The organism is Mycobacterium asiaticum (genome assembly GCF_001673635.1).
Lineage (GTDB): Bacteria > Actinomycetota > Actinomycetes > Mycobacteriales > Mycobacteriaceae > Mycobacterium > Mycobacterium asiaticum_C.
This window is the reverse complement of sequence record NZ_LZMH01000035.1, coordinates 170462-227380: the sequence shown is the minus strand read 5'-3', so window position 1 is coordinate 227380 and position 56919 is coordinate 170462. Positions and strand designations below refer to the sequence as shown.

The following is a 56919-nucleotide window of genomic DNA, read 5'->3' as shown; positions in this document are numbered from 1 at the left end:
CCGACACGGCGGCGGCACGCCCGTCGGCATCGAGGTCGGCGAGGTGCCGCGGTGGTCGCCGAACGGACCCGCGCGGCGACGGCTCTTCGAACACCAATTGTTGAACCATTACCAGTCCAGTATCAGGGCAACAGCGTCAGAACGGTCCACGCGGCCACCGCCGAAGGCAGGATGCCGTCCAGCCGATCCATCAGACCGCCGTGGCCCGGCAACAGCCGGCCCATGTCTTTGATGCCCAAATCCCGCTTGACCTGCGATTCGATCAAGTCACCGAGCGTGGTGGTGAGCACGAACAGCAGACCCAGCAGCGCACCGACCCACCATTCCTTGCCGGCCAGGAACGTCGCGGTGAGCACGGTCGCGGTGATCCCGCAGATCAGCGAGCCGGCGAATCCCTCCCAGGACTTCTTCGGGCTGATGCGCGGAACCATCGGATGCTTGCCGATCAGTGCCCCCACCGCGTAACCGCCCGTGTCGGAACAGACGACCGCGATCATCATGCAGAACACCCAGCCCGGCCCGTGCTGCGGGTCGTAGACCAGCATCGCGGCGAAGGACGCGAACAGCGGCACCCAGGCGCACAGAAAGACGGTCGCCGAGACGTCGCGCAGATAGTTGCTGGGCGGCGGCGCACCATCGGCTCCGTGGCTGTCGGGCGAGCGCTTGTCCGTCATGAACAGCCGCCAGATCATGCAGATGACGACCATCCCGCCGAACCCGGCGATCGCGCCGACGGCCCGGTACGGCCACGTCAGCCAGACGGTGACCTGCCCGCCGACCAGCAGCGGAATGACCGGGATCAGATAACCCGCTTCGCGCAGCCGACGCACCACCTCGTGGCTGGCCACCAACGCGGCCAGCGCGCTGTACAGCACCCAGAAGTGGGGCACCCACAGCAAGGTCGCAATCAGGACCGCGCCGATGCTTGCCCCGACCGCGATGGCGGCGGGCAGATCCCGGCCGGCCCGCGACGTCTTCTTGGCTGGCTGCTGAGACGCGTCAACCGGCTCGTCGGGCGTGCTGCCGGCGTCGGCTTCAGTAGCTGCCACGGACGTGGATGGACTCAACCGCTGGACAGGTCCTCAGACCTCCAGCAGCTCGCCTTCTTTGTGCTTGACCAGTTCGTCGATCTGGGCAACGTATTGGTGAGTGGCCTTTTCGAGGTCCTTCTCGGCGCGGCCGACCTCGTCCTCGCCGGCTTCGCCGTCCTTGCGGATGCGGTGCAATTCTTCCATCGCCTTGCGGCGGATGTTGCGCACCGAAACCCGGGCGTCCTCACCCTTGGCCTTGGCCTGCTTGACCAGGTCGCGCCGACGCTCCTCGGTCAGCTGCGGGATCGCCACCCGGATGATGGTGCCGTCGTTGGTGGGGTTGACGCCGAGGTCGGAGTTGCGGATGGCCGTCTCGATGGCGTGCAGTTGGCTGGCCTCGTAAGGCTTGATCACCACCATGCGCGCCTCGGGGACATTGATGCTGGCCAGCTGGGTGATCGGAGTGGAGGCACCGTAGTAGTCGATGGCGATCCGGTTGAACATGCCGGGGTTGGCGCGGCCGGTGCGAATTGTCGACAGGTCATCCCGGGCCACTGATACGGCCTTCTCCATTTTCTCCTCGGCGTCGAAGAGAGCCTCGTCTATCATCTTGCGCCGCTCCTCCTCATCGTTTGCCTCTGCATCGTCACCGCGCGCATTCTGCGCGTCTTCCCCTCAGGTGGTGACCAGCGTCCCGATCTTCTCACCAGCGACCGCACGGGCGATATTGCCGTCGGTCAGCAAATTGAACACCAGGATCGGCATGCCATTGTCCATACACAGACTGAACGCGGTGGCGTCAGCCACCCGCAACCCACGGTCGATGACTTCCCGGTGGCTGATCGCGGTGAGCAACTCGGCTTCGGGGTTCTCGCGCGGGTCGTCAGCAAAGACCCCGTCCACCGCTTTGGCCATCAGGACCACCTCGGCACCGATCTCCAGCGCTCGCTGCGCCGCGGTGGTGTCGGTGGAGAAATAGGGCAACCCCATGCCGGCGCCGAAGATCACCACCCGCCCCTTTTCCAGGTGGCGGACCGCCCGCAACGGCAGATAGGGCTCGGCGACCTGGCCCATCGTGATCGCGGTCTGCACTCGGGTCGCAATACCTTCCTTTTCCAGAAAGTCCTGCAGCGCCAGGCTGTTCATCACGGTGCCCAGCATCCCCATGTAGTCCGAGCGGGTGCGTTCCATGCCGCGCTGCTGCAGCTGCGCGCCGCGGAAGAAGTTCCCGCCGCCGATCACCACGGCCACTTGCACGCCGCCGCGGACCACCTCGGCGATCTGCCGGGCTACCAGCGCGACGACATCGGGATCCAGTCCTACCTGTCCGCCGCCGAACATCTCACCGCCCAGTTTGAGCAGCACCCGCGAATACTTGGACGGGGAGCCGGAAACCGAATGGGCGGGCACACCGTTACTGCTCGTCGGCCTTGGCTCCGTCATCGATCTCCTCGCACGAGATTGCCAACCCGGCAACGACCCGGGACGGCGCGTCTCAATCCTGCCTCATTGCCCTGCTCTGGCGTGGGCGGGGTGCACTATTGCGCGCACATGTTTGATCCTCCGCCGGTCCGGGAATTCGCTGCGAGCGGCGGTCGACGCGGTCTTGAGAAGTTGAGGACCCGCACCGCCGCGCACTTGCCGGTCGTTCGTTCGATCGGCGTTTTTGAGCGCTCGGTACGGACACTGAGGAGGAACTCATGGCGGACAGCAACTCCGGACCTGCGGAAGCGGTCAAGGGCGTCGTCGAGGACGTCAAGGGTAAGGCCAAGGAAGTCATCGGGACGGTGACCGGCCGGGGCGACCTCGTCAACGAGGGTGAAGCCCAGCAGGACAAGGCGGAAGCACAGCGCGACGCGGCCAAGAAGGAAGCGCAGGCCGAGGCGGCCCGCAGCGCCGCGGAGGTTGCCGAGGAACGCCAGAAGTCGAACCAATAGAAACTTGTCTCAGGATGGGCCCGGTCTGGAATCTCGGACCGGGCCCGTCGAACTTTCCGGGATGCGGTTCGCCCACCCGGTCGTAACAAAACTGGAATAATCGCACGCAGAGGGGTATTCGAACCGCTGTCGGGGGGATCTCCGCGGAGGTGGCTACGGGTCGGGGGTGCACGCAGGTGGATGTGCTTCTGTTCACCGACGACGCCGACTTTCAAGTCACCCTGCCGGATTTGGAGACCTTCGCGCTGAGCGTGCGCAGCCTCCCCCTGGGCACCGCATACCACGAGGCCGCCGAAGGTGCCGATGTCGCGATTGTCGACGCCCGCACCGGCCCGGCCGGCGCCCGCCGGGCGTGCCGGTGGCTGACTGCCAATGCTCCTGCGGTGGCCGTTGTCGTCGTGGTTGCGCCGGCCACCCTGGCCGAAGTCGATGTCGACTGGAATTACGACGACGTGGTGGTGGCCGCGGCCGGTGCGGCCGAGATGCAGGCGCGCTTGCGATTGGCGGTGCAGCGACGGCGCAAGGCCATCGGCGGCACGCTGGAGTTCGGCGACCTCCTACTGCACCCGGCCAGCTACACAGCGACACTGGACGGCCGGGACCTGGACCTGACGCTGACCGAGTTCAAGTTGCTCTATTTCCTAGTGCAGCATGCCGGCCGGGCGTTCAGCCGGACCCGGCTGATGCACGAGGTATGGGGCTATGAGAGCAACGGCCGGGTTCGGACCGTCGACGTGCATGTGCGGCGGCTGCGCGCCAAACTCGGTGCGGCTCATGAGTCGATGGTCGACACCGTGCGCGGCGTGGGCTACATGGCGGTCGCGCCGCCGCAGCCGCGGTGGATCGTCCTCGAGCCGGTCCTGAAGCCCGCGTGGGAACCGGTCGCGCGCTGAGTCTCAGCCGAAGACGGGCAGCGCACGCTTGCGTGCCAGCGCGTCCATGCCGCGCTGGATGCTGTCCTGCACCTCGCGGTACTTGGCCTCGACGTACTCGTCGTCATCGGCGCGGGCGGCGTCGTTGTCCAGCTCGACCGGCGGCATGAAGCGAGTCCTGATCTTGGCGGGCAGCGGCAGTTGCGGCAGGGCTGCAGGCGCGACGCCCCAGGGCAGCGATATCGCCACCGGGAAGACCTTGAGCCGCAGCAATTTGTCCAGCCGCAGCGCCCGCGATAGGCGATCGCCGCGGATCAGCACAGGCATGGCGTCGGCCCCGCCGACCGTGGCGATCGGCACAATCGGCACCCCGGCCCGGATCGCCATCTTCACGAACCCCTTGCGGCCGGCCAGGTTGGCCCGGTCGCGTTCGGTCCACGGCCGAAGCGAATCCACCTCGCCGCCGGGCCACAATGCGACGTCTCGTCCTTCGGCCAGCGCGGTCGCGATCGCGTCGGGTGCCGCGGGCAGCACACCCATCGCCCGGAAGTAGCGACCGATTCCCGGGATGGCCATCAGCGCGTCGTGGGCGGTGCCGTGCAACGGTCGTTCGGGCCCGAAGCGCCGCCACCACTGCAGTCCCACCGTCCACGCATCCCACACGAACGGGGCACCGGAGTGGATTCCGATCAACAGCACCGGCGCCTTGCCGATGTTCTCCCAACCGTCGATCTCCATCCGGAACCAGTAGTCGACCAACGCGTTCCAGAAGAACTTCTGGCGGTGCATGGTTGCTTCGTCCTGACCTTCCAGGTCCCACTGGCCGGCCCGTTGCGCCACCCAACCGCTGACGCCGCCGTCCTGCTTCTCACGCTTGCGCTGCATGGAGGCGCGAGCTTCCTCAGCTTGGCGCTGAGCCTGGTCGACAACTTCCGAGGGCCGGTGATCGCTGTGTGTCATTGGTCTCGCATACCCATATCGCCCACACACAACTCAGATAATCTCGGTCGCCCCGAACAGCAGCCACCCCGCGCCAAGGGCGGTGGCGCGGGGTGGCTGAGGGGTTAGTCAGGCCCCGATGGCCTGAGCCTTAGGCCTGTTCCGTCGACTCAGGCGTCATCTGTCCGGGGACCTGGTTGGCCTGGCCGGGCACGGCGTTCGGCTGACCCGGAGCCGGGTTCGGGTTGACCTGGCCGGGCGCCGGGTTCACCTGACCCGGGACCGTATTGGGCTGACCGGGCACGGTGTTCGGCAGCTGCTGGCCGGGCACCGAGTTAGGTGCCGGCAGGCTGCCCGGGCTGGTTTCCCAAACCAGGACATCCTGGACACCGTCGTTGTAGACGACTCCGTTCGGGGGCGCGCCGGTCACGTCGAAGTAGATCTTGCCGGTCGCGGTATTGCCCTGCGTGATCGGAGCCGGGCTGAGTCCCTGCGGGGTAGCCGGTGCGGCGATCACGCGGTAGTTCTGTCCTTCGGCCCGCGCGTTGAAGTTGGACACGACGGGCGTGACGACGCCGCTGTTGGCCTTCACGTGCACGTCGGCCTGCCACAGCTGACCGGTCGGGGTGTAGCCGGGGATGGTGATGTTGGCCGGCTGCAGGTTGCTGACGGTGTAGTCAGTCACCAGCGGGCCGTCGACCAGTGTCTCGGGTGTGCCAAGTCCCTCAACGATGGTGGGCGCGGACGACGCAGTGGCTGCGCCGAAAAGGCTCACCGCCGCTATGCCGGCGGCACCAATGGCCGTCTTTGCAGTGGTTTTGGTGAACTTCACGCTGAGAATCCTCTCCGTTGGGTTTCGTTGCACGCGGTCAGCAACTCTTCATAGGGCGCTCAACCGCACGCCCTTTCGCATTGCCGCTGAATTGCAGGCTCAAACACACGCCGCTGCGGAAATCGCCTTTGGCCGCCTCCCGACCTGCAGAGACACCCCGATTTTGATTTAGGTCATACACCATTCCCGCCACAGAGTTCACATTGGCATCACGCAGGAAATCCGAATTGCACGCAAAGTTGCGGCGGAAAGGCGTGCCGGTATGTCAAGATGGTTGATATGGCTGATGGTAGCGACGCCCCGCTCGGCTACCTGCTTTATCGGGTGGGCGCCGCGCTGCGACCGGAGGTCTCGTCCGCATTGGCCCCGCTCGGGCTCACGATCGCGGAGTTCGTCTGCCTGCGGATACTTTCGCAATCCCCCGGGTCGTCGAGCGCCGACCTGGCCCGGCGCGCCAACGTCACACCGCAGGCCATGAACACGGTGCTGCGCAAGCTGCAGGACCTCGGTGCGGTGGAGCGGCCCGCGTCGGTGTCCTCCGGTCGGGCACTGCCGGCATCGTTGACCACCGCGGGCCGCGCGCTGTTGAAGCGCGCCGAGACCGTCGTCTTTGCCGCGGACGCCCGACTACTCGCCCGGTTGACCGACTCTCAGCGGCGGGAGTTCCGACGCATGCTGGAGACGCTCGGCGCTGAGTGAGCGGTCAGTCCTGAATCCGGGCCCACGGGCGGGCCTCTTCAAGCTCGAAGGCCAGCTCCAGCAGCCGCGCTTCGGCGCCGACGGCCGCCGAGAGCATCATGCCCACCGGCAGGCCGTTGGCGGACTGAGCCAGCGGCAACGAGATCGCAGGGTCGCCGGTGACGTTCTGCAGGGGCGTGAACGTCACCCAGCGTGACAGCCGCTCGATGACCTGGTGGTAGTCGGTGGGGTCCAGGTACCCGACCTGGGGCGGCTCGGCGGCGACCGTCGGGGTGAGGACGGCGTCATAAGTGGCGTACAAGGGTGCGCTCAGCCGCCGCGCGGCCCGCAGCCGCACGATTGCCCGGGGTAACCGGTGCAGGTTGCGAGTGGCGTGCCGAGCCAATCCCAGGGTCAGGTTGTCCAGCCGGGACGAATCGAACGTCTTGCCGAAGGTCAGCCGGCCGGTGCGCAGCTGCGCCAGCGCCAACAGACCCCAATAGAGGATGAAGTCGTCACCGAACGTGCTTGCCGCGGGCGGGGCATCCAGGTGCTCGACACGGTGCCCGAGTTCCTCGAGCAGGGCGGCGGTCTTCAGCGTCAGATCTGTGACTTCGGAGCTGGATTCGTGGTCGACCGAGCGGGTCAGCACGGCGATCCTCAGCCGTTGCTTGCCCGGTCGGGTGATGTCGCCGATCGGAGGCAGTTTGTGTGCCCGGTATGCGCGCTCGGCCTCGCGGAAGAACGCGGCCGTATCGCGCACCGTGCGGGTCACCACGCCGTTGGCGACGATGACCACCGGCAGCCGACGCAATTCGGGGTCCAGCGGCAACCGGCCGCGGGACGGCTTGAGCCCGACCAGACCGTTGCAGGCGGCGGGAATGCGGATGGAGCCGCCACCGTCGTTGGCGTGTGCGATGGGCACCACCCCGGCCGCGACGAAAGCTCCCGATCCTGACGAGGAGGCGCCCGCGGTGTATTCGGGGTTCCACGGGTTGCGCACCGGCCCCAGGCGTGGGTGTTCGGCGGCGCCGCTGAACCCGAACTCCGACAGCTGGGTCTTGCCCAGCGAGATCAGCCCGGTGCCGAGCACCACTCGGGCAACTTCGCTGTGCGTTTTGGCCGGGTACGGGGTCCAGGCGTCGGTGCCCCGCATCGACGGCTGACCGGCGACGTCGACGTTGTCCTTGATGAAGGTTGGCACGCCCTGGAAGAACCGGGTGACCTCGCGTGACGCTTCCTCGCGCGCGGTGTCGTAGGACCGGTACGCCAGGCCGTTGAGCCGCTCGTTGACGGCCTCGCAGCGCGCGATGGCCGCCTCGACGACCTCTGACGGACTCAGCTGCCGGGATCGCAGCGCCTCAGCGAGCCCGACAGCGTCCAGCTCGCCGAGGGCGTCGTCGCCGAAGGCGTGTACGCGGGGCATGGCCGCTCGCCCGCCCGTCAGGCCTGGCCGACCTCGAACCGGACGAACCGCGTCACGGTGACCCCGGCCTCGTCGAGCAGCGCCTTGACGGTCTTCTTGTTGTCCGACACCGAGGGCTGCTCGAGCAGCACGGTGTCCTTGAAGAAGCCGTTGACCCGGCCCTCGACGATCTTGGGCAGTGCCTGCTCCGGCTTGCCCTCGGCCTTCGCGGTTTCCTCGGCGATGCGGCGCTCGCTGGCGACGACGTCTTCGGGCACGTCCTCACGGGTGAGGTAGCGGGCCTTGAGCGCGGCGATCTGCAGCGCCACCGCGTGGGCGGCCTCGGCGTTGTCGCCGTTGTACTCGACCAGGACGCCGACCGCGGGCGGCAGGTCAGCCGAACGACGGTGCAGGTAGGTCTCCACGGTTCCGTCGAAGATCGCCACCCGGCGCAGTTCCAGCTTTTCGCCGATCTTGGCCGAGAGTGCGGCGATGGCCTCCTCGACCGTCTCGCCACCGGCGCTGGCCGCCTTGAGGGAGTCGACATCGGTGGCCTTTGCGGAGACCGCGGCCTCGACGACCTTGTTGGCCAGCTCCTGGAACTCGGCGTTCTTGGCGACGAAGTCCGTCTCGCAGTTCAGCTCGATCAGCGCGCCGTCCTTGGCGGCGACCAGGCCTTCGGCCGTGGCCCGCTCGGCGCGCTTGCCGACGTCTTTGGCGCCCTTGATGCGGAGCGCCTCGACGGCCTTGTCGAAGTCACCGTCGGTTTCCACCAGCGCGTTCTTGCAGTCGAGCATGCCAGCGCCGGTCAGCTCCCGAAGTCGCTTGACGTCGGCAGCGGTGTAATTCGCCAATGCTCAGCCTTTCCTAGGATGCGTCTGTAGTTGGTTCGGTTGCGCCCTCAGTGGCGGGGGTGGCGGTCGCAGCGGCACCGGCCAGCAGCTCCTGCTCCCACTCGGGCAGCGGCTCGGCGGCGTCAGCCTCCGGCTTGCCGTCACCGCGGCCCACGCCGGCGCGGGCCTGCAGACCCTCGGCCACGGCCGAGGCGATGACCTTGGTCAGCAGGGCGGCCGAGCGGATCGCGTCGTCGTTGCCCGGAATCGGGTAGTCGACCTCGTCCGGGTCGCAGTTGGTGTCCAGGATCGCGATGACCGGGATGCCCAGCTTGCGCGCCTCGCCGACGGCGATGTGCTCCTTGTTGGTGTCGACGACCCAGATCGCCGACGGCACCTTGGCCATGTCCCGGATACCACCCAGGGACCGCTCCAGCTTGTTCTTCTCCCGGGTGAGGCCCAGGATTTCCTTCTTGGTGCGACCCTCGAAGCCACCGGTCTGCTCCATCGCCTCGAGCTCCTTGAGGCGCTGCAGCCGCTTGTGCACGGTGGAGAAGTTGGTGAGCATGCCGCCCAGCCAGCGCTGGTTCACGTAGGGCATGCCGACGCGGGTCGCTTCGGCCGCGACGGATTCCTGCGCCTGCTTCTTGGTGCCCACGAACAGCACCGTTCCACCGTGGGCGACGGTCTCCTTGACGAACTCGTACGCCTTGTCGATGAAGGTCAGCGTCTGCTGCAGGTCGATGATGTAGATGCCATTGCGGTCGGTGAAGATGAACCGCTTCATCTTGGGGTTCCAGCGACGGGTCTGATGCCCGAAGTGGGTGCCGCTGTCGAGCAGCTGCTTCATGGTCACAACAGCCATGACTGAGCCCAGCTTTCATGTGTCGGTTGTCGCCCGGCATCGGGTGAAGCCGGGCCCTGGTGTCTGCTGCGATGCCGAACCCGTCGGCCGATTTCCGGCTTCCGGGACCGCTCGGCATGCTGTTGCGGATCCCCGAACTACTGGGTCGCGATGCAGACACGCGAAGTCAGCCCGCTCAAGCGAGCTGCGTCGGAAAGTCTACACCGCTGCGACCGGTGCTTTTTCCATCCACAGCGGGCGCCACCGGTGGCTGGCCCTGGCTGGCGTGTCGGCGGTGCACTGAGCAGGTGCGATGGGTGCTGCTGCTGATTCTGTGTTGGGTGCTGCTCAATGCGCCACCGGCCGACGCCGCCGGCGGACGGCTGGGCTGGCCGCTGCGTCCGCCGGCGGTGGTGCGCACGTTCGATGCGCCGTCACCTAACTGGTTGTCCGGGCATCGCGGGGTGGACCTCGCTGGTTTCGCGGGCCAGCCGGTGTATGCCGCGGGCGACGGTGTGGTGGTGTTCGCCGGGCTGCTGGCCGGCCGGCCCGTCGTGTCGCTCGCGCATCCGGGCGGTCTGCGCACCAGCTACGAACCGGTGCGCGCGGTTGTCTCGGCGGGTGAGCAGGTGGGGGCGGGTTCGGTGCTCGGCGAGCTGGTGGCCGGGCACGCGGGCTGCCCGGTCGCCGCATGTCTGCACTGGGGTGCGATGTGGGGTGCGGCGTCGCGGGCCGACTACGTCGACCCGATCGGGCTGCTGAAGTCCACCCCGATCCGGCTCAAGCCGATTGTGGGTGGCGCGAACAGCCGCTGAAGCACCCATTTCCTGCGGAAGTGAGGCGCTTCATGGTCCGTTCGGCGCCCTAGGCGCGGGGGTGCGCCTGGTCGTGCACCGCGCGCAGCCGGGCGACCGCGACGTGGGTGTAGAGCTGCGTGGTGGCCAGGCTGGAATGACCGAGCAGTTCCTGCACCACCCGCAGATCGGCCCCGCCTTCGAGTAGGTGGGTGGCCGCGCTGTGCCGCAGGCCGTGCGGTCCCATGTCGGGTGCGCCGTCCACCGCGGCAACGGTCTGGTGCACCACGGTGCGCGCCTGACGCACGTCGAGGCGACGGCCGCGGGCGCCCAGCAACAACGCCGGCCCGGATTCGGCGGTGGCCAGGGCGGGGCGTCCGTCGCTCAACCAGGCCCGCAGCGCCTCGGCGGCCGGTTGCCCGAATGGCGCTGTGCGCTGTTTGTTGCCCTTCCCCAGCACGCGGACCAGCCGATGGCTGGTGTCGATGTCGTCGACGTCCAGGCCGCACAGCTCGCTGACCCTGATTCCGGTGGCATAAAGCAATTCGACGATCAGCCGGTCCCGCAACGCCAGCGGATCACCTTGTTCGGCGCCGGATTTCGCCGCGGTCATTGCCGCCAGGGCCTGGTCCTGCCGCAACACCGCGGGCAGGGTGCGATGGGCCTTCGGTACCTGCAGCCGCTCGGCGGGGTCGCCGGCGAGCAGTCCCCGCCGGGTGGCCCAGGCGGTGAAGGCCTTGACCGAGGACGTGCGGCGGGCCAGCGTCGTGCGGGCGGCGCCGGCCCCGGCCGAGGTGGCCAGCCACGATCGCAGCACCGGCAGGGTCAGCTTCTCGAGCCCTGATCCGCGTTCGGCGAGGAAGTCGAACAGCGACCGCAGGTCGCCCAGGTAGGCGCGGCGGGTGTGCGCCGAACGACCGCACTGCAGCTCCAGGTAGTCGTCGAACTCCTCGAGGATGGCCTCGGCCGCGGCCGCCGCCTCGTTGTCTTCCGGCACTCCTCCACGCTGGCCGATGCGGCGTGGCGTTTCTACAGGACGCGCCGCAGTGTGTCCGGGGTGAGATCTTTCAGCGTCGGGTAACCGTCCACAGCCATGATCAGGTCGGCTTCGGCAAGCAGCATGCGCAGCACGTGCACGACGCCGTCGATGCCGCCAAGGGCCAGGCCGTACGCGTAGGGCCGGCCGACACCGACGGCGGTGGCGCCCATGGCCAGCGCCTTGACGATGTCGGCGCCGCTGCGGATACCCGAGTCGAATAGCACCGGCAGACCGTCGGCCGCCTCGACCACGTCGGGCAGGCAGTCCAGGGCGGGTAGGCCGCCGTTGGCCTGGCGCCCGCCGTGAGTGGAGCAGTAGATGCCGTCGACGCCACCGTCCTTGGCGCGCCGGGCGTCGTCGGGGTGGCAGATGCCTTTGATGATCAGCGGCAGATCGGTCAGGGACCGCAGCCAGCTCAGGTCGCTCCAGGTCAGAGGATTGCCGAATGTCTGCGCCCAGCTCAGCACAGTGCCCTGCGGGTCTTCTTCGGGCGGTCGGGCCAGGCCCGCGCGAAACACCGGGTCGCTGGTGTAGTTGCTGAGGCAGAGTCCGCGCAGCTGCGGAAAGTTGGCCGTGGTGAGGTCGCGTGGCCGCCATCCCGGGATCCAGGTATCGAGGGTGACAATGATGGCCTTGAATCCGGCGGCTTCGGCGCGGTGCACCAGGCTGGCGGCCAGGTCCCGGTCCTTGGGTGTGTACAGCTGGAAGAAGCCGGGGGTGTCACCGAACTGGGCGGCGACTTGTTCCATCGGGTCGGCGGTCAGGGTCGACACCACCATCGGAACTCCGGTGCGGGCGGCCGCGCGTGCGGTCGCCAGGTCGCCGTGACCGTCCTGGGCGCAGAGTCCGATGACGCCGATCGGGGCCATGAACAGCGGTGAGGGCAGCTTCATTCCGAACAGGTCGACCGAGAGGTCTCGATCGGTGGCGCCGATGAACATGCGCGGCATCAGGCCCCAACGATCGAATGCCTCGCGATTGGCACGCTGCGTGTGCTCATCGCCGGCACCGCCGACAACGTAGGACCAGACCGACGGCGGCATCGCCATCGCCGCTTTGGCCTCCAGTTCCGCGAAGGCCATCGGGAGCGGGGGCGTTACGCCGGCCAGACCCTGGAAGTAGATCTCGAGCTGATAGTCGCCGAATGCCATGCCCTAGAGAATGCCAGTGGCCCGCGCTACTGCTCCGCGGCCTCCGCTTCGGCCAGCTCCCTCTTCCACTGCCGGAAGGACTCTTCGGTGCGGCCGCGCCGCCAGTAGCCGGAGATCGACGCCCACTGGGCTTCGACGCCGCGCTCTTTGCGGATGTAAGGCCGCAGGTTATGCATGACGGCCTGGGCTTCGCCGTGGATGAATACGTGCACCTGGCCGGGCAGCCAGGGCGCGGTGGTGACCGCCTCTATCAGCGGCGCGTGGTCCCCCGCCCGGTCTTCAGGGACCAGGTCCGCGCGGCCCCCGCGCAGCACCCAGTTGACCTCGACACCCTCTGGCGCGGTCAACTCGATCTCGTCGTCTGGGCCCGCGACCTCGATGAATGCTTTGCCGACCGCCGTCTCGGGCAGCGCCTCGAGCGCCGCGGCGATAGCTGGCAGCGCCGATTCGTCGCCCGCCAGCAGATGCCAGTCGGCGGTCGGGTCGGGCGTGTAGGCGCCGCTCGGCCCCATCAGGTGGATCGGCTCGCCGGGTTGGACCGCGCCGGCCCACTGTCCTGCCACACCGTGCTCGCCGTGCACCGCGATGTCCAGGGTGATGTGGCCGGCCTCTTCGTCGACGCGGCGCACGGTGAGGGTGCGCACCGGCGGCCGTTGCTCGGCGGGCAGGTCAGCAAAGCTGTCCATCGTCAGCGGCTGCGGCAATTCCTGCAGGTCGATGCCGTCGGGTACGAAGACCAGCTTGACGTAGGAGTCAGTGAACTTGCTGGGCACGAAGGCGTCGAAGTCCTTGGCGCCCAACACCACCCGGACCATGTGCGGCGTCAGCTCTTTGGTGCTGACTACCTCGAATGCCTGCAGCGGCCGACCTGCCACTTATCCTCCCTGATCAGACCCGACCCTGAGTCGACTATACGAGTCGCGCCTTCGTGCGGCGTTGACGGACGATCCGCCAGCAGCCGTCGCGGCACTCGGCCAGGCCGGCCAGTTCCAGCATCGCCAGTGGCCCCAGCACCCGCTCAGGGACCAGACCCGAAGCGATGGCGATCTCGTCGACGGTGGCGCCGCCCCGGCCCGGCAAAGCTTCGTAGACCTGACGTTCCGGTTCGCCCAACCCGTCCAGCGCCGTTATCGGGCGCGGCTCTTCGGCGGCCAGCTCGCCGATGCGTCCCACCATCTCGACGATGTCGTCGGCGCGGGTCACCAGCGCCGCATCGTTGCGCAACAGCACGTGGCATCCGGCCGACGCCGAAGAGGTCACCGGGCCGGGCACCGCGCCGACCACCCGGCCCAGGGCCCGTGCCCACGCCGCCGTGTTGGCGGCGCCGCTGCGCAACCCGGCCTCCACGACCACAGCGGCGCCCGAGACCGCGGCCACCAGACGGTTGCGGGTCAGGAAGCGATAGCGCGCCGGCCGGACACCGGGCGGGTACTCGGTGAACAACAGTCCGCGCTGGCCGATGCGATGCAGGAGCGCGGAATGCCCCGAGGGATACGGGACGTCGAGCCCGCCGGCCAGGACGGCCACGGTGATCCCGTCGACAGCCAACGCGGCGCGGTGAGCTGCCCCGTCGATACCGTAGGCGCCGCCCGAGACGACCGCGACGTCACGCTCGGCCAAGCCCGTCGCCAACTCGGCGGTCACATGCTCGCCATAGGCCGTCGACGCTCGGGTGCCAACGAGAGCGGCCGCGCGCTGGGCGACCTCGTCGAGGCGCTCCGGACCGATCGCCCACAGGACCATCGGCGCCACCAGCGGCGCGCCTTTAGGTGCCCGGGTGCCATCGAACGCGGCGAACGCCAGTATCGGCCACTCGTCATCACCGGGTGTGATCAATCGGCCGCCCCGCCGTGCGATCAGCTCCAAATCGGCTGCAGCAGAATCGATTTCTCGCCGGGCGGCGGTCTGCCTCAGCAACTCGTCGTCGACCAGCCCCCGACGGATCCGCTCGGCCGCCTCGCGGGGCCCGACGGCTGCGACCAGCGCGGCCAGTTCGGCGCAAGGCGGTTCGGCCACCCGGGACAGATAGGCCCACGCCAACAATGTGGGATCGGCGCTCATCGCCGTGTCCCCGATTGCCGGAAACTCAACGCGGCGGCGACATCGGCCAGGTCCGGCGAAGTGCGCCCGGCCAGGTCGGCCAGGCTCCACGCGACGCGCAACGTGCGGTCTACCCCGCGGATACTGAGCGCACCACGATCCAGGGCGTCGCGCAGTGGTCGCATCGCGGTGTTGCCTAGCCGGAATTTCCTGCGCAGCAACGGGCCACTGACCTCGGCGTTGGTGCGGAAGCCGTGCCGCCGCCAACGCTCGGCCGCCGCATCCCGGGCTTTCTTCACGCGCTCGCGCACTTGCGCGGTCGACTCGCCGTCGGTGCCCGTGAATGCGCCGGCCCGTACCGAATGCATCTGCACCCGCAGGTCCACCCGGTCCAGCAGTGGCCCGGAGAGCTTGCCAAGATAGCGCCGTTTGACCGGCGCCGCGCAGATGCAGTCCTGCGGGTCGGCGGGCGCGCATGGGCACGGATTCGCGGCCAGGATCAGTTGGAACCGCGCCGGATAACACGCCACACCGTCACGGCGGGCGAGGCGAATCTCGCCGTCTTCCAACGGTGTTCGCAGTGCTTCTAGCGCCCGGACGCCGATCTCGGCGCACTCGTCGAGAAATAGCACCCCGCGGTGTGCCCGACTCACCGCCCCGGGACGCGCCATCCCTGAGCCACCGCCGACCAGAGCGGCAACGCTTGAGCTGTGGTGCGGCGCCACAAACGGCGGTCTGGTGATCAGCGGTGTGTCGCAGGACAGCAGTCCGGCCACCGAATGTATCGCGGTCACTTCCAGCGACTCCGCGTGCGATAACGGCGGCAGCAAGCCCGGAAGACGTTGTGCCAGCATCGTTTTGCCCACCCCCGGTGGACCGGTCATCATCAGGTGATGCGCTCCCGCCGCGGCCACCTCGACGGCGAAACGGGCCTGTGACTGTCCGAGGACATCGACCAGGTCGGCGGCCGGCTCGTCACTGGCGGCGGCTCCCGGGATCGCCGGATCCAGCGGCCCGCCCCCGTTCAGCCAGCTCTTCAACTGGCCGAGGGTGCGCACGCCGCACACGTCGATTCCGTCGATCAGGCTGGCCTCGGCCAGGTTCTCAGCCGGAACCACGACGCACGGCCAGCCTTCGTGTTTGGCGGCCAACACGGCGGGCAGCACCCCGCGCACCGGCCGCACCCGGCCGTCCAGCGCCAACTCCCCCAGCAGCACTGCCTTCTCCAGGCGATCCCATGGCTTCTTGCGCTTGGCCGACAACACGGCGGCGGCCAGGGCAATGTCGTACACCGAGCCCATCTTCGGCAACGTCGCCGGTGAAAGCGCAAGGGTGAGCCGGGATTGAGGCCATTCGTCGCCGCAGTTGGTGACCGCCGCCCGCACCCGGTCTCGGGATTCCTGCAACGCCGCGTCCGGCAGACCGACCAGGTGCACACCCGGCAGTCCCGAGGTGATGAAGGCTTCAATCTCGACGATGTGCCCGTCCAGCCCGCGGACCGCAACGGAGAACGCACGCCCCAGCGCCATCAGCCGATCCCCTTGATGTGCGTGAGCTCGGGAACTGGGCGGCGACCGATCCGCACACCGATCACATCGATGCGGATCGCCGGCCAACGCTGATTCTGACCGGCCAACCAAAGCCCGGCCAGGCGGCGCAACCTGCGGACCTTCGACGCGTTGACTGCCTGCGCGAGCCCGCCGTAGCCGTCTCCGCTACGGGTCTTCACCTCGACGAAAATCACTGTGCCCGTAGTCGGGTCGGTGGCAATCACATCGAGTTCGCCGTACCGGCAACGCCAATTGCGGGCCAGGACCCGCAAACCCAGGCGAGTCAGATGATCTACGGCCAGTTGCTCGCCTAACGCTCCCAACTGGGCGCGAGTTAACGTCGTCATGCGGCCCAGGGTGCGCGGCGGCGCCGACACCACCGCCAGTGAGCGGCCGAAAAAGGCCGCAGGGCAACGAGTTATCCCCAGTCAAACATTCATCAACAGCCCGCCCCGAGGCGCGGCCTCGGGCGGTGAATCAAGTCCGCTTGCTCGGAATGATGATGACGATGATGAGCGTGAGGATGCTGAAGAACAGGCCACAGATCCCCCAGATGAGGGCGCTACGTCCTTTCATCGACGCGATAAGGGCGCAGACGATGGCCGCGATCACGCTGCCGATCGCTACGAAGATCCCCTTGATCCCGCGCAGGATGAAACCTGCTGCCTCGGGGTTGCTTTGTGCGGCAAGGACGAGTTCATGCAGCATGGCCGGCTCCTCAGCTGTGTGCAGCGATACGACCGGCTACCCGCGTCCCGAGCTTTCCAATCCAGCCAGTAAGGCCCTAGGTGACGCGGTCCGGTCTGGTGTACACGTTCATCGAATCCTGCCGCAGAAAAGCCACCAGGGTGATCCCGGACTCCTCGGCCAGCGACACCGCCAGCGACGACGGCGCCGATACGGCAGCCAGCACGGGAATCCCAGCCATCAAAGCTTTTTGGGTCAGTTCGAACGAGGCCCGCCCGCTGACCAACAGCACCGAGGCAGCCAGCGGCACCCGGTCGTGCTCGAGCGCCCATCCGATCACCTTGTCGACCGCGTTGTGGCGACCGATGTCCTCGCGAACGGCCAACATGGCCCCGTCCACGCCGAACAGCGCCGCGGCGTGCAGACCACCGGTCGCTGCGAAAACCTTCTGCGCATCCCGCAGGTCGTCCGGCATGGCTCGCAGGGTGTCGGCGGCGACGGTCACGGGATCGTCACCGGGCGAGTAACGGCTGACCAGTTGCACCGCATCCAGCGACGCTTTCCCGCAGACACCGCACGAGGAGGTGGTGTAGAAGTTGCGGGTGAGGTCCAGGTCGGGCGACGGGAGGTCCGCGGACAGAGTGACGTCCAGGACGTTGTAGTTGTTGACGCCGTCGTCCCCGCGGCCGTCGCAGTAACGGATGGTGTGCACGTCCCCGCGTTGCCCGATGATGCCCTCGGTCAGCAGAAACCCCTGCGCCAGTTCGAAATCCGAGCCTGGTGTGCGCATGGTGACGGTGGTAGCTGTCCCGTTGACGCGGATCTCCAGCGGCTCCTCGACGGCCAGGGTTTCTTGTCGGGTGATCGCTTGACCTGCTGACAGATGCGCGACGCGCCGGCGCGCCGTTACGTGCCCCACGGCGTCTTTCCGGCGGTCACGGCGTCGTTCCGGCTGTCACGGCCTCAACGTACCCCGGCCGCAACTAGACCGCAGAAGCCAGCGACTCGAGGGCCTCGGCCGATGTGTGGGTGGGCTGCCAACCCAGTTCATTCTTGGCCTTCGCGGTGTCCATCACCACCGATGTCCGTGCGACGTGCAGCCATTCCAGCAGTGACGGCACGAACGGCAACCGGGTGATTGCTGCGGACGCCGCCGAGGCCGCCGCGGCGGGCACGCGCACGGCACGCGCGCCCAGTGCCCGCGCCACCTCGCTGACGGTCACCGTTCCGTCACCGGCGATGTTGTAAGCCCCGGGCGGGGCGGGTGCGGTGGCAGCCAGCGCGATCGCGATGGCGACATCGTCGTGATGAACAAGCTGAAGGGGAAACCCGGGGTCAGGCACGACCGGCTTCAGCAGCGGCACGGCCTTGCTCGCGGCGCGCACGATGCCGGGCAGACTCTTCAGGGGCGCCGCCAGCGCCGGTGCTTCCGGCCCGGTGACAATGCATGGCCGCAGCACGAAAACTTCCAGCGAGGAACCTTCGGTAACTTCGGCCAGCACCGCCTCGCAGGCCGCCTTCTGGGCCGAGTAGTAATGCTCGGCGGAACCACGGGCCGGGACATCTTCGGTCAACGGCACCGGGTTGTCGGAGTGATACCCATAGGCGGCGACCGACGAGGTGTAAACGAGTCGTCGGGGCCGTTCCGCGGCCACCGTGGCTTCGAAGACATTGCGGGTGCCCTGCAGGTTCACCCGTTCGCTGTCTTCCCGCGACCCCATGATGAGGAAGGCCAGGTGGATCACCACGTCGGCTTCGGAGACCAGCTCGTCGACGGCGTCCCGATCCAGAATGTCACCTTGCTTGTAGATCGTTTTGGCCCAGCCATGCGTCAGCGGGTCGAAAGGCCGGCGCGCCATCCCGATGATCCTGTCCACCGTGGGTTCGCGCTCCAGCGCCGTGACGGCCGAAATGCCAATCTCGCCGGTCGGGCCGGTAATCGCGACAGTGATACCCACTCGACCTGATCTTCCCGGGCCCGCGGCCGGTCAAACGGCGCAAGCCAATGTGTGCGAAACGCAACAGATGGCTATTCATATCCGGTCCGTAGGGGTCTAACCGAAAGTGTGGCCATGAAGCTGATTGCTCCAGCCGACTCCATGTTTCTGGTCGGCGAGTCACGTGAACACCCGATGCACGTCGGCGCTTTGCAACTCTTCAAACCGCCCGAAGGCGCCGATGAAGAATTCGTGACCGAGGCCTACGAGTCGATGCTCAATTGCACCGACGTCCAGCCCACCTTCCGCAAGCACCCGGCGTTCTTCGGGCCGCTCACCAACCTGGCTTGGGCGCTCGATAAAGAGGTCGAACTCGACTACCACTTCCGACGCTCGGCCCTGCCCCGCCCGGGTCGCGTCCGCGAACTGCTGGAGCTGGCCTCGCGGCTGCACGGCAGCCTGCTCGACCGCCACCGGCCGCTCTGGGAAGCCCATCTGGTCGAAGGGCTCAACGACGGCCGCTACGCGGTCTACACCAAGTTCCACCATTCGCTGATGGACGGCGTTTCCGCGTTGCGGTTGATGCAGCGCGCCTTCACCGCCGACGCAAGCGACGACGAGGTCCGCGTGCCATGGGAGCTCAAGCCCCGGCACCGGCCGGACAGCGGCGGGGGTTCGTCTCCGCTGGACGCGCTGACCGGCACCCTGGGATCAGCCGTCGCGCTCGGCCCGTCCACACTGAACCTGGCACGCGCGGCGTTGCTCGAGCAGCAGCTCACCTTCCCGTTCAGGGCGCCCAAGACGATGTTCAACGTGCGCATCGGCGGCGCCCGGCGCATCGCCGCGCAATCGTGGTCGCTGGAACGCATCAACGCGGTGAAAGCCGCCGCGGGCGCGACCTTCAACGATGTCGTGCTGGCGATGTCGGCCGGCGCCCTTCGTGCGTACCTGATCGAACAGAACGCGCTGCCTGATGCGCCGCTGATCGCGATGGTTCCCGTCAGCCTGCGCAAGGAAGGCGACGCCGAAGGCGGCGGCAACGCGGTGGGCACGGTGTTGTGCAACCTGAACACTGACGTCGAGGACGCCGGTGACCGCCTTGCCGGGATCAGTTCGTCGATGCGCGAGCAGAAACAGGTCTTCAATCAGCTGCCGAAGGCGCAGCAACTCGCCCTGTCGGCGTTCATGACCGGTGGCCTGTTCCTCGGCCTGATCCCGGGCTTCATCCGCACTGCCCCGCCACCGTTCAACATCGTGATCTCCAACGTACCCGGGTCCAAGGAACCCTTGTACTGGCGCGGTGCGCAAATGGTCGGTAACTACCCGTTGTCGATCACATTGGACGGTCAGGCGATGAATATCACCGTCACGAACAACGCCGAGAACATAGACTTCGGACTCGTCGGCGCCAGAGGCAGCGTGCCCCACCTGCAACACATGCTGAGCCACCTGGAGACGTCACTGAAGGATCTCGAACGCGCCGTCGGCGTGTGAGGGGAACGGCGGCCAGCTACTCTACGGCCATCGGAACACAGTCCCGAGGGAGGTGGAGACGTGGCCAACCAGCCCGACACCGGGTCCGGCTCGGCACCCAGTGCCCTGACCGCAGACCCAGCGACGGTGTTCGCTGCGTTGGCCGAGATCATCTACCAGGGCTCGGACGCGACCCAGATGTACGCCGCGATCTGCGTCGCGGCCACCTTGGTCGTGCCGGGCTGCGACCACGCGAGCCTGTTGGTGAAGCGCAACGACCGGTACGTCACGGTGGGCGCCAGCTCCAAGCTGGCGCACCAAGTCGACGACCTGGAGCGACGCGCCGGCGACGGACCCTGCATCGATGCCATTGAAGAGGAGACCCCGCAGATCGAGCCGGACCTGACCAAACCCACCCAGTGGCAGCACTTCGCGGCCCGCCTTATCGAAGAAACACCGATCCGGGGCGCCATGGGTTTCCGGCTGTTGATCGACAAACGCAAGGGCGCTGCGCTGAACCTGTTCAGCGAGACGCCCAACACGTTCAATTCGGAGTCGGCGGGACGGGCGGCGGTGTTGGCGGCGTTCGCCAGCGTGGCGATCAACGCGATCGCCCACGGCGAGGACGCGTCCAGCCTGCGACGAGGCCTGCTGAGCAACCGCGAGATCGGCAAGGCGGTCGGCATGCTGATGATGCTGCACGGCCTGGGCGAAGACGACGCGTTCGATCTGTTGCGGCGGCACTCGCAGAGCCTGAACATCAAGCTGGCCGACGTGGCGCGACGGGTCATCGACGCCCGCGGTAACCTGCCGGCCGACGAGAACGTCTAGCGCCGGACTACTCCGGGAGCCGCAGCTCGGGCTTTTCTACCTCTTCGATGTTGACGTCCTTGAACGTCACGACCCGCACCTGCTTGACGAAGCGAGCCGGACGGTACATGTCCCACACCCACGCGTCGGCCAGCCGCAGCTCGAAGTAGACCTCGCCGTCGGCGTTGCGCGGCACCATTTCCACGCTGTTGGCCAGGTAGAAGCGGCGCTCCGTCTCCACGACGTAGCTGAACTGCCCGACGATGTCCTTGTATTCGCGGTACAGCGAGAGCTCCATCTCGGTTTCATACTTTTCGAGATCTTCTGCGCTCATCTGTTCAGACGTCCTTCTCCCGGAGCTGATGCCCCATCTTTCCTCACTGGTATGACCCGTGCTCGCCCGGAGGGTCGGGGAGGCACTCGGCCACGGTCCGGACGGTGGATCCCGTGGCCACCCGCCGGACGTTGATGAACGAATAGCGGTGCTCGGGGCACGGCCCCAGGCCGGCCAGAGCGCGGCCGTGCGCGGGGGTGCTGTAGCCCTTGTGCTCGGCGAAACCGTACCCGGGGTGCTTGGCGTCCAAAGCGACCATGAACCGGTCCCTGCTCACCTTGGCCAGCACACTGGCCGCGGCGATGCAGGCGGCGGCCGCATCACCACCGATCACCGGCAGTGACGGAACGGCCAGCCCGGGTACCCGGAAACCGTCGCTCAGCACGTAGCCCGGCCGCACCGACAAGCCGGCCACCGCACGTCGCATCCCTTCGATGTTGGCCACGTGCACGCCCCGCCGGTCCACCTCGGTCGACGGGATGAACACCACGTGATAGGCCACCGCATACCGGCAGATCAACGGGAACAGCTTCTCCCGCACCTTCTCCGTAAGCTTCTTCGAATCATCAAGCGCAGCAAGGCTTTCCAAGCGATTCGGACCGAGGACGCAGGCTGCGACCACTAGCGGGCCCGCGCACGCTCCACGACCCACCTCGTCGACTCCGGCCACCGGACCCAACCCGCTGCGGTGCAGCGCGGACTCTAACGTGCGTAATCCCGAAGACTTCCGGATTACCGTCCGGGGCGGCCAAGTGGTGGCCATGACTATTGCGCCTGCTGAGGGTTCACCGAACCTACGCCACCCCACCGCGACGGCGGCCACACGATGAACCTGGCCTTGCCGATCACGTTGGCGACGGGCACCGTCCCCGCCATCGGATCACCGGTGCACAGCATCGGGCAGTGCGCGCGGGAATCCGCCGAATGGGTCCGGTTGTCACCCATCACCCACAGCCGTCCCGGCGGGACGGTGACCGGTCCGAACTCGCTGCCCAGGCACGGATACACCGACGGGTCGGCCATCATGGTGTTCGCGTCCAGATACGGCTCTTTGAGCGGCTTGCCGTTGACCGTCAGGCCCGTGTCGGCCCGGCACTGCACCGTCTGCCCGCCGACCGCGATCACCCGCTTGACCAGGTCGTTCTCGTCGGGCGGCACGAAGCCGATGAACGACAACGCGTTCTGCACCCAGCGCAGGGCGGTGTTGGACGAGCGGATCGACTTGTAACCGACGTTCCAGGACGGCGGGCCCTTGAACACGATGACGTCGCCGGGCTGCGGCGAGCTGAAGCGGTAGGTCAGCTTGTCGACCATGATCCGGTCCCCGACGCACGTCGCGCACCCGTGCAAGGTGGGTTCCATCGACTCCGACGGAATCAGGTACGGACGCGCGACGAACGTCAGCACGAAGTAGTAGATGGCGATCGCGACGATGGCAAGCCACGTGAGTTCGCGCAGCGTAGAGCGCTTCTTGGGGTTCGAGTCGTCGGTCTTGGAGTCCGATTCGGGCTCGGATCCAGGATCAGCGGCCGACGGGGAATCCTCCGCCGGAGAGTCCTCGGTTCCAGTCACGAGATCAGCGTAGCCAGCACTAGGTGTGCAGCTGCGGACGCCGGGACCCCACCAAGGTCAGCGCTTCTCCTTGATCTTGGCCTTCTTGCCGCGGAGTTCACGCAGGTAGTACAACTTGGCGCGACGGACGTCGCCACGAGTCACCACCTCGATGTGGTCGATGTTCGGCGAATGCACCGGGAAGGTCCGCTCGACGCCGACGCCGTAGCTCTCCTTGCGCACCGTGAAGGTCTCGCGGATGCCACCACCTTGGCGCCGTATCACCACGCCCTTGAAGACCTGGATGCGCTCCTTGGCGCCCTCGATAACCTTCACGTGCACGTTGATGGTGTCGCCTGGGCCGAAGGCAGGGATGTCGTCGCGCAGCGACGCCTGGTCGACGAAGTCCAGCCTGTTCATTGGAAAGACACTTCCTCGGGGTCGCGGCTTCGTCAACCGGCCGCACGCGGGCGTGCAACGGTCACCAAGCCGATGGTTAGGGCTTCTGGGTGTACCTCGCAGCAGGCGGTAGGCACCTGGCCCGCCGGCAACCGCTGGAGACAACTGGCCAATTGTGCCAGATGCGGTGCATGCAGTGAAAATCACAGGAAACTGTCGTGATTCGCGCCCGGCGTAAACCCGCTGCAAATGGTACATATGACTGGGGCTGAACCGCGCAGATCCGAACCCATGGATATACCCAAAAATCCCGGCCCAGCTTCACGTTGCTGAACGCCTCACAACGCCGAAGGAGTGCAATGCGAGCCCGGCCGCTGACCATGCTGACCGCCGTCGCCGCGGCGGCTCTGGTGGTGGTTGCCGGCTGTGAGGCGACGGTCCATGCGAAGGCGTTCACCTCGACCGGTCAGGCGACGTCCCAGCCCGACCCGCACCCACAGGAGCAGCTGGTTGAGCTGCTATTGCGGGCCATCACCCCGACCGCGGCGCCGATGGCGCTGCCGACCATCGGCCTGGGCGGGCTCACCGGCGTGCAGGCGCGCATTCAGCAGGCCACCGATCAGGCCGCTGCCAGTGGCGCGAACCTGGCGGTGGCCGTCCTCGACCGGGCCACCCATCAGCTGGTGTCCAACGGCAACAGCCAGATCATCGCCACCGCATCGGTGGCCAAGCTCTTTATCGCCGACGACCTGCTGCTGCAGGAATCCGACGGCCGCGTGACGCTGTCCCCCGACGATCACCAGGCGCTGGACCTGATGCTGCAGTCCTCCGACGACGGCGCCGCCGAGCGGTTCTGGGGCCAGGACGGCGGCGATGCGATCATCACGCAGGTGGCCAGCCGGTACGGTCTCACCGCGACCACACCGCCCAGCGACGGCCGCTGGTGGAACACGATCAGCTCGGCGGAGGACCTGATCCGCTACTACGAACGGCTGCTCGACGGCTCCGGCGGGCTGCCGCCCGATCGCGCCCGGCTCATCGTCAACGACCTGGCCCGGTCCACCCCGACCGGAGTCGACGGTTACCCGCAGCGGTTCGGAATCCCGGACGGCCTGTACGCCGAACCCGTTGCCGTCAAACAAGGTTGGATGTGCTGCGTCGGTGCTGACTGGATGCATCTGTCCACTGGGATCATCGGCGCCGACCGCCGCTACATCATGGTCATCGAATCCCTGCAGCCCTCTGACGACGCCACGGCGCGCGAAACGATCACCCAAGCCGTCAAGACCATCTTCCCCAACGGCCGCATCTGAGCGTCCCCTTTTTCCCCGCGAGCAGACGCTAAAGCGCCCCAAAATCGAGGATTTTGGGTGCTTTAGCGTCTGCTCACCACAATCAATCCAGCAGTTCCGGTCGCCGTTCGCGAGTCCGCTGCAGCGACACCTCACGCCGCCACGCCGCGATGCGGGCATGATCCCCGGAAAGCAGCACCTCCGGCACGTCCAGCCCACGCCAGCTGGCCGGCCGGGTATAACTGGGCCCCTCCAGCAACTGATCCAATGCCGGGGAGTGTGAATCCTCTTGGAGTGATGCGGGATTGCCCAGGACACCGGTCAACAGCCGCACCACGGCCTCGATCATCACCAGCGCCGCCGATTCGCCGCCGGGCAGGACATAGTCGCCGATCGACACCTCTTCGACGCGCATCCGGCGCGCCGAGTCCTCGACCACCCGCTGATCGATGCCCTCGTAGCGAGCGCAGGCGAACACCAGGTGCCCCTCGCCGCTCCAGCGCTGGGCGGTGGCCTGGGTGAACAACACGCCGGCCGGACTAGGCACCACCAAAAGGGTCTCTGCCGAACATATTTCGTCCAGCGCCTCCCCCCACACCGGTGCCCTCATCACCATGCCGGGCCCGCCACCGTACGGCGCATCGTCCACCGAGTGGTGCACATCGTGGGTCCACCGCCGCAGATCGTGCACCTGCAGATCCACCAGACCGGACGCAATCGCCTTGCCCGGCAACGATTGTCGCAGCGGGTCAAGATAGGCCGGGAAGATCGATATGACGTCGATGCGCACGCTTACCCCAGGTCCAGCAGACCGTCGGGTGGTTCGATTTCGAGGGTGCCGTCGTCCAGCGACACCGAGGTGACGATGGCGCTGACGAACGGGATCAGCAGTTCCCCGTTTTCGCGCTTGACCGACAGCAATTCACCGCCGGCGGTGTGCAGCACCTCGGCCACCACCCCGATCTCCTGACCCGCCGTCGTTGCGACCCGCAAGCCTTCCAGTTGGTGGTCGTAGTACGTGTCGGGCTCGTCGATCGGCGGCAATTCATCGGAGTCGATGATGAACAGACTGCCGCGCAGCGCGTCGGCGGCGTCGCGGTCGGCCACGCCGGCCAGCCGCACCAGCAGTCGGGCACCGTGCGGCCGCGCCCCTTCCACCACGTAGCTGCGCGCGGGGCCGCCGTCGCGGGGTTTGCGGGCGCGCAGCGTGCTGCCCGGCGCGAACCGGACATCGGGATCATCAGTGCGTACCTCGACGACAAGTTCGCCGGCGATGCCGTGGGCTTTCGCCACGCGCCCGACGATCAGCTCCATCGGCTGCGCTACTGGTCGGTGTCCACCACGTCGACGCGGATACCCCGGCCACCGATTCCGGCGACCAAGGTGCGCAGTGCGGTCGCGGTACGACCACCGCGACCGATCACCTTGCCCAGGTCATCGGGATGAACGTGGACCTCGACGGTGCGGCCACGGCGGCTGGTCACCAGGTCGACCCGCACATCGTCGGGGTTGTCGACGATTCCGCGGACCAGGTGCTCGACGGCGTCGACCACGACGGTGCTCACGGCGCTGGTCAGCTTTCCGTCGCCGGCGCGGACTGCTCGCCCTGCTCGGTCTCAGCCACGGCCGCGGCCTTCTCCGCCCCGGTCTCGGCTCCCGCGTCAGGCGCGGCTTCCTCGCTCTTGGCGGCCTTCTTCGGCGCGGACTTCTTCTTCGGCTTGGTGGCCTCGGTGGTCGGACCGCCCTCGGCCTCGGCCAACGCGGCGTTGAACAGCTCCAGCTTGCTGGGCTTGGCGGGCTTGACCTTCAGCCGACCCTCGGCGCCGGGCAGGCCCTTGAACTTCTGCCAGTCGCCGGTGATCTTCAGCAGCTTCAGCACGGGCTCGGTGGGCTGGGCCCCCACGGACAGCCAGTACTGCGCGCGCTCGGAGTTGATCTCGATCAGGCTCGGCTCTTCCTTCGGGTGGTACCGGCCGATCACCTCGATGGAACGACCGTCGCGACGGGTGCGCGCGTCGGCGACGGCGATGCGGTACTGGGGATTGCGGATTTTGCCAAGCCGAGTGAGCTTGATTTTGACAGCCATGGTTAAGCGACTTCTCCTGTGTGTGTCACGCTGCAATTCAGCGACACGGGCGGGATGCCCAGGTCCGGTTTCGCCTCGCGTGTGTGACCACCGAACGATCTTGATCGCGCGACGGACAGCGGCCAATTGTGCCAGAACCGGGTGCTGCGGAGGAAATCAGAGCACTTTCTGGAACGTCTTCGTCTCCACCCGCCGCGTCATCCGCCAGCCCTGCTCGGTGCGCACGAACTCGTCGTCGTACCAGAGCCCGCAGAACAGGATCTGCTCCTTGTCCCCGCCCAGCACCATCGGGTTGAAGCAGATGACCCGCGACGACGCCGTGTCGCCGCTAATGCGGACCGAGAAATTGCCCAACATGTGCGAGTACACCGGGAAGTTCGGCAGCACCTCCGACAACCACTTCTTGACCTCGGGGTATTCGCCGGCGATCCCGCCCAGGGCGGTGTAGTCGATATAGGCGTCCGGGGTGAAGACGTCGTCCAGGTCGTCGAAGCGACGCGAGTCGATGGCGGTGGAGTAATCGACCAGCAGCTGCTGGATCTCCAGGCGGTCAGAAATTTCGGCCAGGCTCAACATGCGTCGATTCAACACCGCGGCCAGGACCGTTACACTCAGCGCCCATGCGAAAGCTCTTGGCCGCCGCCGCTGCGCTGGTGGCGATCTGTCTTACGGCCGGCACCGCTTCGGCCGACACCGACGTACAGCCGGTCGGTTCGATGCCGATTCCCGACGGTCCGGCCCAGACCTGGATCGTGGCCGACCTTGACAGCGGCCAGGTGCTGGCCGGCCGCGACCAGTACGCGGTACATCCCCCGGCCAGCACGATCAAGGTGCTGCTGGCGCTGGTGGTGCTCGACGAGTTGAGCCTGGACTCCGCGGTGGTCGCCGACGCCGCCGACACGGACGTGGAATGCAACTGCGTGGGCGTCAAGGCGGGCCACAGCTACACCGCGCGCGAACTGCTCGACGGACTGTTGCTGGTCTCGGGCAACGACGCCGCGAACACGTTGGCGCACATGCTGGGTGGACCGGGCGCCGCGGTGGCCAAGATGAATGCCAAGGCAGCGTCGCTGGGTGCCTCGAGCACTCATGCGTCGACGCCGTCCGGGCTGGACGGGCCCGACGGTCCCGGCGCATCGACCGCCCACGACCTCGCGGTGATATTCCGGGCCGCGATGGCCAACCCGGTGTTCGCCGCGATCACCGCCAAGCCCTCGGCGATGTTTCCCGGTGGCCCCGGCGACGGTGGCGAATTGGTGATCACCAACCAGGACGAGCTGTTGCAGCGCTACCCCGGCGCGATCGGCGGCAAGACGGGCTTCACCAACGCCGCCCGCAAGACGTTCGTCGGTGCGGCGGCGCGCGGCGGCCGCCGGCTGGTGATCGCGATGATGTTCGGGCTGGTCAAAGAGGGCGGTCCGACCTACTGGGACCAGGCCGCCAGCCTGTTCGACTGGGGCTTCGCGCTCAGTCCGCAAGCCGGCATCGGCTCGCTGTAGCTTTCCCTGCGCGAGCAGACGCGAAAGCCCCCGACACGCCGTGCGTGCGGGAGCTTTCGCGTCTGCTCGCGCTAATCAGCCGGCCACGCCGCATTCAGCAGCGCGGTCAGCACCGGAATCCGGCGCTCCGCGATCTCGGGCTGGGGCAACACACCTTCCACCACCGCGGCTCCGTCGAACACGTTGGTCAACAGCGCCACCAGCACCGGCAGCGTGTCCGGCGGGATGTCCTCAGTCCCAGGCAGGGTCAGCGCGGCGTCGTACATCTTCGCGCGGTACTGCCAAAGTTCGTGCTGCAGAGTAGTTTTCAACTTCTCATCGGTGCGGGCGGCGATCAACAACTCATAGAGCACGGCGTTCGCCGGCCCACTGGTGATGTCCCGCAGGATCGCCAGGGCCGCCTCCAGCGCCGGCCGGTCGGCCGGAATCTGAGCGACCTGCTTGGTGAAGGTCTCCAACTGCCGACGCAGCACCTCCGATGCCGTGGCCGCCATGAAGTCGCCCATGGTTTCGAAGTGCCGGAACAGCGCCCCGACCGAAACCCCGGCGCGTTTGGTGATCACCGCCGCCGAAGCGCGGGCGTAGCCGACTTCGATGATGGTGTCGATGCAGGCCTCGAGGAGTCGGCCGACCGTCTCCTCGCGGCGCTGCTGCTGGGTCCTGGCCATCGCTACGCGGTGGCGCTCAGGGCCTGTTCGGCCCCGTGCGCGTGCCGCTCGCCCGCGCGCAGGTACCGGCCTGACTTCACGGTTTCGCCGTAGCCTTCACAGAACTCGCCGTTGCGGAAGACCACCGACCCGCCGACACCCGTCGCGACCACGGTCGCGTCGTTGCGGTTCACCATGCGGCGCAGGCCGCCGTAGAACGGCACGGCCTCCTCGTAGTAGCCGTCCACCGAGTCGTCCAGCCGCGCGGGGTCGATCACGACGAAGTCCGCGCGGTCGCCTTCCCGCAGGGTGCCGGCGTCGATGCCGAACCACTCGGCCACTTCGGCGGTCAGCCGGTACACCGCCCGCTCCACCGTCAGGAACGGCCGGCCGGCCCGGTGGGCGTCGCGAGTGCGTTTGAGCAGCCGCAGCGGAAAGTTGTAGAAGGCCATGTTGCGCAGGTGCGCGCCGGCGTCGGAGAAGCCCATGTGCACAACCGGGTCGGCGGCCAGCTTGTCCAGCTGCTTGGGCCGGTGGTTGGCGACGGTCGTGGTCCAGCGCACGTTGCGTTCGCCGTTCTCCACCAGGATGTCGAGGAACGCATCCAGGGGGTGCAGCCCACGCTCGTCGGCGATTGTCCCAAAGCTCTTGCCGATCAACGATTTATCGGGGCATTCCACGATCACCGCGTCATGGAAGTCGCGGTGCCACAGCGACGGACCCAGCTTGACGCGGTCGAACTCGCGGCGGAATTTCCGGCGATAGGACTCATCGGCCAGCAGCTGGTTGCGCTCCAGCTGGTCACGCAGGTGCAGCGCGGCCGTGCCGGCGCCGAACTCCTCGAAAACCGGCAGGTCGATGCCGTCGGAGTACAGGGTGAACGGCACCGGCAGGTGCTGGAACCGCACGCTGGATGCCAGCAACTTGTTCAGCAGGCGAGCGCCGCGCCCAAAGGTGTGCACTGCCAACGGCATCGACTTGGCATCCGCGGACACCAAAAGGCTCATCCGAACACCCTTGCGGCGGTTCAGTATTCGACTGCTGGTGAGGAAGAACATCAGCGCCGAAACCGGACTGTCGACGTTCGGGGCGCTCTGCAGGATCCGGCCGCGCTTGCGTAGTACCTTGATCAGCCGGCGCCGCTCCCGCCAGGTCGCGAACGTGGACGGCAGCGCCCGGGAGCGGAAACGCTCGCCGTCGAGCTTGTCGATCGGTGCATCCATCCCTGACATGCCCAGCATCCCGGCGTCCAGCGCCTCGTCGAGCAGTTTCGCCATCTTTTCCAGCTCCGCGTCGGTTGGCCGGACATCTCCGTCGGTGGCCCGCTGCAGCCCGAGCACCGCGGTGCGCAAGTCCGAATGGCCAAGCATCGAGCCGACATTCGGCCCCAATGGCAGCGCGTCGAGCTTCTCGACGTACTCCGCGGGCGTCGACCAGGTCTTGTTGCTTTCCAGCGCGCCAAGAACGAAGTCGCGCGGCACCGCCTCGACACGACTGAACAGGTCGGCAGCATCCTCGGAGTTCGCGTAGACCGTCGACAGCGAGCAATTGCCCAGTAGCAGGGTGGTCACCCCGTGCCGCACCGACTCGCGCAGGCCGGGGTCGAGCAGGATCTCGGCGTCGTAGTGCGTGTGCACGTCGAGGAAGCCCGGCATGACCCACTTGCCGCCGGCGTCGATCACCTCGGGGCAACCGGTCTCGTCCAGGGCCTGGGCCGAGACGGTGGCCACCACCCCGTCGCGAATGCCCAAGTTACGCGTCTGTGGCGCCGCGCCGGTGCCGTCGAACCACAGGCCATCGCGGATGATCACGTCGAAAGTCACAATTTCCTCCAAGTCGTCGCGGTGGCCCAACGCTAACATAGATAGCGATCACTCGCAATCTTTCTCCCCCGGGCGAGAGCTCAGCGGTGTGTAGTCGTGGTCGGCGGGCCGGTGAGTGTGACGGTGGGCGGTTCGCTACTGGGCGTGACCCTCACCGGGTCCGGCACATTCACCCCGGGCGGCGTCTCGCCCGTCCGGCTCGCCTGGGTGGGGATGCGGATGACTCCCCCTTGCTGGCTACATTCGTTGGTCTTGACCGTGACGGTCATCTCGCCGGCCAGGTTGCCCTCCGGTTCCGGACGCAGTGCGACAGCCTGCACGGTGGTCTGGGTGCTGGCCACCCCGTTGGGGCCGATACAGGGGAATTTGGTGGTTTCCGGCCGCGATCGCCATTGCCCGCCCTGGAACTCGAGCAGCAGCGGGTGCACATCCGGAGACTTCGGCTGGGTGTGGTCCGCCTCGTTGAGCAGGGTCCCCGCGGCCAGGCAGCGCGTTGGCGTGCACGACGACCGGAACGCCCACCAGGTGGCGACGTCGGGCGGCTGCGGGGTCGGGGTGTTGTTGAAGGTCTGCCTAGAGCGCTGCACCTCGATTACATACATGCCCTCGAGCGGAAGCGGTGAGCCCGCGGGGGTGCTGCTCGGCGTGGTGCTCGAAGAGGCCGGCGTCGTGGTGGCGGGGCTGCCCGCCTGAGTCGACGTCATGGTCTTGCGCCCGATCGAGACGCCGGCGGCGAACAGGCCGGCCAGCAGCAGCACCGCGGCGGCACCGAGCAGGATCCGCCGCGGCCCCCGCCGCGGTTTGGGGCGGGTGGAGAACTCATCCAGCCGTCGCGCGAGCGACCCGGCGGCGGACTGCAACATCGTGGCGTGCCGTGTCGGCGGGACGGTGGCCGGTCGCGGGACCGGCGGCGGTGGGGGTTGCGGCGGTTGCGGCCAGCCATAGGCCGGATAGTCGACGACGTAGGCGGGTTCCGGGATGGGCTGCTCGGCGACCTCGGCGACCTCGATGACCGGGGCTAGCTCGTGTGTCTCGCGGCTGAGCTGGCTGGGATCTGGGACGCCGGCGTGCTCGGCCAGCGCGTCGGCGAACTCGCGGCAACTGCCGAACCGGTCGGACGGATTGCCTGCCATCGCCCGGCCCAGCACCGCGTCCAGCCGGTCCAGGTCCGGACGCAGATCACGCAGTCGCGTCCCGATCGCCGGCGGCGCGCCGGTGAACAGGTGCATCGCGGTCGCGGCCAGCGCGTACTGGTCGGCGCGCCCGTCGGGTTCGGCACCGGCGAGGTCCTCCGGGGCGGCGTAGGCCGATTCGGTCGGCGGACGCGCCAAGCCGAAGTCGGCCAACAGAATCCGCGGTTCGTCCGTCGTCGCCAGCACGATGTTGGCCGGCCGGACGTCCCGATGCAATAACCCCCGCTGGTGGGCGAAGTCCAGGCCTCCGGCCACCGCGGTGATCATGCCCAGCGCTTCGGCCAGCGGCAGTACCGCCGGGAACCGACTGGCCATCAGCTGCGCGGCGTCGGTGCCGTCCACGTAATCCATTGCGATCCACAGCTGTTCCTCGAACTCGCCGCGGTCGTGCACTTCGACAATGTTGGGGTGGTACATGGTGGCCGCGACCTGCGTCTCCTGGTGGAACCGGCGCCGGAAATCGCGGTCCGCGGACAATGTCGACGGCAGCACCTTCAGGGCCCGCCACCCGCGCACGTCAGGCCGTTCCACCAGGTAAAGCTCACCGGTCGCGGAGGAACTCAGCATCCGCACGACGGTGTACCCGGCAAAGGCTGCACCGCTGGCCAACGCCATCCAGCGATACTAACCATCCCGACGCGGGAGGCAGTCAGCGCGCGGCCAACACTGGGCGAATACTTGCCTGGTCAGGCGGGCCGAAACGGGTTGCCGCGCAAGATCACCAGATCAGGCCGGGTCAGCACCCCGGGGCCCAGGCGCGGGTCCTGGGAGTAGCACAACAGGTCTGCCGATGCCCCGTCCTCGAGGCAGGGCCGGCCCAACCAGCGCCGCGCGTCCCAGCACGCCGCACCCAACGCCTCCTCGGCGCTCATGCCGATCCCGCGCAGGGCGTCGACCTCGTCGGCGATGCGTCCGTGCCGGATCATGCCGCCCGCGTCGGTGCCGGCGTATACGGGCACGCCGGCGTCGCGCGCCGCCGCCACCCGGCTGTACCCGCGGTCGTACAGATCGCGCATGTGCGCGGCGTACGTCGGATAGCGGGTCGCGGCATCGGCGATGCCGGGGAAGTTCTCCAGATTGATCAGGGTGGGCACCAACGCTGTGCCGTGTTCGACCATCAGCGCGATGGTGTCATCGGTGAGGCCGGTGCCATGTTCGATGCAGTCGATGCCGGCACGGATCAATCCGGGCAGCGCATCCTCGCCGAACACGTGCGCGGTGACTCGGGCGCCCTCGGCGTGCGCGGCATCGATGGCGGCCTTGAGGACCTCGTCGGACCACAGCGGCGCGAGGTCACCGACCTTGCGGTCGATCCAGTCTCCGACCAGCTTGACCCAGCCGTCACCGCGGCGGGCCTGCTCAGCCACCGCGGCCGGCAGTTGAGACTCGTCTTCCAGATCGATCGGCAGGCCGGGGATGTAGCGCTTGGGCCTGGCCAGGTGGCGTCCGGCCCGGATGATCCGGGGCAGGTCGTCATGGTCGTCGAGGCTGCGGGTATCGATCGGTGAGCCGCAATCCCGCAGCAGCAACGCCCCGGCCTCGCGTTCGGTCTCGGCCTGGGCGATCGCCTCGTCGAGTTCTACGGCGCCGTGCTCGCCGAGACCGACGTGGCAATGCGCGTCCACCAGGCCCGGCAGGACCCAACCGCCCTCGAAGACGGTGTCGGCGCCGGACACCGGTTCGGTGCTGATGTGGCCGTCGACGATCCACAGTTCGGTAGGAACGTCGCCCGGCAGGGCCGAACCGCGCACGTGCAGCCGCACGGTGGGATTACTTCTTGCCCGGGAACTTCAGCTTGGACAGGTCGAAGTCGGCCAGACCGGGCGGCAACTCGTTGAGTCCCTCGGGCATCTGCGACAGGTCCGGGAAGCCGGCCGGCATGCCCGGTATGCCCGCCCCGGGCCCGAACGGGCTGCGCACCTTGGGCGGCGTGGGCCCGCGGCCGCCCTTCTTGCCCTTCTTGCCCTTCGCGTTCTTGGACTTTCGTGTCGCGGACTTGCGCCCGATTCCCGGTATTCCCATGCCGCCGAGCATCGACGACATCATCTTGCGGGCCTCGAAGAAGCGGTCCACCAGCTGATTGACCTCGGACACGGTGACGCCCGAGCCGTTGGCGATACGCAGGCGCCGGGAGGCGTTGATGATCTTCGGGTCGGCCCGCTCTTCGGGCGTCATTCCGCGGATGATGGCCTGCAGCCGGTCGAGGCTCTTGTCGTCGACCTCGGCCAGCGCGTCCTTCATCTGTGCGCCGCCGGGCAGCATGCCCAGCAGGTTGCCGATCGGGCCCATCTTGCGCACAGCCAACATCTGCTCGAGGAAATCTTCCAGCGTGAGTTCCCCGGTGCCGATCTTGGCGGCGGCCGCCTCGGCCTGCTGGGCGTCGAAAACCTGCTCGGCCTGCTCGATCAGGCTCAGCACGTCGCCCATGCCCAGGATGCGGCTGGCCATCCGGTCCGGGTGGAAGACGTCGAAGTCCTCGAACTTCTCCCCGGTGGAGGCGAAAAGGATTGGCACCCCGGTGACTTCGCGAACCGACAGCGCGGCGCCACCGCGGGCGTCGCCGTCCAGCTTGGTCAGCACGACGCCGGTGAACCCGACGCCGTCTCCGAACGCCTGGGCGGTGGCGACGGCGTCCTGACCGATCATCGCGTCCAGGACGAACAGCACCTCATCGGGGTTGACCGCATCGCGGATGGCGGCGGCCTGGGCCATCAGCTCCTCGTCGATGCCCAGCCGGCCGGCCGTGTCGACGATGACGAAGTCGTGGTGCTTGGCCTTGGCCTCGGCGACGCCCGCCGCAGCGACGGCGACCGGGTCACCCGGGCCGGACTCGGGGGACGCGCCGGGGTGCGGCGCGAACACCGGCACACCGGCCCGCTGCCCGACCACCTGCAGCTGGTTCACGGCGGCCGGACGCTGCAGGTCGCACGCCACCAGCAGCGGCGTGTGACCCTGATTCTTGAGCCGGAAGGCCAGCTTGCCGGCCAGCGTCGTCTTACCGGAGCCCTGTAGGCCGGCGAGCATGATGACGGTCGGCGGGGTCTTGGCGTACGCGAGCTCTCGAGTCTCCCCGCCGAGGATGCCGATCAGTTCCTCGTTGACGATCTTGACGACCTGCTGCGCCGGGTTCAGCGCGCCGGACACCTCCGCGCCGCGGGCGCGTTCCTTGATCCGGTGCACGAACGCCCGCACGACGGGCAGCGAAACGTCGGCTTCCAGCAGCGCGAGCCGGATCTCACGGGTGGTGGCGTCGATATCGGCGTCGGTGAGGCGGCCTTTGCCGCGTAGCCCTTGAAGGGCACCGGTCAAGCGATCGGAGAGCGATTCAAACACGACCGCCAGCCTATCGGTGATCGCCGAGCGCCGTGACTCACCACCGCATCCGCGCGAAGGTGCGCACCTGCACAGCGACACGCCGACGTCCGCGGCATTCCGCGCACGTTCGCGCCCGCAACCGGGCCGGCCAGCCCAGCCATGTCGCAACTACGCCGAAAAGCGTTGTCATGCTAGATTTTACAGCCGCGCTTGGCATCGACAGGCGCGTCAGCCCAGCCAGCCACCCGGGGGGATCTTTGTCGCTGCAGCCGGTCGGTTCCGCCGATAGCAGCCGGCCGCTGCGCGGTTGGCAGCGCCGTGCGCTGGTGAAATACCTCGGCACCGAGCCGCGCGACTTCCTGGCGGTCGCCACACCCGGGTCGGGCAAGACGGCGTTCGCGCTGCGGATCGCGGGTGAACTGATGGGCCACCGCGCCGTCGAGCAGCTCACCGTCGTCGTCCCCACCGAACACCTCAAGATCCAGTGGGCGCAGGCCGCCGGACGTCAGGGCCTGGCGCTGGACCCCAAGTTCTCCAACTCCAACCCGCAGACCTCGCCGGAGTACCACGGCGTGGTGGTCACCTACGCCCAAGTGGCCGCCCATCCGTCGTTGCACCGGGTGCGGACCGAGCAGCGCAAGACGCTGGTGATTTTCGACGAGATCCATCACGGCGGGGACGCCAAGACCTGGGGCGACGCGATCCGGGAGGCGTTCAGCGACGCGACCCGTCGGCTTGCCCTGACCGGGACGCCGTTCCGCAGCGACGACAGCCCCATCCCGTTCGTCAGCTACGAGCCCGACGGCGAGGGCCAGATGCGCTCGCAGGCCGACCACACCTACGGCTACGCGGAGGCACTGGCCGACGGGGTGGTGCGTCCTGTGGTGTTCATGGCTTATTCCGGCCAGGCCCGCTGGCGCGACAGCGCGGGCGAGGAGCACGAGGCGCGGCTCGGCGAGCCATTGTCGGCCGAACAGACCGCCCGGGCGTGGCGCACTGCGCTGGACCCGGCCGGCGAATGGATGCCCGCCGTCATCACCGCCGCCGACCAGCGGCTGCGTCAGCTGCGCGAGCACGTGCCCGACGCGGGCGGCATGATCATCGCGTCCGACCGGACCGCCGCCCGCGCCTATGCCACCCTCCTCAAGAAGCTGACCGGCGAAGCACCGACGGTCGTGCTCTCCGACGACCCGGGATCCTCGGCCCGCATCAGCGAGTTCGCGGCCAGCGACACTCGATGGCTGGTCGCGGTGCGCATGGTGTCCGAGGGTGTGGACGTGCCCCGCCTGTCCGTCGGGATCTACGCGACCAGCGCCTCCACTCCTCTGTTCTTCGCACAGGCGATCGGCCGCTTCGTGCGCTCGCGGCGGCCCGGCGAGACAGCCAGCATCTTCCTGCCGTCGGTGCCCAATCTGCTGCAACTGGCCAGCGAGCTGGAGGCGCAGCGCAATCACGTGCTGGGCAAACCACACCGTGAGTCCGAGGGCGATCCGCTCGACGACGACCCCGCGGTCCGGACGCAGAACGAGAAGACCGAAGAGAACGGCTTCACCTCACTGGGCGCGGACGCCGAGCTGGATCAGGTCATCTTCGACGGCTCCTCGTTCGGCACCGCCGCCCCCGCCGGCAGCGAGGAAGAGGCCGACTATCTGGGCATTCCCGGACTGTTGGACGCCGAGCAGATGCGCGCGCTCCTGCACCGGCGCCAGGACGAGCAGTTGCAGAAGCGCGCCGCGACGGCCTCCGGGCCGCCCATGCCGATTACCACCCACGGGCAGCTGCGCGAGTTGCGCCGCGAACTCAACTCGCTGGTGTCGGTCGCCCATCACCGCACCGGCAAGCCGCACGGTTGGATCCACAACGAGCTGCGTCGCCGCTGCGGCGGCCCACCGATCGCGGCGGCGACCCGCGATCAGCTCAAGGCCCGCATCGAGGCCGTGCGCCAGCTGAACTCCGAATAGAGCTGACCAGGATTCTGGCGACCGGCCGCGCTGGCGATCGCCACTAGTCGCCGACGGGCTCGTCGACCATGACCACCGCCGGCGCACCCAGCACAGCCAACAGGTTCTTCTCCACCGCGGACCGCGCGTCGGTGTCGGCCGGCACCGTCACACAGAAGACGTCGGCCGCCGTCGACCCGAAGGTGTTGACCTTGGCCCAGACGATGTCGGTCTCGGCGCGCTCGAGCGCGCGGGCCAGCAGCGCCAGCAGCCCCGTGCGGTCCATGGCGCGCACTTCCAGGATCAGCTGGCCCGGTGTGTCGGTGTCCAGCCACAGGATCCGGGGCGGCGCGGTCGAGCGGGTGACAGGCACGCCCACCTGCACCTCTCCTGCCCGGGCTGTCGCTTCGCTGGCGGCATCGCTGTCCCGCTTCTCCAACGCGCCCAATACGTCGACGTCACCGCGCAGCGCACCCACGAACGATTGACGCAGCAGGTCTGCCGCCGGCGGCGAACCGAACAGCGGCGACACCACGAACTCGGTGATCGCGACGCCCTCGTGGATGTTGACCGATGCCGAATGGACCCGCAGTGAGTTCAGCGCCAGCACGGCGGCGGCCTTGGACACCAAGCCGCGTTCGTCGGGCGCCACCATCACGGCGTGCAGGCGCTCGCCGGCGCCCGGGTTGATCTCGACGTGCACGCCCTGCCGTGCTGCCAACGAAAGGTAGTGCGGCGCAGTCGGTTCCGCCTGCGGCAGCTCCTCGCCTGCCATCGCCATCCGGCAGCGCCGCACCAAGTCGTCGACCAGGGACGCCTTCCAGTCGCTCCACACGCCCGGGCCGGTGGCCTTCGAGTCGGCCTCCGAAAGGGCATGCATCAGCTCCAGGAGCTGCGGGTCCCCGCCGAGGGCCTCGGAGACGGCCTCAATGGTGGCCGGGTCGTTGAGGTCGCTGCGGGTGGCCGTGATCGGCAGCAGCAGGTGGTGGCGCACCATCTTGGAAAGCGTGTCGGTGTCCGCGGGCGCCAGCCCCAACCGCTCGCCAATCGGAACCACCAGGTCGGCTCCGAGCACGCTGTGGTCGGTTCCACGCCCCTTGCCGATGTCGTGCAGCAGCGCTCCTAGCGCAAGCAGGTCCGGTCGGGCCACGTTGGTGGTCAGCGGCGCCGCATGCACGGCGCACTCCACCACGTGGCGGTCCACCGTCCACTTATGCGACACGTCGCGCGGCGGCAGGTCACGGATCGAATCCCATTCGGGCAGCAGCTGACCCCACAAGCCGGTGCGGTCGAGCGCCTCGATGGTCGGCACCGCGGTGGGCCCGGCCAACAGCACGACCAGCAGGTCGTCCAGCGCCTCGCGCGGCCACGGCGTCGGCAGCGGGGGCGCGTTGTCGGCCAGCCGGCTCAAGGTGGCCGCGCCGATGGGCATGCCGGTGTCGGCCGCCGCGGCGGCCACCCGCAACACCAGGCCGGGATCGTGCTGCGGCTGCGCCTCACGGGCCAGCACGATCTCGCCGGCATACTCGACGACACCCTCGTCCAGCGGGCGCCGCTTGGGCCGCCGCACCAGCGCCGAGATGCCGCGCCGGGGCAACGCATTGGCGGCCGTACGCAGGCCGGTGACCGCGTGGAAGCTGATGGTGCGGCCCGCGCTGGACAGCATCCGGGCCAGGTCGAACCGGTCGCCGACGCCCAGCGCCTCGCTGATCTCATCGGCGAACTGAGCCAGCAGCTGGTCGCGCCCCCGGCGCGACACCCGGTGCAGCTCGGTCCGCACATCGAGCAACGTCAGGTACGCGTCGTCGAGCGAACCGATCGCCGAGTCGGCCCGGGCCATGCCGTGCCGGTCGATCAGCTGCGCCAGCGCCAGTGCGTTGAGTAGCTGAACATCACGCAGACCGCCGCGGCCAGACTTCAGGTCGGGTTCGGCGCGATGAGCGATCCGGCCCAGCCGTAGCCACCGGGCGTGCGTCATCTCCACGAGTTCGTCCATGCGGGAACGGATTCCGCTGCGCCACTGGCGGCGGACGCCGTCGATCAGTTCGGCCGAGAGCCGCTGTTCGCCCGCGATGTGCCGCGCTTCGAGCATCCCCAGCGCGGCGGTCAGGTCCGACCCGGCGGTGGCCAATGCCTCACCGACTGTGCGCACACTGTGATCGAGCCGAATGTTGGCGTCCCACAACGGATACCACAGTTTGTCCGCGACCGGCCCCAGCACGTCGGCGGACTTGCCGTCGTGCAGCAGCACCAGGTCCAGATCGGAGTACGGCAGGAATTCGCGGCGACCGAGCCCACCGACCCCAACGATCGCAAACCCGCTGTCCTCAGTGATCCCGATCTGTCCGGCCTTGGCGACCAACCAGGATTCGTGCAACTCCAGGCAGGCCTGACGCAATTCGGCCGGCGCCATGTCGCGACGCCCCTCAGACAACAGATCGCGCCTGGCGGCAGCCAAATCGACTGCGGCACAGGCGCTTTCCGTTGCTTCTCCTTGTTCGGACGGGTCCGCCGGGTGCGGGTTCACACCCGGGGGGCCCATCTGGCTCGGTTCAGCAATGCCGAACCATCGTCATAACGCGTCGGGTCCGCGCTCTCCGGTGCGCACCCGCACGATGGTGTCGACCGGACTGACCCATACCTTGCCGTCGCCGATTTTGCCGGTCCGCGCCGCTCGGACGATGCTGTCCACGACCTTGTCGACGATGGAATCGTCGACCACGACCTCGATCCGCACCTTCGGCACGAAGTCCACCGAGTACTCAGCGCCCCGGTAAACCTCGGTGTGACCCTTCTGCCGGCCATAGCCCTGGATTTCGCTGACCGTCATGCCCAGGACGCCTGCGTCCTCGAGGCTGGTCTTGACGTCGTCGAGGGTGAACGGCTTAACGATCGCGGTGATCAGCTTCATATCTATTCCGCCTCCACTTTCTCGCCCACTCGCTGCCGGTCTTCCAGGCCGTTGAGGCTGCTTTCCGGCAGGCTGGCCCTAGGAAGCACCGAACCGCTGGCGACCGCAAAGTCGTAGCCGCTTTCGGCGTGCTCCGACTCGTCGATGCCCGCGGCCTCCTGCTCAGCCCCGAGACGCAGTCCGATGGTGTACTTCAGGATAAGGGCAATGATCAACGTGCCAAGAGCGGAGTAGGTCAACACGGCGAACGCTCCGATGGCCTGCTTGCCAAGCTGGCTCCAACCGCCGCCGTAGAACAGCCCCGCTACGGCCGCCGGGGCCTGTGGCGTGGCGACCAGGCCGACCATCAAAGTGCCGGCCAATCCACCGACTAGGTGCACGCCGACCACGTCGAGCGAGTCGTCGAACTTGAGCTTGAACTTCAGCCCAACCGCCAACGCGCACAGCACACCGGCCACCGTGCCGATCACCAGCGCGCCGACCACGTTGACCGAAGAACACGACGGCGTGATGGCGACCAATCCGGCGACGATGCCCGAGGCCGCACCCAGGGTGGTGGCCTTGCCGTCGCGGATCCGCTCGGTGAGCAGCCAGGCGAGCATGGCGGCTGCCGTGGCGATCGTGGTGGTGACGAAGGTCGTACCGGCGGCACCGTTGGAGCTGGTCGCCGAACCGGCGTTGAACCCGTACCAGCCGAACCACAGCAGGCCGGCGCCGAGCATCACGAACGGCAGGTTGTGCGGCCGGAAGAGCGTCGTCGGCCAGCCCTTGCGCCTGCCCAGGACGAGGGCCAGCACCAAGCCGGCCACACCGGCGTTGATGTGGACGGCCGTGCCGCCGGCGAAGTCGATCGCTTTCAGCTTGTTGGCGATCCACCCGCCCGACTCGGCGACGCTGCCGTCGAAGGCGAACACCCAGTGCGCAACGGGGAAGTAGACGAGTGTCGCCCACAGCCCGGAGAAGACCAACCAGGCACTGAACTTCATCCGGTCCGCTACCGCACCCGAGATCAGGGCGACGGTGATGATCGCGAACATGAGCTGGAAAGCCACAAACACGGTGGCCGGCAAGGTGCCCACCAGCGGGATGGTCGTCTCCGCGACGGGCGGGGTCTTGCTCGGATCGGCAGCGACGTAGTTGCCACCGATGAGACCTTTAAGGCCCCAGAACTGGGTCGGGTTGCCGACAACATTTCCGGTGTCATTGCCGAATGCCATCGAGTAGCCGTACAACACCCAGAGCACGGTTATGACGCCCATCGAACTGATGCTCATCATGATCATGTTCAGGACGCTCTTGGCACGCACCATGCCGCCGTAGAAGAACGCCAGGCCCGGCGTCATCAACAGGACGAGCGCGGAACTCGCCAACATCCAGGCCGTGTCGCCGGTATCGGGATGGCCCATCAGTGGGAAACTCACTCGCTATCACCTCCAGTCAGCGTTGGGAGGGCCCCAGATAAATGACTGGCGACCTGATCCAGAACCATGCGCATAAGTTGTTGCGCGAATGGGGCAGCGATGTTTCGTCAGGATTAACGTAAAAGTTGCTGTGTAATAGCTGCTCGTGGTGATCGCAGGCGCGGCGTAGCCGGGCGCGGCGGGTCGCCACCGTCCCGATCAGCCGAGCAGGGCGTCCACGAACGCGGCCGGCTCGAACGGCGCCAGGTCGTCGGCTCCTTCGCCCAGTCCGACCAGCTTCACCGGCACGCCGAGTTCCTGTTGGACCCGGAATACGATGCCGCCCTTGGCCGTTCCGTCCAGCTTGGTCAGCACCGCCCCGGTGATGTCGACGACCTCCGCGAACACCTTCGCCTGAGCCAGCCCGTTCTGCCCGATCGTCGCATCGAGCACCAGCAGCACCTCATCAACGGCTGCCCGGCGGGTCACCACCCGCTTCACCTTGCCCAGCTCGTCCATCAGCCCGACCTTGGTGTGCAACCGGCCGGCGGTGTCGATGACGACGACGTCGGCGCCGGACTGGATGCCCTTGTCCACGGCGTCGAAGGCCACCGACGCCGGGTCGGCCCCCTCGGCGCCCCGCACCACTTCCGCGCCCACCCGCGACGCCCAGGTTTGCAACTGGTCGGCCGCGGCGGCCCGGAACGTGTCGGCGGCGCCCAGCACCACCCGGCGGCCGTCGGCCACCAGCACCCGGGCCAGCTTGCCGACGGTGGTTGTCTTGCCGGTGCCGTTGACGCCGACGACCAGCAGCACCGACGGATGGTCCGCGTGCGGTAGCGCGCGGATCGAACGGTCCATGGCGGGTTGCAACTCCCCGATCAGCACCTCGCGCAGCACCGCCCGGGCCTCGGCCTCGTTGCGGACGTTGCCGCTGGCCAGCCGGCTGCGCAGCTGCGACACCACCGACTCGGTGACCACCGGGCCCAGGTCGGCGACCAGCAACGTGTCCTCCACGTCCTGCCAGGAGTCCTCGTCGAGGTCGCCGCCCCCGATCAGGCCCAGCACGCTGCGGCCCAGGGCGTTCTGCGACCGGGCGAGCCGCCCCCGCAGCCGTTCCAACCGTCCTTCCGTCGGTTCGATGGCTTCGATCTGCGGCGCCTCGGGTGCCGGCTCGACCTCGATCTCGGGTACCGGCTCGACTTCGATCTCGAGTTCCGGCTCGGCCTCGATCTCGGGTTCGGTCTCCGGCACCGTTTCCAGCTCCGGATCGGGCAGGTGGACCTCGGAAATGGTGCGCTTGGGCGCATCGCGCGGGATGGTCGCGTCGTCGCCGACAGCGGGCAGCCCGCTGGTGTCGAGCACCGGTTCGGCGGTCGGTGTCTTGCTGAAGGTGATGCCCGAGGACGCCGTGTACCCGCCGGACCGGTCGATAGCGTCCGGTTTGGGCGTCGGCGCCAGCTTGATCCGACGCTTGCGGTAGCGCACCAGGCCGACGACCAACGCCGCAATGATGATCAGGGCGGCGGCGACCGCGATGGCAATCCACAAACCTTCGGACACGCTGACTATCCCTTCCCAATGCATCTCGGGTGAAACCCGGAGCGAATCAAACGAACTAATTGGTGCTGGAAACCAGCTGATCCACCTGCTGACCGCGGATCCGCTGCGAGATGACCGCGGTGATCCCATCACCCTGCATGGTCACGCCGTAGAGCGCGTCGGCGACCTCCATGGTGGGCTTCTGGTGGGTGATGATGATCAGCTGCGACTGGTCGCGCAGCATCTCGAACAGGCCGATTAAGCGACGCAGGTTGACGTCGTCCAGGGCGGCCTCCACCTCATCCATGATGTAGAACGGCGACGGGCGGGCCCGGAAGATCGCCACCAGCATGGCCACCGCCGTCAGTGCCTTCTCGCCCCCGGAGAGCAAAGACAACCTGGTGACCTTCTTGCCGGGTGGGCGGGCCTCCACCTCGATGCCGGTGGCGAGCATGTCGTCGGGCTGGGTCAGCCGCAGCCGGCCCTCCCCGCCGGGGAAAAGCGCGGTGAACACCGTCTGGAACTCGCGTTCGACGTCGACGAACGCCTCGCTGAACACCTGCAGGATGCGGGCGTCCACCTCGGCGACGACGTCCAGCAGGTCCTTGCGGGCGGCCTTGACGTCTTCGAGCTGGGTGGACAGGAAGTTGTACCGCTCCTCCAGCGCAGCAAACTCCTCCAGGGCCAGCGGGTTGACGCGGCCGAGTTCGGCGAGTTCGCGTTCGGCGCGTTTGGCGCGCCGCTCCTGGGTGGTGCGGTCGAACGGCATCGGGGCCGGCGCCACCACCTGCTCACCGCGTTCGCGGGCCTGCTCGAACTCGGACATCTCCAGGTCGGTGGGCGGCAGCGGGACGTCGGGGCCGTATTCGGCGATCAGGTCGGTCGGCGCCATGCCGAACTGCTCGAGCACCATCTGCTCGAGCTGCTCGATCCGGAGCTCGGCTTGGGCGTTGGCCACCTCGTCGCGATGCAGCGAATCGGTGAGAGCCGCCACCCGCGCGCTCAGCGTGTTCACTTCCTCGCGCACCGCGTTCATGGCCGCCGTGCGCTGTTGCCGTTCAGCGGCGAGTTGGTCGCGCAGCCGCGAGGCCGCTTCCACCACCCGGTTCAGCCGAGCGGCCAACACCCGTCCGGACTCGGCCACTGCCGCGGCCACCGCGGCCGCCCGTAGGCGAGCGGCGTGCGCATGTTCGGCCCGCACTCGCGCCTCGCGCTCGGCGGCCGCCGCGCGACGCAGCGAGTCCGCGCGTCCGCGCACCGCGTTGGCGCGCTCCTCGGCGGTGCGCACCGTCAGCCGGGCCTCGACCTCGGCGCTGCGCGCGCTCTCGGCAGCCGCGGCGATTTCCTGCCGGGCCTCGACCAGGTTGGGCTCGGCCGCCTGCACGTGCTCGGTCTCCTGCGCGTTTCGCAGCCGGGTTTCCAGCTCGACGACCTCTTCGAGGGTGCGCGCCCGTCCCGCTTCCAGCTCCTCGCGCTGCTGCAGCAGCCGGCTCCACTCGTCCTCGGCCGCACGCGCCTCCTGACCCAGGCGCCCGAGTTGTTCATACATCGCCGAAATGGCGGTGTCGGATTCGTTGAGCGCGGCCAGGGCCTGCTCGGCCGCGTCCTGACGAGCGGTCTGCTCGGTCAATGCACCGGACAGCGCCGCGCTCAGTTGAGCCACCTGCGCCTCGGCGGCGGCCAGCTCACCGCGGGCCTTCTCTATCTCGGAGGCGACCTCCAAAGTCGAGACCTTGCGGTCGGATCCACCGTTCACCCGCCCGGCGCCGACGAGGTCACCATCCAGCGTGACCGCCCGCAGTCGGGAATGCCTGGCCACCAGTTCCAGCGCTTCACCCAGATCGCCGACCACCGCGACATCCGACAGCATCGCCGCCATCGCGCCCCGCAATCGCGGCGGCGAATCGATCAGGTCCAGTGCCCAGGCGGCCCCGCCGGGCAACTCCTCGGTCCGGGGCGTGTCGGCGGGCGCGGGCCAGTCGCTGAGCACCAGGGCGGCGCGGCCACCGTCGGCCTGCTTGAGCGCGGCCACCGCCGTGTGCGCGGCGCCGGGGCCGTCGACCGCCAGTGCGTCGGCCGCCGAACCCAGCACCGCGGCCAGCGCGGCTTCATACCCCGGGCGCACCTTGACCAGTTCCGCAACGGAACCGAAAAGACCTGCGCCAGAATGATTTCGAGCTAGCCACGCGGCGCCGTCCTTGCGCTCCAGGCTCATCGACAGCGCCTCGATGCGGGCTCGCAGCGACGCGACCTGGCGTTCCGCGGTGCGTTCGGCGGTTTGCAGCTCCGCGACGCGTTCGTCGGTCAGTCGCAGCGCGGTGACCGTGCGTTCGTGCTGCTCGTCGAGGCCGACCTCACCCTGGTCGAGTTCGCCGACGCGGCCCTGCACACTCTCGAACTCCGCCCGGGTCTGCTGGGCACGGGTAGCCGCGTGTTCGATCCGTTCGGACAGCCGCGCAACGCTCTCGTCGGTCGATTCCACCCGGGCCCGCATGGTCTCCACCTGCCCGGCCAGCCGGGCCAGGCCCTCGCGCCGGTCGGCTTCGGCGCGCACCGCCGCCAGGTGCGCCTTCTCGGCTTCGACGGCGCGGCGCTCCCGTTCGGCGAGTTCGGCGCGCGCGGCATCCAGTCGGGCGCGAGCCTCGGCGAGCTCAGCCAGCAGCTCCTGCTCGGCCTGGGCCACCTCCTCGGCCTCGGCTTCCAGTGCGTCGGGGTCGGTGTCGCTGGTGCGCACCGGCTCTACGTCGAGGTGCTGCGCGCGTTCGCTGGCAATGCGGACCGTGGCGCCGACCCGTTCGGCCAGGGCGGACAGCCGGAACCAGGTCTGTTGGATCGATTCCGCGCGTTGCGACAAGTCCGCCAAGGCTTCTTCGTGTGCGGCCAGTTCCTGGGAGGCCACCGCCAGCCGGGCGACGGCATCGTCGTGCTCGCGGCGCATGGTGCTTTCAGCATCGAAGATCGCCTGACGCTCGGAGCGCCGGTTGACCAGGTCGTCCGCGGCCAGGCGCAGGCGGGCGTCGCGCAGATCGGCCTGGATGGTCTGTGCGCGGCGGGCCACTTCGGCCTGCCGGCCCAGCGGCTTGAGCTGGCGGCGCAGCTCGGTGGTCAGGTCGTTGAGACGTGCCAGGTTCGCGGCCATGGCGTCGAGCTTGCGCAGCGCTTTTTCCTTGCGCTTGCGGTGCTTGAGCACCCCGGCCGCCTCTTCGATGAACGCGCGCCGGTCCTCGGGCCGCGACTGCAGGATCTCGTCGAGCTTGCCCTGGCCCACGATCACGTGCATCTCGCGGCCGATGCCCGAGTCGCTGAGCAGCTCCTGAACATCCATCAAACGGCAACTGCTGCCGTTGATCTCGTATTCGCTGGCGCCGTCGCGGAACATCCGGCGGGTGATCGACACCTCGGAGTACTCGATCGGCAATGCGTTGTCGGAGTTGTCGATCGTAACGGTGACCTCGGCGCGGCCCAGCGGCGCGCGCGAGGAGGTGCCGGCGAAGATGACGTCTTCCATCTTGCCGCCGCGCAGGGTCTTTGCCCCCTGCTCCCCCATCACCCAGGCGAGAGCGTCAACGACGTTGGACTTGCCGGACCCATTGGGGCCGACGACGGCGGTGATGCCCGGCTCGAAGCGCAGAGTCGTCGGCGCCGCAAAGGACTTGAATCCCTTCAGCGTCAGACTCTTGAGGTACACGAGGGGCCAGATTACCGGTGCAAGCGTCCGCCTCCGCCCGCTCGGGGCGTGTCACGAGCGGTGTTCCAGACCCCTTGCACACCGCTGGTCAATCGAGTCGCTCTGACCCCAAATGCACCACGCGTGGCTACCGTTCGACGAACCCGGTGAACTGCTCGGTGGGTTCCGACCAGTCGGCGACCACCTTGTCCACCCGTCCCGGCGTGCTGTCGCCCCGGAGCAAATCCAGTAGGCGTTCGCCTGCCTCGCGGGGACCGTTGGCCACCACCAGCACACGGCCGTCGGCTTGATTGGCCGCATAGCCGGTCAGCCCCTGCTCCAGCGCCCGGCAACGGGTCCACCACCGGAAACCCACGCCCTGGACGTGGCCGTGCACCCAGGCGGTCAGCCGCACGTCAGGTGCTGACATCGTCCACCTCGAAGGTCACCGTGGTGCCGGATTTCAGGGTGCGGCCGACGGTGCAAACCGCGTCGATGGCCCGGTTGACGACCACGAGCAGGCGCGCCTTCTCGTCCTCGGACAGCCCCGACAGGTCCAGTTCCAGCTTCTCGTCGAGCCGCGGGTAGATCTCCTTCTCCCGGTCGGCGGCACCGGACACCCTGACGGTTGCCCGGTAGTCGTCGCCGAGGCGGCGGGCCAGGGGCTGATCGCTGGACATCCCGCTGCAGGCGGCCAGCGCGATCTTCATCAGCTCGCCAGGGGTGAAGACGCCCTCGACGTCCTCGCTGCCGACGAGTACCTGCGCGCCGCGTGAGCTGTGTCCGGTGTACCGGCGCGGGCCAGTGCGTTCGACCCACAGATCAGTCATGGCTCCCTTTCTGCAATTTCCCAGACGCTCAGCCTGCGGTGAGGGCGCGAAATCGAGCGATTTCACGTCGTGAACGCAGGCTCAACGAGCTCAACGCGAACTCGGCGAGAATCCTTACCGGCGCGGTCGGCGCTGGCATTTCGGACAGTAGAACGACGAGCGATTCATGAACTTCTCCCGTTGTATCACCGCTCCGCAACGCCGGCAGTTCTGGCCTTCGCGGCCGTAGGCGTCCAGCGATCGGTCGAAGTAGCCCGACTCACCGTTGACGTTGACGTACAGCGAATCGAAGGACGTGCCGCCCTTGCCCAGCGCCTCACGCATCACCTCGGCGGCGGCATCCAGCACTGACGCCAGCTGACGGCGCGACAGGTTGGCGGCGATGCGGGCGCCGTTGACCTTGGCCCGCCACAGCGCCTCGTCGGCGTAGATGTTGCCGATGCCCGACACCACCTGCTGGTCCAGCAGCTGTCGCTTGATCTCAGAGTGCTTGCGCCGCAACACCTCAACCACCGCATCGGCGTCGAATCGGGGGTCCAGCGGATCGCGCGCCAAGTGGGCGACCGGGGCCGGCACCACGCTGCCGTCCACGGTCACCAGGTCGGCGAGCAGCCACCCGCCGAATGTCCGCTGGTCGGCGAAGCTCAGCACCGTCCCGTCGTCGAGCAGCGCGGAGATCCGAACGTGGTCGGCGCGCGGCACCGTGCCCAGCAACATCTGCCCACTCATGCCGAGGTGCACCACCAGCGCGGTGTCCGGGTCGGTGGCCTTGTCCAGGATCAGCCACAGGTACTTGCCGCGCCGGTCGGTTCGGGTAATGCGGGCGTCGAGCAACCGGGCGGTGAGGTCGGCGGGCCCGGCCTCATGGCGGCGCACCGCGCGCGGGTGATGGACACGAACGGCGGTGATCGTCTTGCCCAGCACATGGGTCTCGAGGCCGCGACGCACCACCTCGACTTCGGGCAGTTCAGGCACTAGAAGGAGGATTTCCCCGCGCTGTCGAGCACTTCCATGGCCTCCAGCGCCTTGTAGGCCGCCGACGCAGCCTTCTGCTCGGCTTCCTTCTTGGAGCGCCCCACACCCGAGCCGTATTCGGCGTCCATCACCGCGACGACGGCGGTGAACTCCTTGTCGTGGTCGGGGCCAGTGGAGGTGACGGAGTAGGACGGCGCGCCCAGCGCCCGTGACGCGGTGAGTTCCTGCAGGCTGGTCTTCCAGTCCAGACCGGCACCGAGCGTTGGGGCCGCGTCCAGCAACGGGCCGAACAGCCGCAGGATGACCTCTCGCGCCACATCGATGCCGTGCTGCAGGTAGATGGCGCCGAGCAGGGACTCCATGCCGTCGGCGAGGATGCTGGACTTGTCGGCGCCGCCGGTATTGGCCTCGCCACGGCCCAGCAGGATGTGCACGCCCAGACCCTCGTCGGTCAGGTTGCGGGCTACATCGGCCAGTGCCTGGGTGTTGACGACGCTCGCCCGGAGTTTGGCCAGGTCACCCTCGGAGCGCTCGGGGTGGCGGTGATAGAGCGCGTCGGTGACGGTCAGCCCCAGCACGGCATCGCCGAGGAACTCCAGCCGCTCGTTGGTAGGTAGCCCGCCGTTCTCGTAGGCGAAGCTGCGGTGCGTCAGCGCCAGTGAAAGCAGGTCGTCGGACAGTTCGACACCGAGCGCGTCGAGCAGCGCCTGCCGTGACCGGGTCACCGCTCACCGCCGTCGTTGTCTTTCTCGTTCTCAAACATCCCGGCCAGTTTGGCCCACCGCGGGTCGATCTGGTCATGGTGGTGCCCGGGTTCGGCGGCCAGGGAAACCCCGCACTGCGGGCACAGTCCCGGACAATCGGGCGAGCACACTGGCGAAAAAGGCAGCTCCAGACCCACGGCGTCGATGATCGGCTGCTCCAGGTCGACCATCTGGTCGACGACGTGCCCCACCTCGTCCTCCTCGGTGGTCGCTTCGGTGGCACTGTCCGGATACGCGAACAGCTCGATCAGCTCAACCTGCACCCGTCCCTGAATAGGCGACAGGCAACGCGAGCATTCACCCGCGGTGGCTGCGGCGACGGCCCCGGTGACCAACACTCCCTCGGACACCGACTCCACCCGCAGATCCAGGTCCAGTGATTCGCCCTTCGGGATCGCGATCAGCTCAACGCCGATGCGCGTCGGACTATCCACGGTGTCCTGCACTCTGAACATAGAGCCCGGGCGTCGACCGAGCTTGGCGATGTCGATGGTCAGTGGCGTCCGCACGGGTCGCTGTGCCGTTTGGCTGTGGTGCTTGGCCATACCTGGAATCCTACGGCGCGCAACGCAGGCCCATGACTTTTCGCCCCGTCCGGGGCTGCGACTTTCGCCGCGTCCGGGGCCGTCGGGTTAGCGAGTCACGTAGTCGTGCGTACCGGCCGCCGTACGCAGCTGGTGCCGGCCACGGCCGACGGAGCGCAGGGTGCCGTTGAGGAATTCTTCGAACTCGGCCAGCTTGTTGTCGACGTAGATGTCGCATTCGCCGCGCAACCGGTCGGCCTCGGCGTGGGCAGTGTCGATGAGGCGGGTGGATTCGGCGTGGGCAGCCTGCACCACCTCGTTCTGCGACACCAGGCGCTGCTGCTCCTTGATGCCCTCTTGCACGGCTTTCTCGTAGGACAGGTTGCCGTTTTCAATCAACCGGTCGCATTCGGTCTTGGCCCGGCTGACGCTGGCCTCATACTCGCGCTTGGCCGAGGCGGCGATGCGCATGGCCTCCTCGCGTGCCTCGGCGACCATCCGCTCGCTGTGCTGCCGGGCCTCGCTCACCATCCGGTCGGCCTGGGCCTTGGCGTCGGAGAGTAGGCGGTCGGCCTCGGCGCGGGCGTGGTTGACCATCGACTCCGACTCGGTGGTTGCCGCGGACACCATGGAGTCGGCGTGCGCCTTCGCGTCATGCAGCATCGAATCGCGGGCATCCAGCACGTCCTGAGCGTCGTCGAGTTCGCCTGGGATGGCGTCCTTGATGTCGTCGATCAGTTCCAGCACGTCACCGCGGGGCACGACGCAGCCCGCCGTCATCGGTACGCCACGGGCTTCTTCGACGATGGCGCTCAATTCGTCCAGCGCTTCAAAGACTCGGTACACGGCCATACCCTCCTGGCATCAATTGTTGTGACCAGTGTGCCTGGTGTTACGCCTGTGACAGCGGTGATAACGCCGGTGTGTCGGGCTCAATTTCCCATCTCACCCGCCGACGATCCGGGCGCACGTGGTTTGCTACAGCCTATCGCCGCTGGGTCGCAGCTGGCAGGACGATAGATCCGGCCGGTAGGCAGGGCTTGACGGCGACGGACCGGCGGGCAACAATTTCTTATACCCCCCTGGGGTATACAGAGACGGAGTGGAGGACGGATGGCGGACAAAGTGCTGGGAGCTCTCGGTCATGCATTAGCCCTCACCGGCTCGATGACGTGGGAGATCCTGTGGGCACTGATCCTGGGCTTCGCGCTGTCCGCGGTGGTGCAGGCCGTGGTGCGGCGTTCGACGATCGTGTCGCTGATGGGCGACGACCGCCCCCGTACTCTGGCCGTCGCGGCCGGCCTCGGCGCCGCCTCGTCCTCGTGCTCGTACGCCGCCGTGGCGTTGGCCCGGTCGTTGTTCCGCAAAGGTGCCAACTTCACCGCCGCGATGGCGTTCGAGATCGGTTCGACCAACCTGGTGGTGGAGCTCGGCATCATCCTGGCTCTGCTGATGGGCTGGCAGTTCACGGCGGCGGAGTTCGTCGGCGGGCCGCTGATGATCATCGTGCTGGCGCTGCTGTTCCGGTTCTTCGTCCGCTCGCGGCTGATCGAGGCCGCCCGCGAGCAGGCGGAAAAGGGCGTGGCCGGGTCCATGGAGGGCCACGCGGCCATGGACATGTCCATTCAGGGTGACGGGTCATTCTTTCGGCGGCTGTTTTCCGGACCCGGCCTGACCTCGGTGTCACACGTGTTCGTGATGGAGTGGCTGGCGATCCTGCGGGATCTGATCCTTGGGTTGTTCATCGCGGGCGCCATCGCGGCCTGGATTCCCGAAACCTTCTGGCAGGACTTCTTTTTGACCAGTCACCCGACATGGTCGGTTGTGTGGGGACCGATCGTCGGACCGTTTGTCGCGATTTTGTCGTTCGTCTGCTCGATCGGCAATGTGCCGCTGGCCGCGGTGCTGTGGAATGGCGGCATCAGCTTCGGCGGGGTGATCGCATTCATCTTCGCGGACCTGCTGATCCTGCCGATCCTCAATATCTACCGCAAGTACTACGGCACCAGAATGATGCTGACGTTGTTGGCCACCTTCTATGTGTCGATGGTCGCCGCCGGCTACTTGGTCGAATTGATCTTCGGCACCGCCAATCTCATTCCGAGCCAACGCAACGCGATGGTGATGTCGGCCGGAATCTCGTGGAACTACACCACCTGGCTGAACATCGTCTTCCTGGTGATCGCGGGGGTGCTGGTCGCGCGGTTCTTCACCAGCGGGGGCATGCCGATGCTGCGGATGATGGCTGGCTCGCCGGATGAAGGGCACGACCATCACGATCATCACGATCACCATGGTGGTCATCAGGATCACCGGCCGGGCTGCCACTAGTCTCCGGCGCTCGCACTACCACCGGGGACGCATGCTTGATGTATGCACTGGCGAGTTCGCTGTCAACGAAATCGTCTGTGCCGCCCCCTTTCTGCCCTTCGGCCGGCATTTGTGTCAGTGCACATTCGTTAAATTCAGGCATGGCTTCCAGCACTCGTGAGGAAATCGGCGAGGTGCTGGATCTCCTCGATGAGGCCTTGAACCGTCTGTGCGCGTTGACCTTTGACCTACTCGTCCCTCCGGAGCTGTAACGGGTGTTGCAACGCACAGAACGTATGGCGCGCCGGCTGCGGGCACCGCAGCACACGATGATCAATCAACTCGGCGCGCAGGCCGGCCCGGAGGAACTTGGTGGCCCGCTGGGCCGTCCGGTAGCCGATCTATTGCATGTCACCCCGAACGAGGCCGGCCGGCGCATCGCCGAAGCGCAGGACCTGGGTGAACGCAGGGCATTGACCGGCGAGCCGCTTCCACCACTGCTGCCGGCAACCGCCGCGAAGGAAAGATCGGCGAAAGGCATGTCCGGGTGATTCGCGATTTTTTCCGCGATCCAGCCGCATCGGTACACGTTTGGACAAGGGAAGAAGCCGAACGGCAACTGGCCAAGCTCGCGATCGACCGCCGTCCAGATGATCTGCGCGGGCTGACCGTCGAGTCGGCCAATTACCTCAACCCCGACGGCAACTTCTCCGACGACGATCGCGCCCGCAAACGGGGCATAACGTTGGGCAAGCAGGAATCTGACAGCATGTCGCGCATCAGCGGCTATATCAGCCCGGGATTGCGGGCCACGGTAGAGGCCGTCGAGGCAAAACTCGGCGCGCCGGGCATGTGTGATCCCGACGACGAGACTCCCGTAGTCGATGAGCGGCCCATCGAAGAGGCGGCGCGGCACGACCTACGGTCCAAGGCCCAGCGCTTCCACGATGCGCTACTGGTAGGGCTGCGGGCGCTGCTGATGTCGAAGGAGTTGGGTCAGCACAACGGTTTACCGACGTCGATCGTCGTCACTACCACGCTCAAGGAGCTGCCGGGCGAGGTCTCACCGGTGGGGGCACCATCCTGCCGATGTCCGATGTGATCCGGCTGGCCAGTCACGCGCGTCACTACCTGGCGATCTTCGACGACGGAAAGGCTTTGGCGCTGTACCACACCAAGCGCCTCGCGAACGCCGCACAACGGCTCGTCATGTACGCGAAGCACCGCGGCTGCACCTTTCCCGGGTGCTCGGCCAAGGGCTACAACTGCGATGTGCACCACGTGAGGCCCTACGCGAAGTCCGGCATCACCGACGGCAACGATCTCACGTTCGCCTGCACCAGACATCACCCCATCGCCGAGAAAGGTTGGCTCACCCGCACGAGCAAACGCGGCGACACCGAATGGCTTCCACCCGCCCACCTGGACCGTGGCCAGCCCCGCACCAACAAATTCCACCACCCCGAAAAGCTGCTCTGCGAAAGCGACGAGGACGAAGACGAGCCATAGCTGCCGAAACACCAACTCTCGGCGGTATCGTGTCCTGCGTCATTTCCCGGCGAAGGGAGGTCGCGCATGTCACCGCCAAGCGAACCCGGCGACTTCCCGCTACGGCCTGCCGGCCCACCGCCGCCCGCCGACATCGGACGCTTGTTGCTGCGCTGCCACGACCGGCCGGGAATCATTGCGGCCGTGAGCGCCTTCCTCGCCAATGCCGGCGCGAACATCATCTCGCTGGATCAGCATTCGACCGCGCCAGAGGACGGGACCTTCCTGCAGCGGGCGATCTTTCATCTACCCGGACTCACCGCGGCGATCGATGGGCTGGAACGCGACTTCGCCAACTCGGTCGCCAAGAAGTTCGGCATCGACTACCGATTCACCGAGGCCGCAAATCCCAAACGGGTCGCGATCATGGCATCCAAGGACGATCACTGCCTGCTGGATCTGTTGTGGCGCACTCGACGCGGCGAACTCCCCATGTCGATCGCCATGGTTATCGCCAACCATCCGAACCTGGCCGAGCGGGTCCGGCCCTTCGGGGTGCCATTCATCCACATTCCCGCCACCCGCGACACACGGGCCGAGGCTGAGCAGCGTCAGCTCCAATTGCTCACCGGCAATGTCGATCTGGTGGTTCTGGCCCGTTATATGCAGATACTCACTCCGGAGTTCCTCGCCGCGGTCGGCTGCCCACTGATCAACATTCACCACTCGTTCCTGCCCGCCTTTATCGGGGCAGCCCCTTACAAGCGCGCCCGCGAGCGGGGCGTCAAACTCGTCGGCGCGACCGCTCACTATGTCACCGAGGTGCTCGACGAAGGACCCATCATCGAACAGGATGTGGTGCGCGTCAGCCACACTGACACCGTTGACGACCTGGTACGTGTCGGCGCCGACGTCGAGCGCGCGGTGTTGTCCCGGGCGGTGCTCTGGCACTGTCAGGACCGCGTCATCGTGCACAACAACCAGACCATCGTCTTCTAGGACGTCTGCTAGGAGACGACTTCCACCGCCGTTTCACCGAACCGTGTGCGGAGCGCCCCCCAAACCTCGGCATACTGACCGGGCGCATTGAGATACGCCCCGTGGCGTTTGACGAGCTGATGAGCCATTGGCGCGATAAGCCGTCGCGGAGTGCGCTTCCAACCGGCCCGTGCGGACATCTCGGCGAGCATGTCCGGCCACGGATGTTGCTGGAAACTCAGTAACTTCTGCTCGCGGGTGACGTCCATCCAATCATTGGGGAACCAGTCGTCGTCACTGTCCGGGTTGCCGGGCCGGCCCTGCGGCAACAAACCGACCATGCCCTGAGTTGCCGCCATCGCCGATCCAATCCCGCCCTGTCGCAATCGATGTGTGTCATCGCCGGCAATCAGCAGGATCTGCCCGACCACGTCTTTATCCGCGCACGCGGCGAAAGCCGCTGCGACGTCGCGGGTGTCGACGCAGTGCACCCGCCCGTCGCTCGGCAACGCGCTGCTGAAATACACGATATCGGGGGTGAAGGGCATGGCCAGCGGGTCGACGCTGAGCACCCCGCCCAGTCGCAACACCACCCAGTCCAGGCTTGACGACCGGACCAGTAGTTCGGCTTCAAGTTTGTGGCCTCCGTAGAGCTCGCACGGCCGCAGCGGTGTGTCCACATCGAGTAGGTCAGCGTGGTGGTAAGGGTTACGCGCGCCGTAAAGCGCGACGCTGGAGGCGTACAGGAACCGGGGCGGTTTCGGCCGGCTTTCGGCGGCCCGCACCAGGGCAACGGTGGCGTCGACGTTCACCTTGCGAGCGAATCGCGCGTAGCGGTATGTCAGCGGCGGGATCACCGCGGCCAGGTGAACGATGACATCGGGTGACACATCGGTGACCAGGCGATCGACGCCGTCAGGATCGGTCAGATCGGTCCATCGAGTTTCCACCCCGTGCGGTAACACCGCGTCGGCCCGGCGGTGAGCGGCGGCCACCACCCGCCAGCCGTCCCGGGCGAACCGCCGCACGGTATCGCATCCGACCAAACCGAAAGCGCCGGTAATCAGCACGGTTCCCGACATGGCGTCCCCGATCCCGTAGAACATCGTTGTTCTTGAAAGGACGGTAACTCTTTTATCGGGCAACGTCTCACGTTTCGGGCGGCGTGCCCGCGGGGGGCTACTCGCCAAGGATCCCACAAGGTTTCGTCAAGCTGCCGCCGCCATTGTTTCCCCAACGGCAACCGCCGCCCAACAAATCGCAACGACGCGAAAGAGAGGTACCCATTATGTTCACCACCCGCATCCGTGCCCTCGCCAGGATGTCACTGCTGGCTTCCGCGATCGGCCTGGCCGCCTTCGGGGCCGGCACCGCCAACGCCGCTCCGAACCACCTGCCCGAGTACGGCACATACACCTGCTACGACTACGCGACGCAGACCTTCTACACCTGCTTCGACCCCAACTAGTTCGGGCAACACGAACGGACCTGGTCCCCCACCGGACCGGGTCCGTTTTTCGTGGGCAAGTCGTGTCAGACCCAGATGCGAAGATCGAGTTATGCAGGGCTACGACATCATCGGCGACGTCCACGGTTGCGCCTCGCAGCTGGAGAGGCTGCTCGCTGAACTCGGCTATGAGGTCCGCGAGGGGGCCTACCGGCATCCCGAACGGCAGGCGATCTTCGTGGGTGATCTGGTCGACCGAGGCAGCGAGCAGCTCCGCGTTCTCGAGCTCGTCAAGCCGATGGTGGACAACGGCAGCGCCCAGATTGTCATGGGCAACCACGAATTCAACGCGATCTGCTATGCCACCCGTAACCCGGACAACACGGGTTGCTACCTGCGTAGGCGCACCAAGAAGAACACGCACCAGCATCAGGCGTTTCTCAAGCAGCTCACGCTCAAACAGCGCACCGAGTACATACGCTGGTTCGCAACGCTGCCCCTGTGGCTGGACCTAGCTGACATTCGGGTTGTGCACGCCTGCTGGCACAGGGAATCAATGGAATATGTTGCGGGCCAATTAGGTTCGAATCGTTTCAGTGACCCGGCTCAATTCGCGAGAGCTTCGACGAAAGGCGATCCGCTCTACACGACCGTGGAAATCCTGCTCAAGGGACCGGAGATCAGCTTGACCGCCCATGGGCAGCCTGCCTACCGGGACAAGGACGGCCACCCGCGCGGCAACGCCAGGATCCGGTGGTGGGATGACGGCGCGACGACGCTGCGTGAAATCGCCGAGATAGCAAGCAATTACACAACCGAGGACGGTCAGCCCTACCCCACACTGCCCGACGTCGAGGTCGATGCGAAGGATCGGTCCGTCGTATACACCGACACCGTTCCGGTGTTCTTCGGCCACTATTGGCGGCGGGGCAAGCCGCAGCGGGCACGCGATTGGACCGCCCACTGTGCCTGCGTGGATTTCAGTGTGGCCAAGGGCGGCGAGATAACCGCCTACCGATGGTCGGGCGAAAACACCATCAACCCCGAGCACTACGTCCAGCTGGCCTAGTGGCTACCGCTCAGCGATCCGTTCCCGCAGTCGACGGTTCACCGGTTCGGGCAATAGCTCAGTCACGTCACCTCCGAGCATCG

The 56919-nt window shown here is 67.4% G+C and carries 56 protein-coding genes and 3 pseudogenes (2 of these 59 only partly in view); 14 read left to right on the top strand and 45 right to left on the bottom strand.

The features are described 5' to 3' along the window. The 4 genes from rlmN to pyrH all read right to left on the bottom strand — a co-directional run. Positions 1-109: the 5' end (the start) of a dual-specificity RNA methyltransferase RlmN gene (gene rlmN, locus A5645_RS09520; RefSeq protein ID WP_065034367.1), read on the bottom strand. It extends 1007 nt beyond the left edge of the window; 109 of the gene's 1116 nt are visible here — the first part of the coding sequence; the start codon lies at positions 107-109; its stop codon lies off the left edge, out of view. A gap of 13 nt (positions 110-122) precedes the next feature. Continuing rightward, positions 123-1049, bottom strand: coding sequence for a phosphatidate cytidylyltransferase (locus A5645_RS09515; RefSeq protein ID WP_065034368.1), 927 nt, complete (start codon positions 1047-1049; stop codon positions 123-125). Between the two features lie 33 nt (positions 1050-1082). Then, complete coding sequence (gene frr, locus A5645_RS09510; protein ID WP_065034369.1) at positions 1083-1640, bottom strand: ribosome recycling factor; 558 nt, start codon at positions 1638-1640, stop codon at positions 1083-1085. Between the two features lie 66 nt (positions 1641-1706). Beyond that, positions 1707-2474 (bottom strand): UMP kinase, encoded by a 768-nt coding sequence (pyrH, locus tag A5645_RS09505; protein WP_065034370.1) that lies wholly within the window; start codon positions 2472-2474, stop codon positions 1707-1709. A gap of 257 nt (positions 2475-2731) precedes the next feature. Between pyrH and mbp1 the strand changes: the two genes are divergently transcribed. Together mbp1 and A5645_RS09495 are read left to right on the top strand one after the other, a co-directional pair. Next, positions 2732-2968 carry a microaggregate-binding protein 1 gene (gene mbp1, locus A5645_RS09500; protein WP_065034371.1) on the top strand — a complete coding sequence of 79 codons (237 nt, stop codon included), beginning with the start codon at positions 2732-2734 and terminating at the stop codon, positions 2966-2968. A 176-nt stretch (positions 2969-3144) separates the two neighbouring features. Next, positions 3145-3861 (top strand): winged helix-turn-helix domain-containing protein, encoded by a 717-nt coding sequence (locus A5645_RS09495; RefSeq protein ID WP_065034372.1) that lies wholly within the window; start codon positions 3145-3147, stop codon positions 3859-3861. A 3-nt stretch (positions 3862-3864) separates the two neighbouring features. On the opposite strand, the gene A5645_RS09490 is transcribed toward A5645_RS09495, so the two are convergent. Together A5645_RS09490 and A5645_RS09485 are read right to left on the bottom strand one after the other, a co-directional pair. Next, positions 3865-4800 (bottom strand): lysophospholipid acyltransferase family protein, encoded by a 936-nt coding sequence (locus tag A5645_RS09490; protein ID WP_081288249.1) that lies wholly within the window; start codon positions 4798-4800, stop codon positions 3865-3867. A 130-nt stretch (positions 4801-4930) separates the two neighbouring features. Further along, positions 4931-5611, bottom strand: a complete 681-nt coding sequence (locus A5645_RS09485; RefSeq protein ID WP_065034374.1) for a DUF1942 domain-containing protein — start codon at positions 5609-5611, stop codon at positions 4931-4933. A gap of 279 nt (positions 5612-5890) precedes the next feature. Between A5645_RS09485 and A5645_RS09480 the strand changes: the two genes are divergently transcribed. Continuing rightward, positions 5891-6310, top strand: coding sequence for a MarR family winged helix-turn-helix transcriptional regulator (locus tag A5645_RS09480; RefSeq protein ID WP_065129331.1), 420 nt, complete (start codon positions 5891-5893; stop codon positions 6308-6310). Positions 6311-6314: 4 nt separating this feature from the next. On the opposite strand, the gene A5645_RS09475 is transcribed toward A5645_RS09480, so the two are convergent. The 3 genes from A5645_RS09475 to rpsB are packed head-to-tail and all read right to left on the bottom strand — an operon-like array spanning position 6315 to position 9392. Then, on the bottom strand, positions 6315-7715 hold the full coding sequence (locus A5645_RS09475; protein WP_065129330.1) for an amidase: 1401 nt from the start codon (positions 7713-7715) through the stop codon (positions 6315-6317). A 17-nt stretch (positions 7716-7732) separates the two neighbouring features. Beyond that, a complete protein-coding gene (gene tsf / locus A5645_RS09470) occupies positions 7733-8548 on the bottom strand; it encodes a translation elongation factor Ts (protein ID WP_065118772.1) in 816 nt (271 codons plus the stop codon). A gap of 13 nt (positions 8549-8561) precedes the next feature. Beyond that, entirely contained in the window at positions 8562-9392 is an 831-nt protein-coding gene (rpsB, locus tag A5645_RS09465) for a 30S ribosomal protein S2 (protein ID WP_065034378.1), read from the bottom strand. A gap of 260 nt (positions 9393-9652) precedes the next feature. On the opposite strand from rpsB, the pseudogene A5645_RS09460 reads away from it, so the two are divergent. Further along, positions 9653-10162 (top strand): annotated as a pseudogene (locus A5645_RS09460) (M23 family metallopeptidase); the annotation flags it as partial. A 73-nt stretch (positions 10163-10235) separates the two neighbouring features. On the opposite strand, the gene A5645_RS09455 reads toward A5645_RS09460, so the two are convergent. From A5645_RS09455 to A5645_RS09415, 9 genes are all read right to left on the bottom strand, one after another. Continuing rightward, the gene (locus tag A5645_RS09455; protein ID WP_065129328.1) at positions 10236-11162 is read right to left on the bottom strand and encodes a tyrosine recombinase XerC; all 927 of its coding nucleotides are present in this window, start codon (positions 11160-11162) and stop codon (positions 10236-10238) included. 32 nt (positions 11163-11194) lie between these two features. Continuing rightward, positions 11195-12355 (bottom strand): lactate 2-monooxygenase, encoded by a 1161-nt coding sequence (locus A5645_RS09450; protein WP_065129327.1) that lies wholly within the window; start codon positions 12353-12355, stop codon positions 11195-11197. Between the two features lie 26 nt (positions 12356-12381). Continuing rightward, a complete protein-coding gene (locus A5645_RS09445) occupies positions 12382-13230 on the bottom strand; it encodes a siderophore-interacting protein (protein WP_065129326.1) in 849 nt (282 codons plus the stop codon). A gap of 34 nt (positions 13231-13264) precedes the next feature. Continuing rightward, a complete protein-coding gene (gene dprA / locus A5645_RS09440; RefSeq protein WP_065129325.1) occupies positions 13265-14416 on the bottom strand; it encodes a DNA-processing protein DprA in 1152 nt (383 codons plus the stop codon). Next, positions 14413-15924, bottom strand: a complete 1512-nt coding sequence (locus A5645_RS09435) for a YifB family Mg chelatase-like AAA ATPase (RefSeq protein ID WP_065129324.1) — start codon at positions 15922-15924, stop codon at positions 14413-14415. Before A5645_RS09435 ends, dprA begins: the two co-directional genes overlap by 4 nt. Then, entirely contained in the window at positions 15924-16292 is a 369-nt protein-coding gene (locus A5645_RS09430) for a YraN family protein (protein WP_065129378.1), read from the bottom strand. The genes A5645_RS09435 and A5645_RS09430 overlap by 1 nt, the downstream gene beginning before the upstream one ends. Positions 16293-16422: 130 nt before the next feature. Next, on the bottom strand, positions 16423-16653 hold the full coding sequence (locus tag A5645_RS09425; RefSeq protein ID WP_065034384.1) for a deoxyribodipyrimidine photolyase: 231 nt from the start codon (positions 16651-16653) through the stop codon (positions 16423-16425). A gap of 76 nt (positions 16654-16729) precedes the next feature. Continuing rightward, complete coding sequence (fdhD, locus tag A5645_RS09420; protein WP_065129323.1) at positions 16730-17551, bottom strand: formate dehydrogenase accessory sulfurtransferase FdhD; 822 nt, start codon at positions 17549-17551, stop codon at positions 16730-16732. A 64-nt stretch (positions 17552-17615) separates the two neighbouring features. Continuing rightward, entirely contained in the window at positions 17616-18590 is a 975-nt protein-coding gene (locus A5645_RS09415; protein WP_065034386.1) for an NAD-dependent epimerase/dehydratase family protein, read from the bottom strand. 114 nt (positions 18591-18704) lie between these two features. Here A5645_RS09415 and A5645_RS09410 point away from each other — a divergent pair, with 114 nt between their 5' ends. Continuing rightward, on the top strand, positions 18705-20063 hold the full coding sequence (locus tag A5645_RS09410; RefSeq protein ID WP_065034387.1) for a WS/DGAT/MGAT family O-acyltransferase: 1359 nt from the start codon (positions 18705-18707) through the stop codon (positions 20061-20063). A gap of 60 nt (positions 20064-20123) precedes the next feature. Next, on the top strand, positions 20124-20873 hold the full coding sequence (locus A5645_RS09405; RefSeq protein ID WP_065034388.1) for a GAF and ANTAR domain-containing protein: 750 nt from the start codon (positions 20124-20126) through the stop codon (positions 20871-20873). Between the two features lie 7 nt (positions 20874-20880). On the opposite strand, the gene A5645_RS09400 is transcribed toward A5645_RS09405, so the two are convergent. The 4 genes and pseudogenes from A5645_RS09400 to rplS form a co-directional block, all read right to left on the bottom strand. Further along, positions 20881-21186 carry a DUF2469 domain-containing protein gene (locus A5645_RS09400; protein ID WP_012393608.1) on the bottom strand — a complete coding sequence of 102 codons (306 nt, stop codon included), beginning with the start codon at positions 21184-21186 and terminating at the stop codon, positions 20881-20883. Positions 21187-21207: 21 nt separating this feature from the next. After that, positions 21208-21949, bottom strand: a pseudogene (locus A5645_RS09395) (ribonuclease HII); the annotation flags it as partial. 2 nt (positions 21950-21951) lie between these two features. Beyond that, a complete protein-coding gene (lepB, locus tag A5645_RS09390) occupies positions 21952-22758 on the bottom strand; it encodes a signal peptidase I (RefSeq protein WP_065034390.1) in 807 nt (268 codons plus the stop codon). A 57-nt stretch (positions 22759-22815) separates the two neighbouring features. After that, on the bottom strand, positions 22816-23157 hold the full coding sequence (gene rplS / locus A5645_RS09385; protein ID WP_036354618.1) for a 50S ribosomal protein L19: 342 nt from the start codon (positions 23155-23157) through the stop codon (positions 22816-22818). 338 nt (positions 23158-23495) lie between these two features. Between rplS and A5645_RS09380 the strand changes: the two genes are divergently transcribed. Continuing rightward, the gene (locus A5645_RS09380; RefSeq protein ID WP_065034391.1) at positions 23496-24449 is read left to right on the top strand and encodes a serine hydrolase; all 954 of its coding nucleotides are present in this window, start codon (positions 23496-23498) and stop codon (positions 24447-24449) included. Positions 24450-24531: 82 nt separating this feature from the next. On the opposite strand, the gene trmD is transcribed toward A5645_RS09380, so the two are convergent. The 5 genes from trmD to A5645_RS09355 all read right to left on the bottom strand — a co-directional run bounded on the left by trmD (position 24532) and on the right by A5645_RS09355 (position 27090). Beyond that, a complete protein-coding gene (gene trmD, locus A5645_RS09375; protein ID WP_065034392.1) occupies positions 24532-25218 on the bottom strand; it encodes a tRNA (guanosine(37)-N1)-methyltransferase TrmD in 687 nt (228 codons plus the stop codon). A gap of 2 nt (positions 25219-25220) precedes the next feature. Continuing rightward, a complete protein-coding gene (gene rimM, locus A5645_RS09370; RefSeq protein ID WP_065034393.1) occupies positions 25221-25742 on the bottom strand; it encodes a ribosome maturation factor RimM in 522 nt (173 codons plus the stop codon). A gap of 8 nt (positions 25743-25750) precedes the next feature. Continuing rightward, positions 25751-25993: an RNA-binding protein gene (locus tag A5645_RS09365; RefSeq protein WP_036354608.1), complete on the bottom strand. Its 243-nt coding sequence runs from the start codon at positions 25991-25993 to the stop codon at positions 25751-25753. An 8-nt stretch (positions 25994-26001) separates the two neighbouring features. Beyond that, positions 26002-26514: a 30S ribosomal protein S16 gene (rpsP, locus tag A5645_RS09360; protein ID WP_065034394.1), complete on the bottom strand. Its 513-nt coding sequence runs from the start codon at positions 26512-26514 to the stop codon at positions 26002-26004. A gap of 156 nt (positions 26515-26670) precedes the next feature. Continuing rightward, entirely contained in the window at positions 26671-27090 is a 420-nt protein-coding gene (locus A5645_RS09355) for a nuclear transport factor 2 family protein (protein ID WP_065129321.1), read from the bottom strand. Positions 27091-27134: 44 nt separating this feature from the next. Here A5645_RS09355 and A5645_RS09350 point away from each other — a divergent pair, with 44 nt between their 5' ends. Continuing rightward, the gene (locus tag A5645_RS09350) at positions 27135-28013 is read left to right on the top strand and encodes a D-alanyl-D-alanine carboxypeptidase family protein (protein WP_065034396.1); all 879 of its coding nucleotides are present in this window, start codon (positions 27135-27137) and stop codon (positions 28011-28013) included. Between the two features lie 71 nt (positions 28014-28084). Here the strand turns inward: A5645_RS09350 and A5645_RS09345 are convergent, their stop codons facing one another. From A5645_RS09345 to ffh, 5 genes are all read right to left on the bottom strand, one after another. Further along, entirely contained in the window at positions 28085-28681 is a 597-nt protein-coding gene (locus A5645_RS09345) for a TetR/AcrR family transcriptional regulator (protein ID WP_065129320.1), read from the bottom strand. Between the two features lie 2 nt (positions 28682-28683). Next, entirely contained in the window at positions 28684-30522 is a 1839-nt protein-coding gene (locus A5645_RS09340) for an N-acyl-D-amino-acid deacylase family protein (RefSeq protein ID WP_065129319.1), read from the bottom strand. 41 nt (positions 30523-30563) lie between these two features. Beyond that, complete coding sequence (locus A5645_RS09335; protein ID WP_065129318.1) at positions 30564-32291, bottom strand: serine/threonine-protein kinase; 1728 nt, start codon at positions 32289-32291, stop codon at positions 30564-30566. A gap of 71 nt (positions 32292-32362) precedes the next feature. Next, a complete protein-coding gene (locus A5645_RS09330; RefSeq protein WP_065129317.1) occupies positions 32363-33439 on the bottom strand; it encodes a metal-dependent hydrolase family protein in 1077 nt (358 codons plus the stop codon). 7 nt (positions 33440-33446) lie between these two features. Further along, positions 33447-35009, bottom strand: coding sequence for a signal recognition particle protein (gene ffh, locus A5645_RS09325; RefSeq protein ID WP_065129316.1), 1563 nt, complete (start codon positions 35007-35009; stop codon positions 33447-33449). 170 nt (positions 35010-35179) lie between these two features. Between ffh and A5645_RS09320 the strand changes: the two genes are divergently transcribed. Then, positions 35180-36952 (top strand): DEAD/DEAH box helicase, encoded by a 1773-nt coding sequence (locus tag A5645_RS09320; RefSeq protein WP_081288248.1) that lies wholly within the window; start codon positions 35180-35182, stop codon positions 36950-36952. Positions 36953-36995: 43 nt separating this feature from the next. Here A5645_RS09320 and A5645_RS09315 read toward each other — a convergent pair whose 3' ends face one another. The 11 genes from A5645_RS09315 to sepIVA all read right to left on the bottom strand — a co-directional run bounded on the left by A5645_RS09315 (position 36996) and on the right by sepIVA (position 50390). Beyond that, a complete protein-coding gene (locus tag A5645_RS09315) occupies positions 36996-39473 on the bottom strand; it encodes a [protein-PII] uridylyltransferase (RefSeq protein ID WP_081288247.1) in 2478 nt (825 codons plus the stop codon). Between the two features lie 30 nt (positions 39474-39503). Then, the gene (gene glnB / locus A5645_RS09310) at positions 39504-39842 is read right to left on the bottom strand and encodes a nitrogen regulatory protein P-II (RefSeq protein WP_036354580.1); all 339 of its coding nucleotides are present in this window, start codon (positions 39840-39842) and stop codon (positions 39504-39506) included. Between the two features lie 2 nt (positions 39843-39844). Further along, positions 39845-41248 (bottom strand): ammonium transporter, encoded by a 1404-nt coding sequence (locus tag A5645_RS09305; protein WP_065037836.1) that lies wholly within the window; start codon positions 41246-41248, stop codon positions 39845-39847. 213 nt (positions 41249-41461) lie between these two features. Continuing rightward, on the bottom strand, positions 41462-42805 hold the full coding sequence (gene ftsY / locus A5645_RS09300; RefSeq protein WP_065129376.1) for a signal recognition particle-docking protein FtsY: 1344 nt from the start codon (positions 42803-42805) through the stop codon (positions 41462-41464). Positions 42806-42860: 55 nt separating this feature from the next. Continuing rightward, complete coding sequence (gene smc / locus A5645_RS09295; protein WP_065129314.1) at positions 42861-46472, bottom strand: chromosome segregation protein SMC; 3612 nt, start codon at positions 46470-46472, stop codon at positions 42861-42863. 127 nt (positions 46473-46599) lie between these two features. Further along, positions 46600-46881, bottom strand: a complete 282-nt coding sequence (locus A5645_RS09290) for an acylphosphatase (protein WP_065037838.1) — start codon at positions 46879-46881, stop codon at positions 46600-46602. After that, positions 46868-47281 carry an OsmC family protein gene (locus A5645_RS09285; protein ID WP_065037839.1) on the bottom strand — a complete coding sequence of 138 codons (414 nt, stop codon included), beginning with the start codon at positions 47279-47281 and terminating at the stop codon, positions 46868-46870. The genes A5645_RS09290 and A5645_RS09285 overlap by 14 nt, the downstream gene beginning before the upstream one ends. Positions 47282-47395: 114 nt before the next feature. Then, positions 47396-48256: a DNA-formamidopyrimidine glycosylase gene (gene mutM / locus A5645_RS09280; RefSeq protein ID WP_065129313.1), complete on the bottom strand. Its 861-nt coding sequence runs from the start codon at positions 48254-48256 to the stop codon at positions 47396-47398. Next, positions 48256-48981, bottom strand: a complete 726-nt coding sequence (gene rnc / locus A5645_RS09275) for a ribonuclease III (protein WP_065037841.1) — start codon at positions 48979-48981, stop codon at positions 48256-48258. Before rnc ends, mutM begins: the two co-directional genes overlap by 1 nt. Further along, a complete protein-coding gene (locus A5645_RS09270) occupies positions 48978-49565 on the bottom strand; it encodes a YceD family protein (protein ID WP_065129312.1) in 588 nt (195 codons plus the stop codon). Before A5645_RS09270 ends, rnc begins: the two co-directional genes overlap by 4 nt. An 87-nt stretch (positions 49566-49652) precedes the next feature. Further along, positions 49653-50390, bottom strand: a complete 738-nt coding sequence (gene sepIVA, locus A5645_RS09265; protein WP_036356859.1) for a cell division protein SepIVA — start codon at positions 50388-50390, stop codon at positions 49653-49655. A 267-nt stretch (positions 50391-50657) separates the two neighbouring features. Here sepIVA and A5645_RS09260 point away from each other — a divergent pair, with 267 nt between their 5' ends. From A5645_RS09260 to purU, 3 genes and pseudogenes are all read left to right on the top strand, one after another. Continuing rightward, positions 50658-51875, top strand: a complete 1218-nt coding sequence (locus A5645_RS09260; RefSeq protein ID WP_065129311.1) for a permease — start codon at positions 50658-50660, stop codon at positions 51873-51875. A 140-nt stretch (positions 51876-52015) separates the two neighbouring features. Then, positions 52016-53363, top strand: a pseudogene (locus tag A5645_RS09255) (HNH endonuclease signature motif containing protein). Positions 53364-53429: 66 nt separating this feature from the next. Further along, on the top strand, positions 53430-54341 hold the full coding sequence (gene purU, locus A5645_RS09250; protein ID WP_065129310.1) for a formyltetrahydrofolate deformylase: 912 nt from the start codon (positions 53430-53432) through the stop codon (positions 54339-54341). 8 nt (positions 54342-54349) lie between these two features. Here the strand turns inward: purU and A5645_RS09245 are convergent, their stop codons facing one another. Further along, positions 54350-55402, bottom strand: a complete 1053-nt coding sequence (locus A5645_RS09245; RefSeq protein WP_065129375.1) for an NAD-dependent epimerase/dehydratase family protein — start codon at positions 55400-55402, stop codon at positions 54350-54352. Positions 55403-55608: 206 nt separating this feature from the next. Here A5645_RS09245 and A5645_RS09240 point away from each other — a divergent pair, with 206 nt between their 5' ends. After that, positions 55609-55788, top strand: coding sequence for a hypothetical protein (locus tag A5645_RS09240; protein ID WP_065129309.1), 180 nt, complete (start codon positions 55609-55611; stop codon positions 55786-55788). Between the two features lie 91 nt (positions 55789-55879). Next, entirely contained in the window at positions 55880-56836 is a 957-nt protein-coding gene (locus A5645_RS09235) for a metallophosphoesterase (RefSeq protein WP_065129308.1), read from the top strand. Between the two features lie 3 nt (positions 56837-56839). On the opposite strand, the gene coaD is transcribed toward A5645_RS09235, so the two are convergent. Next, on the bottom strand, positions 56840-56919 hold the 3' portion of the coding sequence (coaD, locus tag A5645_RS09230; protein ID WP_036354550.1) for a pantetheine-phosphate adenylyltransferase. Its footprint extends 400 nt past the window's final position; 80 of the gene's 480 nt are visible here — the last part of the coding sequence; its start codon lies beyond the right edge, outside the window; it ends in the stop codon at positions 56840-56842.

Coding starts and splice junctions, on each gene's coding strand:
- frr (WP_065034369.1), bottom strand. CDS start 1,640: ATGATAGACGAGGCTCTCTTCGACGCCGAGGAGAAAATGGAGAAGGCC.
- pyrH (WP_065034370.1), bottom strand. CDS start 2,474: ATGACGGAGCCAAGGCCGACGAGCAGTAACGGTGTGCCCGCCCATTCG.
- mbp1 (WP_065034371.1), top strand. CDS start 2,732: ATGGCGGACAGCAACTCCGGACCTGCGGAAGCGGTCAAGGGCGTCGTC.
- A5645_RS09490 (WP_081288249.1), bottom strand. CDS start 4,800: ATGACACACAGCGATCACCGGCCCTCGGAAGTTGTCGACCAGGCTCAG.
- A5645_RS09480 (WP_065129331.1), top strand. CDS start 5,891: ATGGCTGATGGTAGCGACGCCCCGCTCGGCTACCTGCTTTATCGGGTG.
- A5645_RS09475 (WP_065129330.1), bottom strand. CDS start 7,715: ATGCCCCGCGTACACGCCTTCGGCGACGACGCCCTCGGCGAGCTGGAC.
- rpsB (WP_065034378.1), bottom strand. CDS start 9,392: ATGGCTGTTGTGACCATGAAGCAGCTGCTCGACAGCGGCACCCACTTC.
- A5645_RS09450 (WP_065129327.1), bottom strand. CDS start 12,355: ATGGCATTCGGCGACTATCAGCTCGAGATCTACTTCCAGGGTCTGGCC.
- dprA (WP_065129325.1), bottom strand. CDS start 14,416: ATGAGCGCCGATCCCACATTGTTGGCGTGGGCCTATCTGTCCCGGGTG.
- A5645_RS09435 (WP_065129324.1), bottom strand. CDS start 15,924: ATGGCGCTGGGGCGTGCGTTCTCCGTTGCGGTCCGCGGGCTGGACGGG.
- A5645_RS09430 (WP_065129378.1), bottom strand. CDS start 16,292: ATGACGACGTTAACTCGCGCCCAGTTGGGAGCGTTAGGCGAGCAACTG.
- A5645_RS09425 (WP_065034384.1), bottom strand. CDS start 16,653: ATGCTGCATGAACTCGTCCTTGCCGCACAAAGCAACCCCGAGGCAGCA.
- A5645_RS09410 (WP_065034387.1), top strand. CDS start 18,705: ATGAAGCTGATTGCTCCAGCCGACTCCATGTTTCTGGTCGGCGAGTCA.
- A5645_RS09400 (WP_012393608.1), bottom strand. CDS start 21,186: ATGAGCGCAGAAGATCTCGAAAAGTATGAAACCGAGATGGAGCTCTCG.
- rplS (WP_036354618.1), bottom strand. CDS start 23,157: ATGAACAGGCTGGACTTCGTCGACCAGGCGTCGCTGCGCGACGACATC.
- A5645_RS09380 (WP_065034391.1), top strand. CDS start 23,496: ATGCGAGCCCGGCCGCTGACCATGCTGACCGCCGTCGCCGCGGCGGCT.
- rimM (WP_065034393.1), bottom strand. CDS start 25,742: ATGGAGCTGATCGTCGGGCGCGTGGCGAAAGCCCACGGCATCGCCGGC.
- rpsP (WP_065034394.1), bottom strand. CDS start 26,514: ATGGCTGTCAAAATCAAGCTCACTCGGCTTGGCAAAATCCGCAATCCC.
- A5645_RS09355 (WP_065129321.1), bottom strand. CDS start 27,090: ATGTTGAGCCTGGCCGAAATTTCTGACCGCCTGGAGATCCAGCAGCTG.
- A5645_RS09350 (WP_065034396.1), top strand. CDS start 27,135: ATGCGAAAGCTCTTGGCCGCCGCCGCTGCGCTGGTGGCGATCTGTCTT.
- A5645_RS09345 (WP_065129320.1), bottom strand. CDS start 28,681: ATGGCCAGGACCCAGCAGCAGCGCCGCGAGGAGACGGTCGGCCGACTC.
- A5645_RS09340 (WP_065129319.1), bottom strand. CDS start 30,522: ATGTTAGCGTTGGGCCACCGCGACGACTTGGAGGAAATTGTGACTTTC.
- A5645_RS09335 (WP_065129318.1), bottom strand. CDS start 32,291: ATGGCGTTGGCCAGCGGTGCAGCCTTTGCCGGGTACACCGTCGTGCGG.
- A5645_RS09320 (WP_081288248.1), top strand. CDS start 35,180: ATGCTAGATTTTACAGCCGCGCTTGGCATCGACAGGCGCGTCAGCCCA.
- A5645_RS09315 (WP_081288247.1), bottom strand. CDS start 39,473: ATGGGCCCCCCGGGTGTGAACCCGCACCCGGCGGACCCGTCCGAACAA.
- glnB (WP_036354580.1), bottom strand. CDS start 39,842: ATGAAGCTGATCACCGCGATCGTTAAGCCGTTCACCCTCGACGACGTC.
- A5645_RS09305 (WP_065037836.1), bottom strand. CDS start 41,248: ATGGGCCATCCCGATACCGGCGACACGGCCTGGATGTTGGCGAGTTCC.
- A5645_RS09290 (WP_065037838.1), bottom strand. CDS start 46,881: ATGTCAGCACCTGACGTGCGGCTGACCGCCTGGGTGCACGGCCACGTC.
- A5645_RS09285 (WP_065037839.1), bottom strand. CDS start 47,281: ATGACTGATCTGTGGGTCGAACGCACTGGCCCGCGCCGGTACACCGGA.
- A5645_RS09270 (WP_065129312.1), bottom strand. CDS start 49,565: ATGGCCAAGCACCACAGCCAAACGGCACAGCGACCCGTGCGGACGCCA.
- A5645_RS09260 (WP_065129311.1), top strand. CDS start 50,658: ATGGCGGACAAAGTGCTGGGAGCTCTCGGTCATGCATTAGCCCTCACC.
- purU (WP_065129310.1), top strand. CDS start 53,430: ATGTCACCGCCAAGCGAACCCGGCGACTTCCCGCTACGGCCTGCCGGC.
- A5645_RS09245 (WP_065129375.1), bottom strand. CDS start 55,402: ATGTCGGGAACCGTGCTGATTACCGGCGCTTTCGGTTTGGTCGGATGC.
- A5645_RS09240 (WP_065129309.1), top strand. CDS start 55,609: ATGTTCACCACCCGCATCCGTGCCCTCGCCAGGATGTCACTGCTGGCT.
- A5645_RS09235 (WP_065129308.1), top strand. CDS start 55,880: ATGCAGGGCTACGACATCATCGGCGACGTCCACGGTTGCGCCTCGCAG.